This window comes from Halomonas sp. A29, from assembly GCF_046723295.1.
In the GTDB taxonomy this organism is placed as follows: Bacteria; Pseudomonadota; Gammaproteobacteria; order Pseudomonadales; family Halomonadaceae; genus Halomonas.
Genome location: NZ_JAXQPR010000009.1, coordinates 113,616 through 169,713 on the forward strand (window position 1 = coordinate 113,616; position 56,098 = coordinate 169,713).

General features: G+C 64.3%; 55 protein-coding genes (2 of these 55 only partly in view). 42 read left to right on the forward strand and 13 right to left on the reverse strand.

The genetic code is table 11. The annotated features are described in order from the left end of the window. The 5 genes from SPH52_RS17970 to SPH52_RS17990 all read left to right on the forward strand — a co-directional run. Positions 1–331, forward strand: the 3' portion of a protein-coding gene (locus SPH52_RS17970; protein WP_411796427.1) for a TRAP transporter small permease. It extends 188 nt beyond the left edge of the window; only the last 331 of its 519 coding nucleotides appear in the window; its start codon lies off the left edge, out of view; its stop codon occupies positions 329–331. 5 nt (positions 332–336) lie between these two features. Then, complete coding sequence (locus SPH52_RS17975) at positions 337–1,635, forward strand: TRAP transporter large permease (protein ID WP_411796428.1); 1,299 nt, start codon at positions 337–339, stop codon at positions 1,633–1,635. A 123-nt stretch (positions 1,636–1,758) separates the two neighbouring features. Beyond that, the gene (locus SPH52_RS17980) at positions 1,759–3,318 is read left to right on the forward strand and encodes an acyl CoA:acetate/3-ketoacid CoA transferase (protein WP_411796429.1); all 1,560 of its coding nucleotides are present in this window, start codon (positions 1,759–1,761) and stop codon (positions 3,316–3,318) included. A gap of 21 nt (positions 3,319–3,339) precedes the next feature. Continuing rightward, entirely contained in the window at positions 3,340–4,530 is a 1,191-nt protein-coding gene (locus SPH52_RS17985) for a thiolase family protein (protein ID WP_411796430.1), read from the forward strand. Positions 4,531–4,656: 126 nt separating this feature from the next. Continuing rightward, the gene (locus SPH52_RS17990) at positions 4,657–5,721 is read left to right on the forward strand and encodes a hypothetical protein (protein ID WP_411796431.1); all 1,065 of its coding nucleotides are present in this window, start codon (positions 4,657–4,659) and stop codon (positions 5,719–5,721) included. A gap of 108 nt (positions 5,722–5,829) precedes the next feature. Here SPH52_RS17990 and SPH52_RS17995 read toward each other — a convergent pair whose 3' ends face one another. The 10 genes from SPH52_RS17995 to SPH52_RS18040 all read right to left on the reverse strand — a co-directional run bounded on the left by SPH52_RS17995 (position 5,830) and on the right by SPH52_RS18040 (position 17,476). Then, positions 5,830–7,269: an amidase gene (locus SPH52_RS17995; protein ID WP_411796432.1), complete on the reverse strand. Its 1,440-nt coding sequence runs from the start codon at positions 7,267–7,269 to the stop codon at positions 5,830–5,832. 38 nt (positions 7,270–7,307) lie between these two features. Further along, the gene (locus SPH52_RS18000) at positions 7,308–8,525 is read right to left on the reverse strand and encodes an MFS transporter (RefSeq protein WP_411796433.1); all 1,218 of its coding nucleotides are present in this window, start codon (positions 8,523–8,525) and stop codon (positions 7,308–7,310) included. Positions 8,526–8,539: 14 nt separating this feature from the next. Next, positions 8,540–9,460 (reverse strand): transporter, encoded by a 921-nt coding sequence (locus tag SPH52_RS18005; RefSeq protein WP_411796434.1) that lies wholly within the window; start codon positions 9,458–9,460, stop codon positions 8,540–8,542. A gap of 69 nt (positions 9,461–9,529) precedes the next feature. Then, entirely contained in the window at positions 9,530–10,516 is a 987-nt protein-coding gene (locus SPH52_RS18010) for a helix-turn-helix domain-containing protein (protein WP_411796435.1), read from the reverse strand. A gap of 104 nt (positions 10,517–10,620) precedes the next feature. Continuing rightward, positions 10,621–12,408 (reverse strand): acyl-CoA dehydrogenase, encoded by a 1,788-nt coding sequence (locus SPH52_RS18015; RefSeq protein WP_411796436.1) that lies wholly within the window; start codon positions 12,406–12,408, stop codon positions 10,621–10,623. 178 nt (positions 12,409–12,586) lie between these two features. Beyond that, positions 12,587–13,372 (reverse strand): SDR family NAD(P)-dependent oxidoreductase, encoded by a 786-nt coding sequence (locus SPH52_RS18020; protein ID WP_411796437.1) that lies wholly within the window; start codon positions 13,370–13,372, stop codon positions 12,587–12,589. Between the two features lie 10 nt (positions 13,373–13,382). Continuing rightward, positions 13,383–14,153, reverse strand: a complete 771-nt coding sequence (locus tag SPH52_RS18025) for a crotonase/enoyl-CoA hydratase family protein (protein ID WP_411796438.1) — start codon at positions 14,151–14,153, stop codon at positions 13,383–13,385. Between the two features lie 209 nt (positions 14,154–14,362). Next, the gene (locus tag SPH52_RS18030) at positions 14,363–15,409 is read right to left on the reverse strand and encodes a TRAP transporter substrate-binding protein (protein ID WP_411796439.1); all 1,047 of its coding nucleotides are present in this window, start codon (positions 15,407–15,409) and stop codon (positions 14,363–14,365) included. Between the two features lie 34 nt (positions 15,410–15,443). Next, a complete protein-coding gene (locus SPH52_RS18035) occupies positions 15,444–16,412 on the reverse strand; it encodes a PDR/VanB family oxidoreductase (RefSeq protein WP_411796440.1) in 969 nt (322 codons plus the stop codon). Beyond that, on the reverse strand, positions 16,409–17,476 hold the full coding sequence (locus SPH52_RS18040; RefSeq protein ID WP_411796441.1) for a Rieske 2Fe-2S domain-containing protein: 1,068 nt from the start codon (positions 17,474–17,476) through the stop codon (positions 16,409–16,411). Before SPH52_RS18040 ends, SPH52_RS18035 begins: the two co-directional genes overlap by 4 nt. Before the next feature lie 174 nt (positions 17,477–17,650). On the opposite strand from SPH52_RS18040, the gene SPH52_RS18045 reads away from it, so the two are divergent. The 4 genes from SPH52_RS18045 to SPH52_RS18060 all read left to right on the forward strand — a co-directional run bounded on the left by SPH52_RS18045 (position 17,651) and on the right by SPH52_RS18060 (position 21,417). Beyond that, positions 17,651–18,328, forward strand: coding sequence for a GntR family transcriptional regulator (locus tag SPH52_RS18045; protein ID WP_411796442.1), 678 nt, complete (start codon positions 17,651–17,653; stop codon positions 18,326–18,328). 236 nt (positions 18,329–18,564) lie between these two features. After that, on the forward strand, positions 18,565–19,599 hold the full coding sequence (locus tag SPH52_RS18050; protein ID WP_411796443.1) for a TRAP transporter substrate-binding protein: 1,035 nt from the start codon (positions 18,565–18,567) through the stop codon (positions 19,597–19,599). Positions 19,600–19,613: 14 nt separating this feature from the next. Beyond that, a complete protein-coding gene (locus tag SPH52_RS18055) occupies positions 19,614–20,138 on the forward strand; it encodes a TRAP transporter small permease (protein ID WP_411796444.1) in 525 nt (174 codons plus the stop codon). Further along, positions 20,131–21,417 (forward strand): TRAP transporter large permease, encoded by a 1,287-nt coding sequence (locus tag SPH52_RS18060; protein ID WP_411796445.1) that lies wholly within the window; start codon positions 20,131–20,133, stop codon positions 21,415–21,417. The genes SPH52_RS18055 and SPH52_RS18060 overlap by 8 nt, the downstream gene beginning before the upstream one ends. A 52-nt stretch (positions 21,418–21,469) precedes the next feature. On the opposite strand, the gene SPH52_RS18065 is transcribed toward SPH52_RS18060, so the two are convergent. After that, positions 21,470–22,408: a helix-turn-helix domain-containing protein gene (locus tag SPH52_RS18065; protein WP_411796446.1), complete on the reverse strand. Its 939-nt coding sequence runs from the start codon at positions 22,406–22,408 to the stop codon at positions 21,470–21,472. 146 nt (positions 22,409–22,554) lie between these two features. Here SPH52_RS18065 and pobA point away from each other — a divergent pair, with 146 nt between their 5' ends. The 5 genes from pobA to SPH52_RS18090 all read left to right on the forward strand — a co-directional run bounded on the left by pobA (position 22,555) and on the right by SPH52_RS18090 (position 28,282). Beyond that, positions 22,555–23,739, forward strand: coding sequence for a 4-hydroxybenzoate 3-monooxygenase (pobA, locus tag SPH52_RS18070; RefSeq protein WP_411796447.1), 1,185 nt, complete (start codon positions 22,555–22,557; stop codon positions 23,737–23,739). 189 nt (positions 23,740–23,928) lie between these two features. Beyond that, entirely contained in the window at positions 23,929–24,915 is a 987-nt protein-coding gene (locus SPH52_RS18075) for a Bug family tripartite tricarboxylate transporter substrate binding protein (RefSeq protein ID WP_411796448.1), read from the forward strand. 77 nt (positions 24,916–24,992) lie between these two features. After that, positions 24,993–25,484, forward strand: a complete 492-nt coding sequence (locus SPH52_RS18080; protein WP_411796449.1) for a tripartite tricarboxylate transporter TctB family protein — start codon at positions 24,993–24,995, stop codon at positions 25,482–25,484. Positions 25,485–25,513: 29 nt separating this feature from the next. Further along, positions 25,514–27,019 (forward strand): tripartite tricarboxylate transporter permease, encoded by a 1,506-nt coding sequence (locus tag SPH52_RS18085; RefSeq protein WP_411796450.1) that lies wholly within the window; start codon positions 25,514–25,516, stop codon positions 27,017–27,019. Positions 27,020–27,058: 39 nt separating this feature from the next. After that, the gene (locus SPH52_RS18090; protein ID WP_411796451.1) at positions 27,059–28,282 is read left to right on the forward strand and encodes a CaiB/BaiF CoA transferase family protein; all 1,224 of its coding nucleotides are present in this window, start codon (positions 27,059–27,061) and stop codon (positions 28,280–28,282) included. Between the two features lie 6 nt (positions 28,283–28,288). Here SPH52_RS18090 and SPH52_RS18095 read toward each other — a convergent pair whose 3' ends face one another. Continuing rightward, positions 28,289–29,002, reverse strand: a complete 714-nt coding sequence (locus SPH52_RS18095; RefSeq protein WP_411796452.1) for an SDR family NAD(P)-dependent oxidoreductase — start codon at positions 29,000–29,002, stop codon at positions 28,289–28,291. Between the two features lie 212 nt (positions 29,003–29,214). Between SPH52_RS18095 and SPH52_RS18100 the strand changes: the two genes are divergently transcribed. The 4 genes from SPH52_RS18100 to SPH52_RS18115 all read left to right on the forward strand — a co-directional run bounded on the left by SPH52_RS18100 (position 29,215) and on the right by SPH52_RS18115 (position 32,061). Beyond that, complete coding sequence (locus SPH52_RS18100) at positions 29,215–30,096, forward strand: enoyl-CoA hydratase/isomerase family protein (RefSeq protein ID WP_411796453.1); 882 nt, start codon at positions 29,215–29,217, stop codon at positions 30,094–30,096. A 115-nt stretch (positions 30,097–30,211) separates the two neighbouring features. Continuing rightward, positions 30,212–30,616 carry a GFA family protein gene (locus tag SPH52_RS18105; RefSeq protein ID WP_411796454.1) on the forward strand — a complete coding sequence of 135 codons (405 nt, stop codon included), beginning with the start codon at positions 30,212–30,214 and terminating at the stop codon, positions 30,614–30,616. Between the two features lie 167 nt (positions 30,617–30,783). After that, positions 30,784–31,407 (forward strand): LysE family translocator, encoded by a 624-nt coding sequence (locus SPH52_RS18110; RefSeq protein WP_411796455.1) that lies wholly within the window; start codon positions 30,784–30,786, stop codon positions 31,405–31,407. Between the two features lie 45 nt (positions 31,408–31,452). Next, on the forward strand, positions 31,453–32,061 hold the full coding sequence (locus tag SPH52_RS18115) for a class I SAM-dependent methyltransferase (protein WP_411796456.1): 609 nt from the start codon (positions 31,453–31,455) through the stop codon (positions 32,059–32,061). Positions 32,062–32,074: 13 nt separating this feature from the next. On the opposite strand, the gene SPH52_RS18120 is transcribed toward SPH52_RS18115, so the two are convergent. Then, a complete protein-coding gene (locus SPH52_RS18120; protein ID WP_411796457.1) occupies positions 32,075–32,977 on the reverse strand; it encodes a LysR family transcriptional regulator in 903 nt (300 codons plus the stop codon). A 102-nt stretch (positions 32,978–33,079) separates the two neighbouring features. Between SPH52_RS18120 and SPH52_RS18125 the strand changes: the two genes are divergently transcribed. From SPH52_RS18125 to SPH52_RS18240, 24 genes are all read left to right on the forward strand, one after another. Next, positions 33,080–34,198, forward strand: a complete 1,119-nt coding sequence (locus tag SPH52_RS18125) for a muconate cycloisomerase family protein (protein WP_411796458.1) — start codon at positions 33,080–33,082, stop codon at positions 34,196–34,198. 15 nt (positions 34,199–34,213) lie between these two features. Further along, positions 34,214–34,504 carry a muconolactone Delta-isomerase gene (catC, locus tag SPH52_RS18130; protein ID WP_411796459.1) on the forward strand — a complete coding sequence of 97 codons (291 nt, stop codon included), beginning with the start codon at positions 34,214–34,216 and terminating at the stop codon, positions 34,502–34,504. A gap of 56 nt (positions 34,505–34,560) precedes the next feature. After that, a complete protein-coding gene (gene catA / locus SPH52_RS18135) occupies positions 34,561–35,526 on the forward strand; it encodes a catechol 1,2-dioxygenase (RefSeq protein WP_411796460.1) in 966 nt (321 codons plus the stop codon). An 84-nt stretch (positions 35,527–35,610) separates the two neighbouring features. Next, positions 35,611–37,110: an SLC13 family permease gene (locus tag SPH52_RS18140; RefSeq protein WP_411796461.1), complete on the forward strand. Its 1,500-nt coding sequence runs from the start codon at positions 35,611–35,613 to the stop codon at positions 37,108–37,110. 265 nt (positions 37,111–37,375) lie between these two features. Then, on the forward strand, positions 37,376–39,082 hold the full coding sequence (locus SPH52_RS18145) for a hypothetical protein (RefSeq protein WP_411796462.1): 1,707 nt from the start codon (positions 37,376–37,378) through the stop codon (positions 39,080–39,082). Between the two features lie 123 nt (positions 39,083–39,205). Continuing rightward, positions 39,206–40,252 carry a TRAP transporter substrate-binding protein gene (locus tag SPH52_RS18150; RefSeq protein ID WP_411796463.1) on the forward strand — a complete coding sequence of 349 codons (1,047 nt, stop codon included), beginning with the start codon at positions 39,206–39,208 and terminating at the stop codon, positions 40,250–40,252. Between the two features lie 56 nt (positions 40,253–40,308). Beyond that, positions 40,309–40,785: a TRAP transporter small permease gene (locus tag SPH52_RS18155; RefSeq protein WP_411796464.1), complete on the forward strand. Its 477-nt coding sequence runs from the start codon at positions 40,309–40,311 to the stop codon at positions 40,783–40,785. Then, complete coding sequence (locus tag SPH52_RS18160; protein ID WP_411796465.1) at positions 40,782–42,071, forward strand: TRAP transporter large permease; 1,290 nt, start codon at positions 40,782–40,784, stop codon at positions 42,069–42,071. The genes SPH52_RS18155 and SPH52_RS18160 overlap by 4 nt, the downstream gene beginning before the upstream one ends. A gap of 100 nt (positions 42,072–42,171) precedes the next feature. Next, positions 42,172–42,900, forward strand: a complete 729-nt coding sequence (locus tag SPH52_RS18165) for an amidase family protein (protein ID WP_411796466.1) — start codon at positions 42,172–42,174, stop codon at positions 42,898–42,900. After that, complete coding sequence (locus tag SPH52_RS18170) at positions 42,900–43,412, forward strand: amidase family protein (protein ID WP_411796467.1); 513 nt, start codon at positions 42,900–42,902, stop codon at positions 43,410–43,412. The genes SPH52_RS18165 and SPH52_RS18170 overlap by 1 nt, the downstream gene beginning before the upstream one ends. Further along, entirely contained in the window at positions 43,393–44,538 is a 1,146-nt protein-coding gene (locus tag SPH52_RS18175; protein WP_411796468.1) for an acyl-CoA dehydrogenase family protein, read from the forward strand. Before SPH52_RS18170 ends, SPH52_RS18175 begins: the two co-directional genes overlap by 20 nt. 32 nt (positions 44,539–44,570) lie before the next feature. Further along, positions 44,571–44,918 carry an IacB protein gene (locus SPH52_RS18180; RefSeq protein ID WP_411796469.1) on the forward strand — a complete coding sequence of 116 codons (348 nt, stop codon included), beginning with the start codon at positions 44,571–44,573 and terminating at the stop codon, positions 44,916–44,918. A gap of 60 nt (positions 44,919–44,978) precedes the next feature. Continuing rightward, on the forward strand, positions 44,979–46,247 hold the full coding sequence (locus SPH52_RS18185; RefSeq protein ID WP_411796470.1) for an aromatic ring-hydroxylating oxygenase subunit alpha: 1,269 nt from the start codon (positions 44,979–44,981) through the stop codon (positions 46,245–46,247). Beyond that, a complete protein-coding gene (locus SPH52_RS18190; RefSeq protein ID WP_411796471.1) occupies positions 46,244–46,738 on the forward strand; it encodes an aromatic-ring-hydroxylating dioxygenase subunit beta in 495 nt (164 codons plus the stop codon). The genes SPH52_RS18185 and SPH52_RS18190 overlap by 4 nt, the downstream gene beginning before the upstream one ends. Further along, positions 46,738–47,496 (forward strand): SDR family NAD(P)-dependent oxidoreductase, encoded by a 759-nt coding sequence (locus tag SPH52_RS18195; RefSeq protein ID WP_411796472.1) that lies wholly within the window; start codon positions 46,738–46,740, stop codon positions 47,494–47,496. The genes SPH52_RS18190 and SPH52_RS18195 overlap by 1 nt, the downstream gene beginning before the upstream one ends. Positions 47,497–47,501: 5 nt before the next feature. Continuing rightward, complete coding sequence (locus SPH52_RS18200; protein WP_411796473.1) at positions 47,502–48,473, forward strand: PDR/VanB family oxidoreductase; 972 nt, start codon at positions 47,502–47,504, stop codon at positions 48,471–48,473. 35 nt (positions 48,474–48,508) lie between these two features. Next, a complete protein-coding gene (locus SPH52_RS18205) occupies positions 48,509–48,700 on the forward strand; it encodes a 2-hydroxymuconate tautomerase (protein WP_159554933.1) in 192 nt (63 codons plus the stop codon). 33 nt (positions 48,701–48,733) lie between these two features. Beyond that, complete coding sequence (locus SPH52_RS18210; RefSeq protein WP_411796474.1) at positions 48,734–49,660, forward strand: flavin reductase; 927 nt, start codon at positions 48,734–48,736, stop codon at positions 49,658–49,660. 80 nt (positions 49,661–49,740) lie between these two features. Then, positions 49,741–50,307: a nuclear transport factor 2 family protein gene (locus SPH52_RS18215; RefSeq protein WP_411796475.1), complete on the forward strand. Its 567-nt coding sequence runs from the start codon at positions 49,741–49,743 to the stop codon at positions 50,305–50,307. An 11-nt stretch (positions 50,308–50,318) separates the two neighbouring features. Further along, positions 50,319–51,377: a maleylacetate reductase gene (locus SPH52_RS18220; RefSeq protein ID WP_411796476.1), complete on the forward strand. Its 1,059-nt coding sequence runs from the start codon at positions 50,319–50,321 to the stop codon at positions 51,375–51,377. An 81-nt stretch (positions 51,378–51,458) separates the two neighbouring features. After that, complete coding sequence (locus SPH52_RS18225; RefSeq protein WP_411796477.1) at positions 51,459–52,304, forward strand: intradiol ring-cleavage dioxygenase; 846 nt, start codon at positions 51,459–51,461, stop codon at positions 52,302–52,304. A gap of 246 nt (positions 52,305–52,550) precedes the next feature. After that, positions 52,551–54,002 (forward strand): APC family permease, encoded by a 1,452-nt coding sequence (locus SPH52_RS18230; protein WP_411796478.1) that lies wholly within the window; start codon positions 52,551–52,553, stop codon positions 54,000–54,002. A 70-nt stretch (positions 54,003–54,072) separates the two neighbouring features. Beyond that, positions 54,073–55,497 carry an aldehyde dehydrogenase family protein gene (locus SPH52_RS18235; protein WP_411796479.1) on the forward strand — a complete coding sequence of 475 codons (1,425 nt, stop codon included), beginning with the start codon at positions 54,073–54,075 and terminating at the stop codon, positions 55,495–55,497. A 60-nt stretch (positions 55,498–55,557) separates the two neighbouring features. Continuing rightward, positions 55,558–56,098, forward strand: partial view of an aminotransferase class III-fold pyridoxal phosphate-dependent enzyme gene (locus tag SPH52_RS18240; protein ID WP_411796480.1) — the 5' end (the start) only. The gene runs 809 nt beyond the window's last position; only the first 541 of its 1,350 coding nucleotides appear in the window; it begins with the start codon at positions 55,558–55,560; the stop codon falls past the right edge of the window.

A 56,098-nucleotide genomic window follows, 5' to 3' on the forward strand; every position in this document is an offset into this window, starting at 1 on the left:
GCTGGGGTGGGTCGAGTGGCGAAAGGAGATGATCGCCGTAGAGGCCCTGGAGGGGCTGATGAAGCCCTGGCTGGTGCGTCTTTCCGATGTGCTGGTGTCGCTGCTCTCGGCTGCGGTCTATGGCGTGCTGGCCGTGGCCACCTGGGGCAAGGCGATGGAGCAGTACGACATCGGCTCCTATGTAATGTCGCTGAACTTCCCCATGCCGGTCTGGCCGACCTACTTTGCCTTGCCCATCGCCTTCGCGCTGGCGGCGGTGGTCTGTGTGGTACGGCTGCCGTTCCTGGCTAGCGGCGCGGCCCATCCCTCCGGCACGCCAGATGAAAGGTGATCTTCATGTCCGTTGACGTTGGCTTCTACGGCCTCGCCATCCTGATGCTTCTGCTGGCGCTGCGGGTACCGGTGGCCCTCGCGCTGGTCGTCGTCTCGCTGGGCGGCATGACGGTGATGTTCGGCTGGAATACGGCCATCGGCATGCTCTCCGCAACGCCTTATGAGTTCATCGCCAAGTGGACGCTCAGCGCGGTGCCGATGTTCCTGCTGATGGGCTTCGTCTGCTATCACACCGGCCTGACCAACGGGCTCTTCAGCGCTGCCAAGGTGGTGTTTCGCTGGCTGCCCGGCGGGGTGGCGATATCGAGCATTGTGGCCAGCTCCGGCTTCGCCGCGGTGAGCGGCTCCAGCGTGGCCTGCTCGGCGGCCATGGGGCGCATCGCCATTCCCGAGATGGTGAACGGTGGTTACAAGCCGAGTTTCGCCTGCGGCACCATTGCTGCCGGTGGCACCATCGGCGCGCTGATTCCGCCCAGCATCCTGATGATCGTGTATGGCGTCTTTGCCCAGGTCTCTATCACCCAAGTGTTCCTGGGGGGCATTACCATCGGCTTACTGACGGCGGTCAGCTACAGCATCGTGATCCTGATGGTCAGCTGGCTGCGACCGGACATCGTGCCGCGTCGAGCGGTTGATGCGCGCGATATCAGCGCCCGGCAGGCGTTGGTCGAAATCTGGCCGGTGCTGGTACTAGGGGTGCTGGTGTTCGGCGGCTTGTTCTCCGGGTTCTTTACCGCTACCGAAGCGGGTGCCGTGGGGGCCGCCGGGGCGATCCTCATCGGCCTGGTGCTGGGACGCCTGAACGGCCAGGCGATGAAGGCCGCGCTGCTCGAGACCCTCTCCACTACCTCGGCGCTGCTGATCATCGGCGTCGGTGCCAGCATGTTCACCCTTTTTCTGAGTCTGAGCGGCCTGGCCGGCTATATCACCGGAGCGGTGACCGGCTGGGAGCTCTCCTATCTCGAACTGATGCTGGTGGTGGTGCTGATCTACCTCTTCCTGGGGCTGTTCATGGAGCCCTTCGGCGCCATGCTGGTGACCCTACCGGTGCTGCTACCGGTATTCGAACTCTACGACCTGAGCCTGATCTGGTTCGGCGTGCTGCTGGTGAAGCTGCTCGAGATCGGCATGATCACCCCGCCCGTGGGCATGAACATCTTCGTGATCAAGGGCGTGGCAGGGCAGTACGCCTCGCTGATGGATATCTTCCGCGGCGTGACGACCTTTCTGGTGGCCGATATCGTGGTCGTCGCGCTGGTGATCTTCTATCCCCAAATCGTGCTGGTGTTGACCGGCGGCTGATACGAAAGAGGGTGGGCGCCTGACGCTCGCCATTGGCGGCTCAAGTCCAAATTAATTTGTTTGTTTATTTAACAATATATTGACACTTCAATTAGAAATGCCTCCCCAAGGAGGGCCGAGAGAGTGAACAAGATCATCGACAGTACCACTGCGGCGGGCCTGATTCGGGATGACGATACCGTCGTCTGGACCACCGCCGGCCTGAGCGGCTTCGCCGAAGCCGTGGCCACCGCCCTGCAGGCGCGCTTCCTGGAGAGCGGTACCCCCCGCAACCTCACCGTGGCGCACAGCTGTGGCTGCGGCGACGGCAAAAGCCGCGGCATGAACCACCTGGGACATGCCGGCCTGGTCAAGCGGCTGATCAGCGGCCACACCGGTCAGGCGCCGCGCATGGGCGAGCTGATTCGCGAAAACCTCCTCGAGGGCTACCTGCTGCCCCAGGGCGTGCTGGCTCATTTATGGCGCCACATCGCCGGCAAGAAGCCCGGCGTGCTCAGCAAGGTGGGGCTGGGTACCTTCGTCGACCCGCGCCTCGAGGGGGGCAAGGCCAACGCCGCTGCCGAGGAGGACCTGGTCAAGCTGATCGAGCTCGAAAGCGAGGAGTGGTTGCTCTATCGCACCTTCCCGATCGATGTGGCGGTGATTCGCGCCACCACCGCTGACGAGCGCGGCAACCTGAGCATGGAGCGCGAGGCGCTGCTCCTCGAGCAGCTCTCCATGGCCCAGGCGGCGAAGAACAGCGGCGGTATCGTCATCGCCCAGGTGGAATACCTGGCCACCCAGGGCAGCCTGCATCCCAAGCAGGTCAAGGTGCCGGGTGACCTGGTCGACTACGTGGTGGTGGCCGAGCCCGAGCATCACATGCAGACCATCACCACAACCTACAACCCGGCGCTGGCCGGCGATCTCAAGGTGCCGCTGGGCGGTATCAAGCCGCTGCCCCTGGATCCGCGCAAGGTGATCGCCCGGCGCGCCGCCATGGAGCTGGTGCCGGGGGGCATCGTCAACCTCGGTATCGGCATGCCCGAGGGGGTTTCCAGCGTGGCCACCGAGGAGGGCGTCAGCGACCTCATGACCCTGACCACCGAGCTCGGCACCTACGGCGGCGTGCCCGCCAGTGGCGGCGACTTCGCTACCTCCTACAACGCCGAAGCGATCATCGACCACGGCTACCAGTTCGATTTCTACGACGGCGGCGGCCTCGACGTCTGCTTCCTCGGTCTGGCCCAGACCGATCACGAAGGCAACCTCAACGTCAGCAAGTTCGGCGACAAGGTGGTGGGGCCGGGCGGCTTCATCAACATCAGCCAGAACGCTCGCAAGGTGGTGTTCTGCGGCACCTTCACCAACGGCGGCGAGCTGGCCATCGAGGACGGCCAGCTAGCCATCCGCCAGGAGGGGCATCGCCGCAAGTTCGTCCAGCGCGTCGACCAGATCACCTTCAGCGGCCGCTATGCCCAGGAGACCGGCAAGCCGGTGCTGTTCGTCACCGAGCGCTGCGTCTTCGAGCTGATCGACGGCGAGGTCACCCTCACCGAGATCGCCCCGGGAATCGATATCGAGCGCGACATCCTGGCGGCCATGGACTTCGTGCCGCGTATCGCCGATGCGCTCCGCGAGATGCCGGCGGAACTCTTCCAGCCCCGCTGGGGCGGCCTGCGCGAGCATCTGGCGCGCGACTGAACAGCATTTGGAGACAGCGTCATGTTCAAGAACGCCTACATCCCCTACGGCGGCTACTACACCACTCCCTTCTGCAAGTGGATGGGCAGCCTGGCCAACGTCAACTCCATCGAGCTGGGCGCGGCCACCAGCAAGCGCTGGTTCGCCGCCCAGGACATCGACCCCACGCTCATCGACTACCTCTACCTGGGGGTGTCGGTGGGGCAGAAGTCGATCTTCTACGGGGCGCCCTGGGCCGCGGCCATGATGGGCGCGGGCCAAGCGCCGGGCCAGAACATCACCCAGGCCTGCGCCACCGCCACCACGGCGGTATTCAATGCCGCCCTGGCGGTGGACTCCGGCAGCTTCGACACCACCTACTGCCTGCTCGCCGACCGGCCCTCCAACGGTCCTCACACCATCTGGCCCAACCCCAACGGGCCGGGCGGCGAGGTGATCGCCGAGAACTGGAACATGGACAACATTGCCGCCGACCCGGCCACCGGCAAGGACATGCTCACCACCGCCGAGAACGTGGCGCGTGAGCATGGCTTCAGTCGTGAGCAGGCCGACGAGATGACCCTGCGCCGCTACGAGCAGTACGCCGAGGCGCTGGCCGACGACCGCGCCTTCCAGAAGCGCTACATGTTTCCCGTCGAAGTACCGGTCTCGCGTAAGGAGACCAAGCTCGTCGAGGCCGACGAGGGCGTGACCGCCACCAGCGCCGAGGGCCTGGCCAGGCTACGCACGGTGCAGCCCGACGGCATTCATACCTATGGCGCCCAGACCCATCCGGCTGACGCCAACGCCGGCATCGTCGTCACCACTCGCGAGCGAGCCGTCGAACTCAGCACCGATCCCCGACTGGTCGTCCAGGTGGTGGCCTACGGCCATGCCCGGACCAAGCCGGCACACATGCCCATGGCGCCGGCGGAGTCGGTCAAGCGCGCACTCGACCGGGCCGGCCTGACCCTCGGCCAGATCAAGACGATCAAGAACCACACGCCGTTCATCGCCAACGACCTGCACCTGGCCAAGGCGCTGGGGCTCGACGCTCACCGCTTCAACAACTACGGCACCTCGCTGGTCTACGGCCACCCCCAGGCGCCGACGCTGGCACGCCTGCTGATCGAGGCCATCGAGGAGACCGCCCTCAAGGGGGGCGGCTACGCCCTGGTCACCGGCTGCGCTGCCGGCGACTCCGCCGCGGCGCTGATCGTCAAGGTGGGCTGAGTTCTTTCCGGTCATGCCAACCGGGAGCGCCCGCCAAGGGACCGGGCGGGTGTGTAAGCAAGAGCGCAAGGGACATGAGTAGCAAGCAGCATTTATCGAACTAGAACAACACGGAGACGGAACAAGATGATGAATAAAAAAAGGCTGGCCATGGCGGTCGCGCTTTCAGCCATTTCTGCACAAGCTTATGGCCTGGAATTGGGAGAGTTCGGTGGAGCAAATCTCAGTATCGGTGGCTACGTCAAGGCGGAAGGAATCTTTACCAACCCGGATGATGGAGAGAGATCTTTCGATGCCAGCGCTCGCCAGTCACGGATCAATTTCAAGGTCGACAAGGAGGTTCAGGGCCATAGCGTGACGGCCTTCATAGAGGGCGACTTCTGGGACAATGCGACGGACGCCAATGATACAAGCTACGCAATGCGATTGCGCCACGCTTACTTCCAGGTCGACAACCTGACCCTCGGGCAGACCTGGTCGGGCCAGTTCTATGCCAACGCCCCATTCGACGTCGAAATTCTCGACTTCTATGGCACGGGTGTCGGCAGCGTCTCCGGTAGCGGCGCTGTCGCCCGGCCTGATCTGGTCATCCACTATACGACGGGTGGGTTTCGTATCAGTCTTCAGGACCCGGTTTACCGCGATGCCGACTACCCGGATATGGTCGCCTCCTACACGTATCGCACTGAGTCGGGGCACGCCTTCAACGCTGCGGTTACCGGGCGAGAGGTCGAGACCGGTATCGACGATTCGAAATTCGGTGCTGCGTTCTCCCTCGCTGCCAAGCTCAATTTTGGCGACACCGCGCTCGCCCTGAGCGGCTACACGGGTAAGGGCAATAACGTCTACTCCGGCTGGGGGTACAACGGCGCCACGAATCCTATCAGCATGGCCGCGAGCGGGGAGGTCAACGCCGATGGCGACCTGGTGAGTACCACAGGCTTGAGTGCAGGCTTGAGTCATCGATTCAATGAGCAGTTCCGCGGCAATATTCGCTATGCCCAGGTTGAAGCGGATGAGGTAGCGCCGACCGTTGCCGACGACACGCTCAAGATGATGAACGTCAACCTGATCTATACCTATCTGCCCAACCTGGATATCGGCATCGAATGGCGTGACCGTAATGCGACGACCATGCCGCTGCGCTCGGGCGGGCAGCAGGTGGAGTTGATGGCGATGTACAAGTTCTAGCAGGCGTCTATCGCCTAATCGTACGTTCCTGATTTCGATCGCTTAATTGGGGGCGAATCATCGTTTTTTCGATGATTCGCCTCTTTTCGTTGGCAAGCTGGAGGTGCATCACGCCGAGCAGGCATTCACCGGCGGCCGACGCAGTGCCCAGGGTTGGAGCATTTCCAACTGGAGGGCCAGTGCCAGCAGGGTCGTTTCGTCGCCGAAGCGGCCGGCGAAGTGGGCACCGATTGGCAGGCCGGCGTTGGTCCAGTACAGCGGCACCGACATGGCGGGCTGGCCGGTGGCGTTGAACAGCGCCGTGAAGGGCGAATAGCTGTGGAAGCACTCGATCAGCGTCGCCAGGTCGGCCCGGTCGTCGGTGATGTCCAGGGTGCCGATACGCGGTGGCTCGTGTGCCAAGGCCGGGGTCAGGATCAGGTCGTAGTCGCACATGAAGCGCGCCAAGGTACGGCCGAGAGCGTGGATCCCTTCGATGGCTTGTACATACTGGACCGCGCTGATATCCCCTTTTTCCCTGAGGTAGATGCGGGTGCGTGGCTCCAGCTCGGCCTCGCTCACCGGTGCACCGCGCATCTGGCCGAGCAGGTCGAGGTAATTACGGGTATTGGGCCCGATGATGTCGAAAGCCTGGTCCAGGCAGCGGGGAAGATCGACCGGCAGGGTGGCCGGAGTCACCTGATGCCCGAGTTGCTCACACAGGGTGGCGGAATGGCGCACGGCTGCCAGGGCTTCCGCCGACGACGGCCAGGGCTCGAGGTGCTCGATCAGGGCGATCTTGAGCGGTCGCAACGGGCGCTGCATCGCCTCGACATAGCTGGAAGGTCGGGCAGGGCCAGCGTAGGGGGCTCCCAGGTCGGCGCCGGCGGTCGCGTCCAGCAGCGCCGCGCTGTCGCGAACCGAGAGCGTGATGGCATGGGCCACGCCCATGCCGCCCCAACCCTCGCCGGCCAGCGGCCCGCAGGGCATCAAGCCGCGGCTGGGCTTGAGGCCGAACACGCCGCAGCAGGAAGCAGGCACGCGCAGGGAGCCGCCGCCATCGTTGCCGTGGGCGAAGGGGACCACCCGGGCGGCCACCAGTGCCGCCGCGCCGCCGCTGGAGCCCCCGGCGCTGTGTTCGAGGTTCCAGGGGTTGTGGGTGGCGCCGAAGCGGGTCGATTCGGTGCTGTAGGAGGTGCCGAACTCCGGGGAGGTACTGGTGCCGACGAATACGCAGCCGGCCCGGCGCAGGCGGCTGACCAATTCATCGTCCATCCCAGGGCGCGCTTCGCCCAGGGCCAGGGACCCGTTGGTCATGCGCGCCTCGGCGAGAGGTGCGAACAGATCCTTCACCAGGGTGGGAATCCCGCTGAAGGGCCCCGCGGCCGGCTGCTGCTGCCGGGCCTGGTCGTAGAGCTTTTCCGCCACCGCGTTGAGCTGCGGCTCGACCCTCTCCAGGCGCTGGATCGTTGCCTCCAGCAGTTCGCTCGCCTGGAGATCGCCGCCTTTGACGAGCTCCGCCAAGGTGGTGGCATCCGACTGGTCGATCAAGGTGTGGATATCTTGCATGGCATGACTCTTTCAATGAGAAAACGGATGCGGGGGACTCAGGAGGCCGAGGTCGGCGTCGATTGGGTCGAGCGCGTGCGCAGTTGAGCCAATAGCCAGAGGCAGGCGCCGACCAGGCTGGCCAGGGCGAGTGCTGAGATAGCGCCGCGCAGGTCGACACCCAGGGCGATCACGGCAGCGACCACCAGTGGGCTGGCGAACTGGCCGATGTAGAGGCTGGCGGTGAAGCCGCCCATGCCGCGGCCCAGGGTTCGGGGAGTAAGGGCGTTCATGACGGGCGCCATGGCGTTGGGGACCAGCAGGCCGGCGCCGATGCCGTGAAAGAAGACCGCCAGCAGGACCGCGTTGTAACTCTGGGCGTTGGCCAGTAGCCACAGCCCCAGGGCAAGCAGCGTCAGCAGCAGGGCATTGCAGCCGCGAATCCCGAGCATTCGGCGCATGAGTGGCCACAGCAGTGAGCCGAGCAGTGTGGAGAGCAGGCCGAACCCGGCGGCCATGCCGATCATGGTACTGGAGGTGACGCCCAGGCCGACCAGCAGGGTCGGTGTCTGCACCGTGACGATGAAGCCCAGCACCATGCCGGAGAATATCAGCAGGTAACCGATCAGCAGGGCGCCGACGTTGACCCTCCCTTCGGGAAGTTCGATCGTCAGTGCGGTGGCTTGGCGCGGCGGTTCCCATAGTATCTTCAGCATCGCCGGTACCAGCAGGATCGGCAGCAGGTAGAGATAGAAGGGAGTACGCCAGGAATGTTCGCCCAGGACGCCGCCGATGACGAAGAAGAGGGCTCCCATCACGCCGATGGTGACCACCTGGTAGTTGACGTATTTGAACCGCTCCTCGCCCTTCCAGTAGTCGGCGATCAGCGTGGCGCAGCAGGTCATGATCGCCGCCTCGGCGCAGCCGAACAGCAGGCGGACGCCGACGATGGCGGTGAGGTCGTTCAGCAGCGCCGGGGTGGCGCCCAGCAGGGCATAGAGCAGTGTGGCCAGTACCAGCAGATTCTTGCGGCCGAAGCGGTCCGCCAGCCAGCCGGCGAGAGGAGCGCAGAGCGCAATCGCCAGGGCCGGGCCGGTGATCGCCAGCGGTACCAGGAGCTCTGCGTTCGGTTCCACCGGGCCGAATTCCGCGAAGAGCTTGGGCAGGATCGGTGCGACCATGACCGAGCCGACGATGGTCAGGCTGCTACCCAGCAGTATCACCGCCCCCTCCCGCCGCCCCGTCGCCTGACGGGGGCTCACATTATGTTCTGTCATGATGAGGCTCCCCGTCAGAAGGTCTTGCCGATGCGCAGCGCCACGGTGTAGCCCTCGGCGCGGTTGCGCGCCTCGAACTCCTTGTAGGCGTGCAGCCACACCGCTGGCAGGCCTGGCTGGAAGAAGCTGACTGCCGGCCCTAGCGCCATGACCTGGGCACGATTGCCGTCGGTCAGGTCCGGGCCGTCGTCATCGGTTAGCTGGCGGTAGTAGTAGCCGCCCAGCCCGGCTGTCCAGCTACCGATGTGCTGGCCTAGGGCAAACTCGTGGCGGTACTCCACGCCGCTGCGATAATCGGTGTCGCGATTGCGGGTATTGAAATCCAGTTGGAAGCTCGAAGAGACCTCGAAGCCGCCCTCGGTGATGTAGGTGGCATTGAGAATGGGTGAGAAGGCCCAGCGGTTCAGGCCGGGCGAGACCAGGCGGTCTTTGTCGTAATCGCCGGTGGGGGCCTGGATCTGGAACTGCGTGTTGATGCCCAGGTTGGGCGAGGGGGTCCACTGCAGGATCAAGGGCAGCACCTGGAGATCGGCCGGCCGTAAGACATTGGCGCTGTCGGAGAGGGTGCCGAAGGGGGTGGGTACCTCGAGCGAGGCGTCCATCGCAAAGAACGGCATGACTGCTCCCCAGCCGTATCTTGCGCCCCAGAGTCCATGCTGGGTCATGCGCAGATAGGCCAGACCGATGGATAGCACATCCAGGGAGAAGTCCACCGGCTGGTCGTTACCGTTGCCATCCTTGAGCGTATTGGTCGAATAAAAGGCGGTGCGGATGCCGAAGGTGCCTGCAGGAGTGGGGGGCGGCGTGAAACCGGCGCCGAAGTCGTAGAGCCCTGCGGGAGTCGTGGGGGCACCGTTCTCGGTGGCATGGCCGCTTGCGGAGAAGAAGACCAGGGCCGCGCCGAGAAGGGCAGACGTCAGGTTGGGATAACGCATGGAGCAACTCTCTTGGTGTGTTTGTTGTGGTTGTCAACAAACACACTACAGAGAGCGCCAGATGCAGAGTTATCCGTATTCGGCAAAATCGCGCTTGGCGCGTTGGAGGGTCTCCGAAGGATGCTCCCCAAAAAGCTGTCGATAGTCGGCGGCGAAGCGGCTCAGGTGCCAGAAGCCCCAGTGAGAGGCCGTGTCCTGGACGTTCTTGTCCGCCTGCAACAGGTCGCGGTGCACCCCGTTCAGACGCAGAGTGCGCAAGTAGGCAACCGGGTTGATGCCCAGCGTTTCCTGAAAGCAATACTGCAGTTTGCGTCGACTGGCACCGACCTGATTGCACAGATCGACGATGGAGGGAGGCGCATCGCGGTGCGCCAGCGCATAGTCGCAGGCGCGGTCGACGATACGCTTGCGCGCATGGGGCGCCAGCAGCGTGATACGTTCGTTGTCGATCAGATCGAGCAGATGCATCAGCACCATATCCCGGAAACCGCTGCGGATGGCGGCGTGGGTCAACAGTGCCTGGCTGCGGGGGCTGTCACCTTGCATGAGACTGCGTGCCAGCGGAATCAGTTCGTCCCGCTCGGAGTGGCTGCCCAGCCGGTAGCAATGGGCCACCGCGGGCAGGTTCAGGCTGCGCTGCTGGTGCCCCTGCACCTCCTCGAGCAGCGATTCGTCGATGGTGACGCGTAGCAGGTCCAGATAAGCGGGCGCGCGCACCTCGGGGAGTCGGTCGCTATGGGCCGTCAGCAGACACGGGCCACTGACGGCGTGGCCATCGCAATGGAAGCCGGGATCTCTGGTTTCGAGTGGCAGGCTGAAGGTAATCGCATTGGGCCAGGCGTTGCCATTCTTGACGATGGCCTGATTGGCCTGGTCGCGCGCCAACTGAATGCCTTCCAGGTGAAGCTCGGTCACGCTGCCGGCGAAACGGCCGGGGGTGACCTGGTCGTAGCGGCACTGCCAGCCGCTGAGCTGTCGTGCATGCTCCTCGACATCGCTGCTCTGCCGATGGCGGAAGCCCTGAAACGGTGCTGTGGGGGTGACGGTCGTGTGCATCAGGGAACGTCTCCGTCATTTGTTGTTATTGGTGCCTATGCTATGCGGCTGCGAGTTGATTGCCTAGCGGTGCCGGCTCAAGGCCCCTCTCTCCTAGCCCCCTCTTAAAGCCCTCTCGCGGAAAAGCGGCTCAGCACCGCCCCGGCATGGCGCAGGGTATGGCCGTGGGCGTAAGCCTGGGGTGCCTGGGTGGCCATATAGAAGCGCGCCAGTTCGATGAGCCCCTGCAGGTAATCGGCGTCGCCGTCGCCGGCCTTGCGGCGTGCCTCGGCGGCGGCCAATGCCAGGCGGGCCATCTGCCAGGCGCCGCAGGCGGTGCCGAGCAGATGCAGTAGCGGCACGGCGCCGGCGTAGAGGTCGGCGGTATCGGCGCGGTGTTCTAGCAGCCAGTCGCTGGTTTCGTCGAGCAGGTTGGCCTGGTCGCGGAGAGCTTCCGCCAGATCGTCGAGCCGTTCATGGCCATCGAGTTGCGTGGCGGTTTCGCGGAAGTCATTGATCAGCTCGCGCAGGGTGGCGCCGTTCTCACGCAGGATCTTGCGGCCCAGCAGGTCGTTGGCCTGGATGCCGGTGGTGCCCTCGTAGATGGTGATGACGCGGGCGTCGCGGAACAGCTGCGCGACCCCGGTTTCCTCGACGAAGCCCATGCCGCCGAACACCTGGATCGCCTCGTCGCAAAGGTCGTTGCCCACCTCGGTGCACCAGCCCTTGGCCACCGGCATCAGCAGATCGACGTAGCGGCGGTACTTGTTGGCGACCTCGGCCTGCGGGTGATGACGGGCGAGGTCGAACCAGCCGGCGGCGCTGTAGAGCAGGGCGCGCATGGCCATCAGCCGGGCCCGCATCGAGGCCAGCATGCGCTTGACGTCGGGGTGGGCGAGGATCGGTAGGCCGACTTCGCCCGTGACGATGTTGCGCCCCTGAACACGCTCCCGGGCATAGGCGAGCGCCGCCTGGTAAGCGCGCTCGCCCAGCGCCACGCCCTGCACGCCCACATTGAAGCGGGCCTCGTTCATCATCACGAACATGGTGGCCAGGCCGGTATGCGGCTCACCGACCAGATAGCCCAGGGCGCCGCCATCGTCGCCATAGCTCAGGGTGCAGGTGGGGCTGCCGTGGATGCCCATCTTGTGCTCGATGGCGATGCAGCGGATGTCGTTCTTCTGCCCCGGCTCGCTCCGTTCATCGAGCAGGTACTTGGGTACCAGGAACAGCGATAGCCCCTTGACCCCGGGCGGGGCGTCGGGAAGTCGCGCCAGGGTCAGGTGCACGATGTTGGGGGTGAGTTCGTGCTCGCCGTAGGAGATGAAGATCTTCTGACCGAACAGGCGGTAGGCTCCATCGCCCGTGGGCTCGGCGCGCATGCGCGTGGCGGCCAGGTCGGAGCCGGCCTGGGGCTCGGTGAGATTCATGGTGGCGGCCCACTCGCCGCTGACGATCTTATCCAGCCAGATGGCTTTCTGCGCTTCGCTGGCGGCGATCATCAGCGCCTCGGTCTGGCCCACGTTGAGCTGAGGCAGCATGGCGAAGGCCATGTTGGTGGAAAACCACATCTCCCACACCGGCGTGGAAACCAGCTTGGGCAGCCCTTGGCCGCCATGCGCCGGGGGCAGCGACAGGCCGATCCAGCCGGCATCGCGGAACTGGTCGTAGGCCGCCTGCCAGCCGTCGGGCACGATTACCCGCTCGCCTTCCAGACGGCAGCCCTGGCGGTCGCCGACCGGGTTGAGGGGGGCGAGCACGCCGCTGGCGAACTTGCCGGCCTCCTCCAGCACGGCGCTCACCAGATCGGGCGAGGCGTCCTCGCAGCCGGGCAGCTCAGCGACTCGCCCGAGACCGGCCAGCTCTTCGAGGATGAACTGCATGTCGCGCAGCGGCGCTTGGTAGTCGAGCATGGCGATTCTCACACTGAATAGTGACTGGACCGTGAGTGATGAGCGCCGGGGACAAGCCGAAGCGAGGGTCTTTTGCCATGGATGGCAAAAGTAGCGCCCAGGGATGGGTTCACAGCGCCCTCGCGCTGGCTTGGCGCCGGGATAGCTCATCGCCTTCACCAAGCTGTGAGAGTGCGTACTATCTTGGTGCCATACGAATCGCCCCATCCACGCGAATGGCCTCGCCGTTGAGCATGGGGTTGTCGACGATATGGCAGGCCAGGCGGGCGAACTCGCCGGGCTCGCCCAGGCGGTTGGGGAAGGGGATGGAGGCGGCCAGCGACTGCTGCGCCTCTTCCGGCAGCGCCTCCATCAGCGGCGTCTTGAACAGCCCCGGGGCGATGGTCATGACGCGGATGCCGTGGCGGGCCAGCTCCCGGGCGATGGGCAGGGTCATGGCGACGATGCCGCCCTTGGACGCCGCATAGGCGGGCTGGCCGATCTGGCCGTCGAAGGCCGCCACCGAGGCGGTATTGATGATTACCCCACGCTCGCCGTCGGCCTGGGGCTCGCCCTTGGCCATGGCGGCGGCGGCCAGGCGCAGCATGTTGAAGCTGCCCAGCAGGTTGATGTTGACGATGCGCGAGAAGGCTCCCAGGGGCAGGGGCTCGCCGTGGCGATCGACCACCTTGGCGGGGTCACCGACCCCGGCGCAGTTGATCAGCCCCTGCAGGCCGCCGAAGGTATCCACGGCCAGCGCTACCACGGCGTGGGCATCGGCTTCGCTGGCGACGTCGGTGCGCTGGAAGAGCGCACGGTCGGTGGCGCTTCTGGCGTTCAGCTCGCCTGCCAGCGCCTCGCCGCGCTCGGCATTGAGATCGGCAATCACCACGTTGCCGCCCGCCTCGTGCAGCGCGCGTGCAGTGGCTTCTCCTAGTCCCGAGGCGCCGCCGGAAACGATGAAGGTATTGTCCTGAAACTTCATGGCGCTCTCCTCAGGTACGTGGGCCCTTGCCCTTCTTGGTGAAAAAATGGCTGATGCGTTCGGCGACTTCGGGGCTGGTCTGGGTCAGGGCGGCGGTCAGCGACTCCACGAACAGACCGTCGTCGCTGGCCATGTTGTCGATGCGCGAGATGGCGGAGACCATGGCCCAGTTGGCCATGGGCGCGTTCTCGGCGATGCGCTCGGCGAGCTGGCGGGCCTTGGCGAGACTCTCCCCATCACCGACCACATAGTGGGAAAGACCCAGCCGCTGCCCCTCGTCGGCATCCATGACGCGGCCGGTGAGCATCATCTCGCACATGCGGCTGGGCCCGATGATGCCGGCGACCCGCACCGAGGCACCGCCGCCGACGAAAATGCCATGACGACCTTCCGGCAACTGATAGACGGTACTGGATTCGGCAACCCGTACATGTGTCGCCGTGGCCAGCTCCAGGCCGCCGCCGATGACGGCACCCTGCATGGCGGTGACCACGGGGATTCCACCGTGCTGCAGACGATCGAAGATGCGGTGCCAGCCGCGGGAGTGCTGCACCACGCCGAAGGGGTCGCGATGCTGGTGTTCGGCGAGGTCCAGACCGGAACAGAAGTGCTTGCCCTCGGCGGCCAGGATGATCACCCGGGTGCCCTCCGGCGTGGCAACCAGGGCCTCCTCCAAGGCATTGAGCAGGCGATCACTGACGGCGTTACGCTTCTCCGGGCGCGCCAGCGTGATGGTGTAGAGGGTGTCGTCCAGAGTCGTCTTGACGAGCGTTTCGGTCATGGGGGCCTCGGCAATAGTCGTCAAGCTAAGAGCTTGTTGTTCAGAAATACTGTTGTGATATTAAACAATAGATAGACTACAGCAGTTGCCGTGCTGGGTCATTCACGCCGAACTTCGACTTTAGTCTTGTTGTCGCGAGAAGGTCAGAAACGAAAAACGGCAGCCCGAGGGCTGCCGTGAGGGAGGTGGGAGAGGAGAAGAGAGGAGGATCAGGCGGAGCACTCGTCCTGCAGTGCTGTCGCCGCCTCATAGACCGTCCTGCCCTCCTCGCCGACCTCCTCCAGGTAGCGTTCGATGGTCTCGTTCAGCACGGGACCCCAGTCGGCATGGTCGAGGGCGTCCTCGATGACCAGGAATTCGTGGCCGGCCTCCTCGGCGTCCTGGCGACCCTGGCGAATCAACTCGTCGTAGACCTCTGCCGCGCGCAGCGACCACTCCATGCCGCTGTGGTCGTCGATCACCTGCTGCAGGTCCTCGGGCAGGCTGTCGTAGGTGCGCTGGTTCATGGTGGCGAACAGCGACAGGTCGTAGAGCGGAACCTCGGTGTGGTAGCTGGCCAGCTCGTTGAGGCGGAAGGTCTTCATGCCCTCCCAGTTGAAGCTCAACCCATCCACCACGCCGCGCTGCATGGAGGTGAAGACCTCCGGCGCCGGCATGCCCACGGCCTGGGCGCCGAGCCGGGTGAACATGTCGCCGACCACTGGCGTGGGGCGGCGCAGGCGCAGGCCCTCCAGGTCCTGGGGCGTCTCGATCAGGCGCTCCTTGGTGTGCAGGTAGCCGGGTCCGGTGGTGAACATGAACAGCGGCCGGGTATCGGAGTACTCCTCCTCGAAGTGCCCCTGGTCGTAAAGTGACTGCAGGATGCAGGATCCCTGCCGGCTGCTGGCCGAGACACCGGGCAGCTCGACCACCTGGGTCAGCGGGAAGCGCCCGGCGTTGTAGCCTTGGGCGGTGGCGCCGATGTCGGCGATGCCATTGACCACGCCTTGGTAGGCACTATCGGCTCCGGTCAGGGTGGCACCAGGGAAGATCTGCACCTGCAGGCGGCCGTCGGAGGCTTCCTCGACGCTTTTCGCCCAGGCCTGGAACAGCTCGCGGTCGATCAGCGAACCGCCGGGCCAGACGTGGGCGATACGCAGGGTGGTGGCCTCGGCCAGGGCCGGCGTGGCCAAGAGAGCGGCGGTCAAGGCACCGGTGAGGGCGCTCTTGAGACCACTCTTCAGGGGGAGGGCGGTCACGATCTTGCTGGGTGTCATGGGAGTATTCCTCTTGTCGTTATGGGTGTCGCGCTTACAGGTCCAGTACCAGGACCTTGCTCTTGGCCCGCGAGCAGCAGGGCGTGAACTGGTCGTTGGCAGCGTGCTCGTCGTCGTCCAGGTAGAGGTCGCGGTGATCGGGTTCGCCTTCCAGCACCCGGGTCAGGCAGGTGCCGCAGACCCCCTGCTCGCAGGAAACCATGATCTCGACGCCGTTCTCGGCCAGCACCTGATACACCGTCTTGTCGGCGGGCACGATGAAGCTGGCGCCGCTGCTGGCGATCTTGACCTCGAAGCTGCCGTCGTCGCTGGTATCGGTCTTGGCACCGGCGAAGTACTCGGTATGCAATCGCTCGCTGGGCCAGCCGTTGGCCTTGGCGGTGGACAGCACCGCTTCGATGAAGCCGGTGGGGCCGCATACGTAGACCCGGGTGTTCGGGTCCGGCGTGGCCAGCAGCGCCTCGAGGTCCAGCTTCTGCTCCGTTGCACCGTCGTCGAAGTGGAAGTGCACCCGCTCGGCGAAGCCGGAGTCGGCGATGCGCTGCCGGAAGGCGGTGCGTTCCGGGGAGCGAGTGCAGTAGTGCAGCGCGAAGTCGGCCTCGGTGTGGGCCAGGCGCTCGGCCATGCACAGCAGCGGCGTGATGCCGATTCCGCCGGCCAGCAGCAGGGTGCGGCCGGCGGGCTTGAGCGGGAAGTGGTTCTTGGGCGCGCTTATCTGGATCAGGTCGCCCACCTGGATCTCCTCGTGCATGGCCACCGAGCCGCCCCGGGAGGCCGGGTCGCGCAGCACGCCGATCAGGTAGCGGTCGCGCTCCTCGGGGTGGTTGCACAGTGAGTACTGGCGAATCAGGCCGCTTTTGACCTGCACGTCGAGATGCGCACCGGCACTGAATGCCGGTAGCGGCCGACCGTGGGGATCGGCCAGCTCGAAGGTGGCGATGTCCTGGGCTTCGTCGTGACGCGCCTTGACCTCGACGATCAGCGAAAGGGAAGCGCCGCTCATGCCGTGGCTCCCGCTTGGCTGGTTTCGCGCTCCTCGTTGAGAATACGCTCGATGATTCGCCTGGCCTGGACGCCGCCGCCGTCGATGTTGAGCTTGAGCAACTGGCGCTCGGGATAGCGCAGCAGGTTGCGCTGCTGGGCTTCGAGCATCTCCAGGTCTTCGGCGAAGATCTTGCCTTGGCCCTCACGAATCCGCTCGGTGAGCTCGCCGTCCTCGGGCTTGAAGTTGCGCGCCATGCCCCAGAAGTACCAGATCGAGGTGTCGGTCTCGGGAGTGATGAAATCGACCACGATGCTCGAGGCCTTGACCTTGGCGGGCGCGTCGTAGCCGCCGTGGCCGGCATGGGCTACGCCCACATCGATGTGTACATGGCTCGGCGGCGTGAAGCGGCAGATCTGCCAACGATCCACCGGCACGTCATCGGCCAGTCCGCAGCCGCGCAGGGCCGCTTGCCAGAAGGGCGGCGCCGGAATGTTCTCCATGTGCCGGCTGGTGATGACCTCGTCGCCGTTGACGCTGGTCTCGGGGGCGGCTTCCTCGATTTCCGGCTGGCCGATGCTGGAGGCGTGCACGTAGGTCTCATGGGTCAGGTCCATGAGGTTGTCGATCATCAGGCGATATTCGCAGTGGATATGATAGAGCCCGCCGCCGTAGGCCCAGTCGGGGCTATCGGCCCAGTGCAGCTCGGGAATCAGGCTCGGGTCGGCCTTCTCCGGGTCGCCCGGCCAGATCCACACGAAGCCGTGGCGCTCTTCCACCGGGTAGGCGCGGATACTCGGGAAGCCGCGCACGCGCTGGCCCGGCATGCTGGAGCACTTGCCGTTACAGCCCATCTCCAGGCCGTGGTAGCCGCAGACCAGCTTGCCGTCGCGCACGAAGCCCAGCGACAGCGGGGCGCCACGGTGGGGGCAGAAGTCCTCCACCGCAGCCACGCGGCCCTCGTCGCCGCGGAAAAAGACGATCGGTTCGTTGCAGATGATGCGCCCCAGAGGCTTGTCTTCGATCTCGTCCGGGGTGCAGGCGACGTACCAGGTATTCTTGGGGAAGGGGGCCTGTAGCGACATGGTTCTCTCCTTGGCTGCGTCGGTTCATGGGCATTGCATTGCAGCGCGTGTCACGGTCATGAAAATTATGTTTGGATCCAAAGTAGAGCTTTTGATTCTGGTTTTGGTCAACTTATGCTTTAGTTGGATCCATGTTCGCGGTCTTCGAAAGCACGGTGACGAATGGGAGTTCGAGTGAGCAGCAGCGATAAGAGCGTGGTGAGCCGATTACGCAAGCTGATCGGCGAGGGGGCTTACGGGCCGGGCGAACGTCTCGGCGAGGTGGCGGTATCGGAACAGCTGGGCGTCTCACGCACCCCGGTGCGTTTGGCCTTTCGTACCCTGGAGCAGGAGGGGTTGCTGCAGCGGGCCGGCAAGCGCGGCTTCATGGTGCGGGAGTTCACCGAAGCGGACGTGCTCTGTGCCGTGGAGGTGCGTGGGGTGCTGGAGGGTCTGGCGGCACGGCGACTGGCCGAGCAGGGAATTTCGCAGCAGCTGGATGCCGAGCTCGAAGTTTGGATCCAAAGAGGGCGGGAACTGCTGGCCAAGGGGTTTCTCGAGGAGCGCGACGTCGATGCCTGGAGCGAGCTGAACCGCCACTTCCATCAGGTCATCGTCGGTTCGTCCGGCAGCCCGGTGATCGGTGACGCGATTGCCCGCAACAATCATCTGCCCTTTGCCGCCGCCGACTCCATCGTCATCGACAGCGAGGCGCTGGACCGCGAGTATCGCAAGCTGCAACTGGCCCAGATACAGCACGAGCTGGTGGTCCAGGCGCTGCGCCATGGGGAGGGCGCCCGGGCCGAGATGTTGATGCGCGAGCATGCCTTCATTGGGCTGCGCTATGGGGAGTTGTTGGGTCTGAGTGGGTAAGTGCTTGCCCGCCCGATCGTGCTTGAAAAGTCCAAGAAAAGGGTGCCAATAATCCTTGTTGAGACAAACATTATGCTTTGAATCAACTAGTTGGATAAGTGAAAAAGCCAAATACCCTAGACTAATGTCGATTATCGGAATGCGTAGTGGTGGGGTAGCTTATTCATAAATCCGAACGTATATTCGGATACCGAACAAAATGCGCTGATCATTATAACGATCCTCGGAGGCACCCCATGAGCCGTATCCTGACGCGATGCCTGCTGGCCGCTGCCATCGCTGGTTTCACTGCGGCGTCCGCCGCCCAGGCTTCCACCACCCTGCGCATGTCCCATTTTTGGCCGGACGGCTCCGGTATCAACCAGGAGATCTTCCAGGCCTGGGCCGACGCGGTACAGGAGGCCTCCGGCGGTGAACTGCAGGTCGAGAACTATCCCTCGCAGACCTTGACCCGTGCCGACCAGGCCTACCAAGGGGCGGTCAGCGGTATTTCCGATATCGCCATCACTGCCCAGGGATACACTGCCGGACGTTTCCCGCTGTCGCAGATCGTCGAGCTGCCGGGTGTAGCCGATACCGCCAGTCAGGGCGCGTGCATCCTGCAGACCCTCTACGATGATGGCCATATTGCCGACGAATACGACGACACCAAGGTGCTGTTCATGTTCACCACGGGGCCTGGCTATCTGCACACCGTGGACAATGACATCCAATCACCCTCCGATCTCTCCGGGTTGCGCATCCGTCGCCCCACCGCCGTGGCCGGCGAGATGCTTGAGCAGCTCGGCGCCCAGCCGGTCGGGATGCCGGCGCCGGACATTTATACCTCGCTGCAGCGCGGTGTGATCGATGGCCTGAGCTTTCCCTGGGAAGGCATGAAGGTGTTCCGCCTCAACGAGCTGGCCAACTACCACACCCAGGTGCCGTTCTACTCGCTGATCTTCGTCGCCACCATGAACCAGCGCAGCTTCGACCGCTTGAGCGACGAGCAGCAGGCGGCCATCGAGGCCAACATGGGCATGCAGTGGAGCGAAGTGGCCGGACGGGTGTTCGACGGCCTTGACGAGGCCGGCAAGCAGGAAGCCGAGGAGGCTGGGCACACCATTCGCGTGATCGACAATCCGCTGGAGCATGACGAGTGGGCAGGCCCGCTGGAGGCGGGTATCGAGAACTACCTCAGCGAGCTCGAAGGCCGTGGCCTGGACAATGCTCGTGAAGTGTACGAAGCCGCCATGTCGGCTCGCGACGCCTGCCCGGCCGAGCAGAGCTGACCCAGGAGCTGCCGATGCAAGCCTTGTCATTCATCAGTCGCCACTTGGCACGCCTATGCCTGCTGGTGGCGGGCCTGGCGCTACTGGGGCTCATGAGTGTGACCATCGTCGACGTGCTGCTGCGCCTGGTGTTCCGTCTCTCCGGCGGCGCGCTCAACTGGAGCGTGGTGGGCAGCGTCGAACTGGTTCGTTACCTGCTGATGTTCTCCCTGCTGGCGGCCATGGCCGCCAGCGTCGAGCGCAGTCAGGTTGTGGTCGAAGCCTTCAGTCATGGGCTGTCGCCTGCGCTCAAGGAGCGTCTGGGTGGCCTTTTTCTAGCCGGCTTTGTGGTGCTGGGTGCGGTGATGGCCGTCGGCCTGTGGCAGGAGGCGGGCATCGCCTCCCAGCGCGGTCAGGTGACCCAGGATCTGCGAATTCCCATGGGACCGATCTATCAGTTCGGTGCCGTGCTGTGCGCGCTGCTGGCGCTGCGCAGCCTGTTGCATGCCGTGCTGGGCGTCTTCTTTGCCACCGAGGGGGGAGGTGTCCACCATGAGTAGCGAGATGATCGGCGGCATCGGCCTGATCGGTCTGCTGGTATTGCTGATACTGCGGGTGCCGGTGGCGCTGGCGATGCTGATCGTCGGCGTGGTGGGCTTCGCCCAGGTGATCTCCTGGGGAGCGGCGCTCTCCATGGTCAAGTCGGTGCCGGTGGACGTGCTTTCGAGCTACAGCTTCAGCGCCATTCCGATGTTCATCCTGATGGGGGTGCTGGCCGCCCATTCGGGCATGGCCGGGATGCTGTTCAACTCGACGCGCACCATCTGCGGCGGCTGGAAGGGCGGCATGGCGATCGCCACGGTAGGTTCCTGTGGGGTGTTCTCGGCGATTTCCGGCTCGTCGCTGGCCACCGCCAGTACCATGACCCGCGTGGCGCTGCCGGAAATGGAGAAGCACGGCTATGCGCGTTCGCTGGCCACCGGCACGCTGGCGGCAGGCGGCACCCTGGGCATCATGATTCCGCCCAGCATCGCGCTGCTGATCTACGCCATCATCACCGAGCAGTCGGTGGGCGACATGTTCGCCGCGGGGATCATCCCCGGCCTGATGGGGCTGGTGTTCTACGCCCTGACGGTGAGCGTGGTGATGCGCATCTGGCCCCATCTGGCGGTGCCTGGCGAGTCCACCAGCTTTGCCGAGAAGTTTCGTTCGCTGGCCGGCCTGCTGCCCTTCTTCACCGTATTCGTGGTCATCATCGCCGGCATCTACCAGGGCATGTTCACACCCACCGAAGGGGCCAGCGTGGGCGCCTTCGCCACTCTGCTCTACGCCTTCTACAAGGGCATGCGGATGGCCGGGCTGTGGCAGAGCGTGCAGGAGACGCTGGCGCTCTCGGCGGTGGTGTTCTTCATGCTGGTAGGCGCCGAGACCCTGGGCTACTTCATCTCGGTGTCACGGATCTCCTTCACCATCAGCACCTTCCTCGGCGGGCTGGACGTACCGACCATGGTCATCCTGCTGCTGATCCTGCTGCTCTACTTCGTGCTCGGCATGTTCATGGACTCCATCGCCATGCTGGTGATCACGGTGCCGGTGGTATTCCCGATCATCACCATGCTGGGCATCGACCCGGTGTGGTTCGGCATTCTCACCGTGCTGACCGTGGAGCTGGGGCTGGTGACGCCACCGGTGGGCATGAACGTCTTCGTGATAAAAGCCATGGCGCCCCACGTGGGGCTGGGCGAGATCTACCGCGGTGTGGCACCGTTCATCGTGGCGGACCTGTTGCGCCTGGCACTGCTCATCGCTTTCCCCATTCTGTCCCTCTGGATGTTATAGAGACAACGCTTCCCCTGTGAATACCCTGCTTCGGCAGGGCTGCGCCCCCGGCTCAGCTCGACTGACCGGGGGCGTCCTGTTTCGAAACTCCGCCCGCGTGCTGCCGTAGCCGGAATTCCCGCGGCGAAAGGCCGGTGTTGCGCTTGAAGAAGCGGGTGAAGTAGGCAGGTTCGGAGAAGCCGAGGCTGTCGGCGACCTGGCTGATGGTCATGTTGGTATAGGTGAGCTGACGCTTGGCTTCCAGCAGCAGGCGTTCGTGCAGCAGTTGCAGCGCGCTGTGGTCTGCCAGGCGGCGACACAGGGCGTTGAGGTGGGCGCTGCTCATGCCGAGCTGTTCGGCAAAGCGTTCGACGCTGGGCTGCTGGCGGTACTGCGCCTCGATCAGCGCCTGGAAGCTCGCCAGGTGCTCGTGGCCGCGGTCGCGCTGACGTGGCCCGGGGGCAGTGCCGGTCAGGCCGTGCGGTTCGGCCAGCCGGGCGAGCTCCACCGCCAGGGCCTGGATCAGGGCATCCAGCATGCGATCGCGCCCCGGCGCCGGCTGGCGATACTCGGCATCGATCTGCGCTACCAAAGTGGCCAGGCGCCGCGCCTTCTGCGGTTGCTCCAGGAGATGGTAGTCGGGGTGCTTGAGCACCTTGGCTTGCTCTTCGAGCCGCTGGCCAAGTTGTTCGGCCAGCGGTTGCGCCAGGGTGACGATGTGCCCTTCGATATCCTGCGAGAAGCGAAAGCCATGGATGGTCATCGCCGGCACCACGATCACCAGCGGCCCCTTCAAGGATTGCTGCGTACCCTCCAGTTCCAGCTCGACCTGTCCATCGGCGATGTGCAGCACGTGGACCAGGTCGGCATGCCGATGGGGGCGAATGTACCAGTCGTGCAGCCGGCTGCGTTCGGATATCGACTCGCAGTGCAGCAGGTCCGGTGTCGGCCAGGGGTGGGTCTCGCCGTAGAGCTTGAAAACGGGAACGGAAGCCTGCGCTGAGCGTGACATGGACGCCTCCTTGATCGAGTCGACCAAAGTCGAGGTCAGATACGTAAAAAGTCCAAGTGTTGGTGTCGATATTGCCTTAAAAGCCGTTCCGTTTCATTGAAAAATGCAACTCATGTGTCGTGCTCCTGACAACAAGAGGCTTTTTCATGAAGACCCAGGTAGCCATCATCGGCGCCGGCCCTTCCGGGCTGCTGCTTGGCCAACTGCTGAGCCGCCAAGGCATCGACAATGTGATTCTCGAGCGCAAGAGTGGCGACTACGTGCTCAGTCGTATTCGTGCCGGTGTGCTGGAGCAGGGCATGGTCGACCTGCTGCGCGAGGCCGGAGTCGACGAGCGCATGAACGCCGAGGGCCTGCCTCACGATGGCGTCGAGCTGGCCTTCGACAATCGCCGGGTGCGCATCGACCTGGCCGGGCTGACCGGGGGCAAGGCAGTGATGGTCTACGGCCAGACCGAGGTGACCTGCGACCTGATGGAAGCTCGCGAGGCCGCCGGCGGCAAGACGATCTACGAGGCCGATAACGTCCAGCCCCACGACCTCGACAGCGAAGCGCCCTACGTCACCTTCGAGAGGAGTGGCGAAACGGTGCGGCTAGATTGCGACTACGTGGCCGGTTGCGACGGCTTCCACGGCGTGTCACGCCGGTCGATTCCAAAGGATCGCATCAAGAAGTTCGAGAAGGTCTACCCGTTCGGCTGGCTGGGTCTGCTGGCAGATACCCCGCCGGTATCCGACGAGCTGATCTATGCTCGCCACGAGCGTGGTTTCGCGCTGTGCAGCATGCGTTCGCCGACCCGCAGCCGCTACTACGTGCAGGTTCCCCTTGACGAGAAGGTCGAGGACTGGTCCGACGAGCGCTTCTGGGAGGAACTCAAGCGCCGCCTGCCCGAGGAGGTCGCTGCCAAGCTGGTCACCGGCCCTTCGCTGGAGAAGAGCATTGCGCCGCTGCGCAGCTTCGTGGTCGAGCCGATGCAGTACGGCAAGCTGTTCCTGGTCGGCGATGCTGCGCACATCGTGCCGCCCACCGGGGCCAAGGGGCTCAATCTCGCCGCCAGTGACGTCAACACGCTCTATCGGCTGCTGGTCAAGGTCTATCAGGAGGGCCGTACCGACCTGATTCCCCGCTATTCGCAGACCTGCCTGAAGCGCATCTGGAAGGCTGAACGCTTCTCCTGGTGGATGACCTCGCTGCTGCACAAGTTCTCCGACGAGGAGGGCTTCGAGACCCGCATGCAGCAGGCCGAGCTCGACTACCTCACGTCATCGGAAGCAGGCCTCAAGACCATCGCCGAGAACTACGTGGGCCTGCCTTACGAAGCTCTCGAGTGACGCCACGCCAGTGTTTCCTCCTTGACCCGGGCCCAAGCGATTGGCCCCGGGTTTTTTCATGGGCGCGGAGGCGTGTCGAATAAGACTAAGGTCGGGTTTGGGGCAATGTCGTAACACAGTACCCTCGATTGCGTGACGAATATATGTGCGCCTAGCGAACAATATAAATCAACGATAGAAGGTGGCGTGATGACAAGCTTATTCAAGAAGGCATGCCTGGCGGTATGCGGCGGCGGCCTGGCCCTCGCAGTGTCCGTCTCGGCGGCACATGCCAACGAATGGCCGACCGGCGATGTTCGTCTCGTCGTACCCTATGCTCCGGGTGGCACCACCGACGTGCTGTCGCGCCGCGTCGCCGATCTGCTGCAGGACGAGCTGGGTGCCAACGTGGTGGTCGAGAACCGCCCGGGGGCGGGCTCCACCGTAGCCACAGGTCGCCTGGCACGTGGCGGACGCGACGCCGAGCACACCATCCTGATGGCATCCCCGGGCCATACCATTGGCGCGGCCATCTACCCCGACCTGACCTACGACCCGATCGAGGATTTCGTCTTCCTGCAAAACCTGATCGACATCCCCAACGTCATGGTAGTGCCGGCCGACAGCCCCTATGACAGCGTCGAGGAGTTCGTCGAAGCGGCACGCGAGCAGGACATGACCTTCAGCCACAGCGGCGTGGGTAGCTCCATCCACATGTCGGGCGAGCTGTTCAAGACCCTGACCGAGACCAACCTGACCGCCGTGCCGTTTGCCGGCAGCGGTGCGGCGCTTCCGGCCCTGCTGGGCGGTGACGTCGATGTCTCCTTCGAGAACATGCCGACCGTGCTGTCACATATCCGCTCCGGTGACCTCAAGGCGCTGGCCGTGACCTCCGCTGAGCGTTCCGAGCACCTGCCGGACGTGCCCACGCTGGTGGAGATCGGCGATTACAACCTCGGCCAGTTCGTGACCACCGCCTGGTTCGGCCTGATCGCCCATGAGTCGTTCTCCCAGGAGGCCCAGGAGACCATGCGTGAGGCGCTCGATGCCGTGATGCAGCGTGAGGAATTCCTCGACTTCTCCAACCAGTTGGGCGCCGAGCCGGGCCAGGTGGCAGGCGAGGAGTTCAGGCAGTTCATCGCGCAAGATGTGGAGCGCTGGCAGGACGTAGCCGAGCAGGCTGGCATCAGCCAGTAACGCAGAGGGCCGACCGCAACAGCCGCTGAGGCGAGGGTGCCGCCCTCGCCTTGTTCGTGTGTCCGTGGAGGGTTGTCATGTCGACCTCGTTTTCCAAGCGCATCAGAGACCCTGGCGATGTTCTGGCAGGGTGTGTACTGCTGGCGGCCTCCGCCGTGCTGCTGTTCTATCTGGTTCCGAACTACATCGGTGAGCCGCCCATTCTGCAGAACCCGATGATGTCGCCGCGCTGGCTGCCACGCATCGTGGGTGGCTTGATGCTCGCCTTCTCCGTTCTGCTGATCGTACAGGGGCTGTTGGTCGACCATACCGGCAAGGAGGACGGTCGGCGCATCGAGAAGGGCCCTCAACTGCGCTTCGCCATGATGGCGGTCGCCCTGGTCGTCTATGTGGGCCTTTTCGAGGCGCTGGGTGCGGTGATCAGCGGCATCCTGGCCACCCTGATCCTATTCGCCGCGCATCCGGTCAGGTCCTGGTGGGTCTATGGCCTGGCGTTCGTGTTTCCCGCTGCCGTCACCTTCCTGTTCGTGAAGGTCATGAACGTGCCGCTGCCGCTGATGCCGTTCTGATGGCAGGCGCTATTGCCCCTGGGTGACCTATGGAAATGTTTTCGGAAGTCCTGCATCTCTTTCTCAGCCTGGACAACTTCATCGCCATTGCGCTGGGCGTCGTCATCGGCGTCGTGGTGGGCTCGATTCCGGGCCTCACCGCCACCATGGCGGTGGCTCTGGCGCTGCCGTTCACTTTCACAATGCAGCCGGTGGCCGCCATCCTGCTGCTGGTAGGAATCTACAAGGGTGGCATGTACGGTGGCTCCATCACCGCCATCCTGATCCGCACGCCGGGCTCGCCGGCCTCGGCCTGCACCCTGCTCGACGGCTACCCCATGGCCCAGCAGGGCCATGCCAAGAAGGCGCTCAAGACGGCGCTCTACTCTTCGGTGATAGCGGACTTCATCTCCAATATTGCGCTGATCTTCTTTGCCGCCTACCTGGCCAAGATCGCGCTCAACTTCGGCGCCCCGGAGTTCTTCTGGCTGATCTGCTTCTCACTGACCATCATCATCTCGCTGGCCAGCGGTTCGATGATCAAGGGCCTGCTTGCCGCGCTGATGGGTATCCTGCTCTCCCTGGTAGGGCTGGACGAGGTCTACGGCTCCCAGCGGCTGACCTTCGGCAACTACAACTTGATGGATTCGATCTCGTTCATCCCGTTGCTGATCGGGCTGTTCGCCATTCCCGAGATCATCGAGTTCTATCGCAAGAAGGCGCTGCCGCACCTGAAAGCCAAGGCCAGCGGAGTGGGCATGACCTTGGCCGAGCTCAAGCGCTGCCTGAAGAGCATCATCCGCGGCAGCCTGATCGGCGTAATCATCGGTGCCATTCCCGGCACCGGGGCGACTGCGGCGGCCTTTATCTCCTACAGCGATGCGCGGCGCCGTTCGCCCAATCGCGACAACTTCGGCAAGGGCGAGGTGGAAGGCGTGGCCGCGGCAGAAGCCGGCAACAACGGGGTGGCCGGGGCGACACTGATCCCGCTGCTGTCGCTGGGAATCCCCGGCGACGTGATCACGGCCATCATTCTCGGCGCCTTCATGGTCCACGGCCTGACACCGGGCCCGATCATGTTCCAGGAGAACCTGACGCTGATCTACGCGCTGTTCGTCGGCATCATGTTCAGCTCGCTGGTGCTGCTGGTGGTGGGCAACGGCGCCATCAAGTACTTCTCGCTGATTGCCGACATTCCCAAGGAGATTCTCTTCCCCATCGTGCTGATGTTCTGCGTCTACGGCGCCTATGCGGTGAACAACGACACCTTTGACGTGTGGCTGATGCTGGGCTTCGGCTTGCTGGGCTACATCTTCAACCGGGCGGCGATTCCGGCGGCGCCGTTCCTGATCGGCTTCATCCTCGGCCCGATGTTCGAGGACAACCTGCGCCGCTCGCTGCTGATCGGCCACAACGATCTCGCGATCTTCGTACGCGGCCCGATCACCTGGTTCTTCATCGCCCTGACAGTGGGCTCGATCCTGCTGGCGCTCTACCGCTACGTCGCTGCGCGTCGTCAGCCTTCACACGTAGATACCAAGCAGGAGGCGCCATGAGGGGTACGAGCGAAGCGCAAGCAGCAGGGAGCCAATGACATGGCAGGACCGCTGACGGGCCTGCGCGTGCTCGACCTGAGTCGCGTGATGGCCGGCCCCTGGTGTACCCAGATACTCGCCGACATGGGCGCCGAAGTGATCAAGATCGAACGCCCGGTGAGCGGCGACGACACGCGCCACTGGGGGCCGCCCTGGCTCAAGGATCGCGCGGGCAACGAGACCCGCGAGTCCGCCTACTATCTCTCGGCCAACCGCGGCAAGCACTCCGTGACCGTGGACATGGGCCAGCCCGAAGGGCAGGCGCTGATCCGCGAGCTGGCCGCCCAGAGCGACATCCTGGTGGAGAATTTCAAGAGCGGCGGCCTGGCGCGCAAGGGACTCGACTACGCCACCCTGGAAGCCATCAATCCGGGGCTGATCTACTGCTCCATCACCGGCTTCGGCCAGACCGGGCCGATGGCTGCCATGGCTGGCTACGACTACCTGATCCAGGCCCAGGGCGGCCTGATGAGCATCACCGGCGCGGCCGACGGCGAACCCGGCGCCGGCCCGCAGCGGGTCGGCATGGCGGTGGCGGACCTCACCACCGGCATGAACGCCACCATCGCCATTCTCGGCGCGCTGCATCATCGTCACCTGACCGGCGAAGGGCAGTACATCGACATGGCCCTGCTCGACGTGCAGGTGGGCTGGCTGGCCAACCAGGCGCAGAACTATTTCTGCAGCGGCACGCCGCCCACCCGCACTGGCGAGTACCACCCCAACCTGGTGCCCTACCAGCCGTTCCCCACCGCCGACGGCGAGAAGGTCATCATCGCCATCGGCAACGACGGCCAGTTCCAGCGCTTCTGCCAGGCGGTGGGGCGGCCCGAGCTGGCCGAGGATCCGCGCTTTGTCACCAACCCCGAGCGGGTCCGGTATCGCCTTGAGCTGGTGCCGATCATGGTCGAGATCACACGTATGCGCACCTGTAACGAATGGATAGCGCTGCTGGGCGAGATCGCGGTGCCCTGCGGGCCGATCCAGAACATCGCCCAGGTCTTCGACGACCCACAGGTCAAGGCGCGGGAGATGAAGATCGAACTCGAGTCCCAACACGGGTCGATCCCCGGCGTGGCCAACCCGATCAAGTACTCGCGTACGCGGCTGGAGTATCACAAGGCGCCGCCGGCACTGGGCGAGGATACCGAGGCCGTATTGGCGCGACTGCTCGGCAAGGCACCGGGGGAGATTGCCGAACTACAACGGCGTGGGGTCGTTTAGAGCGAATCAGCCGACGCTGACCCCGCCGCAGACGAACAGGGTCTGGCCGGTGACGAAGCCGCTGCGCTCGTCACAGAAGAAGCTCACCGCCTGGGCCACGTCCTCGGGCTGACCCATGCGCTGCGCCGGGATGTTATCGATGATGCGTCGTGCGCGCTCCGAATCCGGAGGGTTGTTCTCCCAGAAGGCGGTGGTGGCGATAGGGCCGGGGGCGACGCAGTTGACCGTGATGCCATCGCCGGCCAGTTCCAGCGCCCAGGTGCGGGCCATGGATTGCAGCGCGCCCTTGGTCGCGCTGTAGAGGCTGCGCGCCTCCTTGCCCAGCACCACGCGGCTGGCATTGATCACGATACGGCCGTGGCGGCGCTGGCGCATGCCTGGCAGCAGCGCCTGAGTGCACACCAGCGCCGAGCGCACGTTGAGGTGCATCAAGCGATCGAAGTCTTCCACCCGAGTCTCGTCGAGCAGCGCCGGCGCGACGATCCCCACGTTATTGACCAGGCAGTCCACGGCATGCGCTTCGAGAATCTCCGCGAGTACCGCTTGAGTGGCCTCCACCTCGGAGAGGTCGACCAGCCGGACATCGGCCCTGAGCGACTCGGCCTCGGGCTCGACGATATCCAGCACGAAGGTGCGATAGCCGTCCTGTTGCAGGCGCAGGGCAATCGCCTGGCCGATATTGCGGGCGCCGCCGGTGACGATTGCGCAGGGTTCGTGCATGCTCGGGCCCCTGTTCAGCTGACTGCCAGTGTGCGTTATGCGCACGTTAGTTCGCTATAGTTTCGCTCCGGTAGCGGCATCGCAACCCGACCTTGGTCTTGGTGACGGTAGTGAGTCGGTCAGGTCGATGGCGCACAGCACCGGCACGTGACAAGCTCTTGTCATGTGACGATGCGCTTGGCGATGACAATGACCACTCAACGAGATGACCCATGAGCCGAGCCGTGACCCTGGTCCGCGAGGGCAACTGCGCGCGGATCACCCTCTTCAACCCGCCGGTCAATGCCTTGACCCAGCGGCTGCGCAGCGAGCTGATGCAGGCGCTGGCGGCTGCCGAGAACGATGACGCAGTGGAGTGGATCTTGCTGAGAGCTGGTGGACGCTGCTTCTCGGCAGGGGCCGACATGGGCGAACTCGATCGGCTGCATGAATCGCCCTCCCTGCCTGAGCTGACGCTTGCCCTCGAGAACAGCGCCAAGCCCTGTGTGGCCTGGTTGCACGGCGCGGTGCTGGGCGGCGGGCTGGAGCTTGCCATGGCCTGCGATTATCGAATCGGCCCGCCGGAGCTGCGCCTGGGGCTGCCGCAGATCGCCTTGGGGCTGATACCTTGCGCCGGCGGCACTCAGCGCTTGCCCAGGTTGGTAGGGCTTGCCGCCGCGTTGCGCTTGCTGCTCACCGGCGGCACCATCGGTGCCAGCGAAGCGCAGCGGTTGGGGCTGATCGACCGCATCGCGCCGCGCCTGCACGTTGAGGCCGAGCAGCAGCAGGAGGCGTGGACGCTGGCTACGCAGGGGGGAAGGCGAACGCGAGACCGACGCATCAAGGTGCCGGTGGCCGACGTAGCGGGCTGGCTCGACGCCCAGTATCGAGCCCTGCCCCAGGAAGAGCGGGTCAACCCGGCCTGTGTCAGGATGATCGCGGCGTTGCGGGCCGCCGTGCACGAACCCTTTGACGAAGGGCTGCGGTGCGAATGGGCCCTGCATCTCGAATGCCTGGGATCGCCGGCGCATCGGGACAGGGTCGAAGCGCGGCAGGGCTCTCTCCGCCGGCCACACCGGGCGGCTCGCGGCGACTTGCCTCAGGAGGCCTCTTGAAGCGCTGATTCGTTGGAGCGGCGCTTTTCAGCTGTGCGCTGTGCTTACCGAAGAGCCCGCGCCAGGCAACTGCTATCGACAAGAGAGTTGACCCAGGAACATCTTGGATAGAGACATGATCAGAAAAGTCGGCAATACCGAGATACGGCTCAAGCACAAGGCGACCTGCCACTGCGGCGCGGTCGAACTCGAGTTGACGCTGCCCAACGGGATCGAGAACCCGAGGCGCTGTGACTGCTCCCTCTGTCGGCGAAAAGGCGCCATAGTCGCCTCGGTGGGTCTCGATGGGCTGCGCGTCGTCAAGGGCGAGGATGCTGTGAGGCTCTACCAGTTCAACACCAGGACAGCGAAACACTATTTCTGCGCGAGCTGTGGGATCTATACGCACCACCAGCGGCGTTCCGATCCCAATGAATATGGCTACAACGTCGGCTGCCTGGAGGGCGTCAATCCTTTCGAGCTGGGCGAGGTGCCGGTATCGGACGGCATCAACCATCCCTCGGACCGCCAGGGAAAATGAGGATTCTTCCTCTCGGAGTGCCACGAGTCGCCCCTGCGGCAGCTGCAAATCACCGGCGAGTGCTGCTGCTCGTTGCCCACATTCCGTTCCCTCGTAAGGTAAAGAGTGCTGAACTGGTCCAGAATGCGCTTATTGACCTGCCAATAATTAATTTAACGAGGTAGCCCATGGAACTCCTCTTGATTCTGACAGGAGTCGGCGTTGCGCATCTGCTGGCCGTTATCAGTCCCGGACCGAGCTTGCTCGTCGTGGCCCGATCAGCGATCTCCACCTCGCGGAGTGCGGCAATCTGGACAGCTCTCGGCATTGGGATTGGATCGGTGATCTGGGTGCTTGCCGCGTTGTTCGGGCTTCATTTGCTGTTCGCCATGGCCCCTTGGGTCTATACCGGCATGAAGGTCGTCGGTGCTGCCTATCTTTTTTATCTCGCGTTTCAGCTCTGGCGAAATGCCAAAGTACCCATGCACTTTGATGCCTCAGTTGCCAAGCCAGCCGTTTCACCGTGCAAATCATTCTTTAGAGGGTTGTTGGTCCAGCTATCGAATCCGAAGGTGGTTGTCTTCATGGGTTCGATCCTGATCACGCTGTTGCCTCCACAGCCTTCGAATGGTCTGATAGCCGCGCTTCTGCTGGTCGTTTTTCTGAATGAATTCGTGTGGTTTTCCTTCGTCGCCTGTGCCTTCTCCATCCCACGTTTTCGAGATGGTTACATACATTTCAAGAAAATCATCGACCGAGTGACAGCCAGCTGCCTGGGAGGTTTAGGGCTACGACTTATCGTGAGCCGATAGCACTGGTTCATCGATGCGATGCCTCCGTTCTGCTGAGATGTGTCCATGATTCGAAGCCTGCTCTACGACACCTTCATCCTCAGGCTCACCGCCCGCTGGTACGCCCAGGTGCTGGAGCGCTTGCCTGAGGATGCTGCACTGCTGGATGTCGGCATCGGCACCGCCGGTGCGCTGCTGGCCAATGCCGAGCAGGTACAGCGAAAGCGCCTGCGTGTTACCGGCATCGACATCGATACCGACTACATCGAGCGTGCCCGGCGCCGGCTCCAGGAGGCGATGCTCGGCGCCCATGTCGAGGTGTGTCAAGAATCCGTCTACGACCACCGCGGTGGACCCTACGATGCGATCTACTTCTCCGCCAGCTTCATGCTGCTGCCAGAGCCCGAGCGGGCATTGCGCCATTGTATGGGGCTGCTGGCCCCGGGCGGGCGCCTCTACTTCACCCAGACCATCCAGCAGCGGTCTTCACGCTTCATGGAGCGCCTCAAGCCCATGCTTAAGCGGCTGACCAGCATCGATTTCGGCCGGGTGACCTACGAGGAGACCTTCAAGGCGCAGATTCGCGACGCCGGACTGGTGCTGGAAGAGTTCTCGGTGCTGTCACAGCACGGCAGCCGGGCGTCGTGCCTGGCCGTGGCGCGGTCTCTCGCCTGACTTTCCCGGCAGTTCATGGATATCTTCCGCTGCGGCGGTTCTCCATCAGCACTTCGAGAATGGCGTTGGCCTGCTGCATGATTGGCGAGGGCGCTTCGCCCTTGCGCCGGCTGCAGATCACTGGCGAGGTGAGGTTTGGGTCGGCAAGGTAGACGTAGACGATGCCGTCGCGCTGCACGCGCCTGACCTGCTCCGGTACCAGGGTGATCCCCAGGCCGGAGGCCACCAAGCCCAGCGCGGTCTGCAGCTCGTTGGCTTCCTGTGCCACCGTGACCTTGAGGCCGCGGCGGCGAAACAGCCCCAGCGTCATGTCGGCAAAACTCGGGCGTGGCTGGGCCGGGAACAGCACCAGCGAGTGCTCGGCGAGCTGAGCCAGGGTCGGTTTTGTATCCGCCAGCGGATGGCCTTCGGGCAGTGCGGCCAGCAGCGGCTCGTCGAACAGGTTCTCCTGCTCCACGTCGGGGTCGTCGATGTGCATGCGGCCGAAGCCCATGTCGATGTGCCCGCTCTTGAGCGCCTTCACCTGCTGCACCGTGGTCAGCTCGGCCAGCATCAGCTCGACGTTATCCTTTTGTCGTAATTCCCTTACCAGTAGCGGCAACTGCCCGTAGAACACCGACGGCACGAAGCCGATGCCGAATATCGCGCGCTTGCTGCGGGCCAGACGCTGGGTCGCGGCGATGGTGGTGTCGAGCTTCTCCATTATCTGCAGGGTATGTGCATGGAAGAACTGGCCCGCCGGCGTCAGGCGCAGCCCGCGGGCGTTCCGCTCGAACAGTTCGGCTCCTATCTCTCCCTCCAACTGCTTGATCTGGCGTGACAATGGCGGCTGTGCCATGTGCAGCCTGGTGGCTGCCCGGGTCAGATTCAGCTCCTCCGCCACGACGCAGAAGTAGCGCAAATGTCGCAGCTCCATGATACCTCCAGGGTATGGCTGACGACCTAAACGATATTGGTTCGGCCGCGCCGGGGCAATCAGACTGCCAAGGTATCGAAACACCGAACCGCCGGAGCACGCATGTCATCCGTAATCGAGTCCATCGAAACGCTGCTGGTCGACCTGCCGACCATCCGCCCCCACAAGCTCTCCATGACCACCATGGCCTGCCAGACGCTGGTCATCGTGCGCCTGCGTGACTCCGACGGCGTCGAGGGGCTGGGCGAGGGCACCACCATCGGCGGACTCGCCTATGGCCCCGAGAGCCCCGAAAGCATCAAGCGCAATATCGACACCTACCTGGCGCCGCTGCTGATCAGCCAACCGACGGACGCCGTCGCCGTGCTGCGTGCACGCCTCGACCGCCACGCCCGCGGCAACGCCATCGCCAAGTCGGCGCTGGAAACCGCGCTGCTCGACGTACAGGGCAAGCGCCTCGGCTTGCCCATGGCCGAGCTGCTCGGCGGAGCGCGCCACGACCATCTGCCGGTGCTGTGGACCCTGGCCAGCGGCGACACCACCCGTGACATCGACGAGGCCTTCCAGCGCCTGGAACAGCGCCGTCACTGCGACTTCAAGCTCAAGATCGGTGCCAACAGTGTGGAGGACGACGTGCGTCACGTTGCTGCGATCAAGGCAGCGCTGGGCGAACGGGCCAGCGTACGTGTAGACGTCAACCAGGCCTGGGACGAGAGCACCGCCGTACGCGCCATCGCCGCGCTGCAGGCCGCCGGCATCGAGCTGATCGAGCAGCCGATTCCTGCCCGCGAACATGCTGGCCTGGTACGTCTGGCCAACCGCTTCGAGGTGCCGATGCTGGCCGACGAGGCGGTGGCCGACGCCCGTGACGGCTTCGCCCTGGCCGCCGCCGGTTTCAGCGGCGCCTATGCGCTGAAGATCGCCAAGGCCGGCGGCCCGCGCGGGGCCCTGGCGCTGGCCGAGGTGGCCCGGGCCGCCGGTATCGGTCTCTACGGCGGCACCCTGTTGGAGGGCAGCATCGGCACCGCTGCCTCGCTGCACGCCTGGGCGACGCTGCCCGAACTGGCCTGGGGCAGCGAGATGTTCGGTCCGCTGCTGCTCAAGGACGACATCGTCGCCGAGCCACTCGCCTATGGCGAGTTCGGCGTCGCGCTGCCCAAGGGCCCGGGGCTCGGCATCGCCCTGGATGAAGACAAGCTCGCGCACTATGCGCGCAAGTAACCGGAGGACGTACCCATGCTTTTTCAGGTGGAAATGACAGTGAAGCTGCCGCCGTCGATGCCGGCCGATGAGGCCGCCGCGATCAAGGCGCGCGAGAAGGAGTATGCCCAGGAGCTGCAGCGCCAGGGCAAGTGGCGCCACCTGTGGCGGGTCGCCGGCAGCTACGCCAACGTCAGCATCTTCGACGTGCGCGACAACGCCGAGCTGCAGGAGATCGTCGCGGGCCTGCCGCTCTTCCCGTGGATGGAGATCGGCGTCAAGCCGCTGTGCCGCCATCCCTCGTCCATTCGCGACGACGACAGCTGATTCGCGAACCATCACGCCAGCCCCGCGGGGCCACCAACGACAACGAGGTATAACCCATGACCGTGAAAATCCATGACACCCCCGAGGTACAGAACTTCCTGAAAGCCGTGGCCGGCTTCGACGAGCAGGGCGGCAGCCATCGCGCCAAGCAGATCCTGCACCGCCTGCTCTCCGACGTGTACCGCCTGATCGACGACTTCGATGTCAGCCCCGAGGAGTTCTGGTCGGCGGTGAGCCTGCTCAACGAGCTGGGCAAGGAGAGCCAGTTCGGCCTGCTGGCCCCGGGGCTCGGTTTCGACCACTTCCTCGACATGCGCATGGACGCTGCCGACGAGCAGGCCGGCCTGACCGGCGGTACGCCGCGCACCATCGAGGGTCCTCTCTACGTGGCCGGCGCGCCGGTGAGCGAAGGCGAGGCGCGCATGGATGACGGCAGCGACACGAACGCCGAGGTGATGTGGCTGACCGGCCAGGTGCGCGACACCCAGGGCAAGCCGGTGGCCGGCGCCCAAGTGGAGATCTGGCACGCCGACTCCAAGGGCGGCTACTCCTTCTTCGACCCCTCGCAGTCGCAGTACAACCTGCGCCGCACCATCATCGCCGACGCCGAGGGACGCTACCGCGCCCGCAGCATCATTCCCTCCGGCTACGGCGTGCCGGCAGGCAGCCCTACCGACCAGGTGCTCAAGCTGCTGGGTCGTCACGGTCAGCGCCCCGCGCACATCCACTTCTTCGTCTCCGCGCCGGGTCATCGTCATCTGACCACACAGATCAATCTCGCCGGCGATGAGTACACCTGGGACGACTTCGCCTTCGCTACCCGCGAGGAGCTGGTAGTCGATGCCACCCGTATCGAGGATGCCGCCGAGGCCGCCAAACGCGGTCTCGAAGCCCCCTTCACCGAGGTGGTGTTCGACGTCGAGCTGGCAGCCACCGCCGACCCCGAGCAGCAGAGCCGTCACAAGCGCCCGCGGGCGTTGGAGGACGAGGCGACGGCCAAGCGCGAGACCGCCAGGGCCTGAACGCCCGCCGGCATCACGCTTGTCGCTTACGCCTCCATGTCCCTTTGGTGGCGTGTGTGCAAGCGTTATAACCAGGAGCCCAACATGAATTCAGCCGAAATTAGCGCGTCGCCTGCTGGCACTATCGTCACCGACTTCAAGCCTCTTTCCCTAGTCGCAGGTTTGCTAATCGCCCTGGCCACCTACACGCTTTTGCCCAATAGCCTCGACCTTGGTGCACGTATTGTGGCGGGAATCGCCATGCTGATGGCGGTGTGGTGGATGACCGAGGCGATACCGATTCCCGTAACCTCGCTGCTGCCGCTGGTACTCTTTCCCTTCTTCGGTATTGCCACCGTAGGGGCAACAGCCTCACCCTATGCGCACTCCATCGTCTTTCTGGTACTGGGCGGTGTGCTGCTGGGTCTGGCAACCCAGCGCTGGAATCTGCACCGGCGTTTCGCGCTGATGACGGTGCTGCTTGTCGGCACCCGGCCAGCCCAGATCGTTTTTGGCCTGATGGCGGCCAGTTGGTTCATCACCATGTGGGTCAGCAACACTGCCACGGCAGTGATCATGATGCCCATTGGTGGCTCCATCATCGCTTTGGTGAAGTCGCTGGGCAATGGAGAGGCGACACCCAAGTTCTCCGCAGCGGTGTTGGTTGGCATCGCCTATGCAATCACCATCGGCTCCATGGCGACCCTGATCGGCCAGCCGCCCATGGCGCTGATGCGTGCCTACCTGGAGGATGCCCACGGTGTCGTCATCGGCTTCGGACACTGGATGTTGATGGGCCTGCCATTCTCCTTCGCCATGCTGCTGCTGGCTTGGTGGGTGCTCAACAAGCTGGTGTTCCGTGCCGAGGTGGGGGACATCCAGGGTGGACGGGCGATGATCGAATCGGAGCTCAAGGCCATGGGGCGCCTGACGCCCGAGGAACGTCGGGTGTTGATGGTCTTCGCCGGGGCGGTGTTCTGCTGGGTGTTTCTGCCGCTGTTGGCGCGGGTACCAGCCCTCGCCACGGCATTGCCCTGGCTGGCCAATATAAACGATACCAGCGTCGCGATTCTGGCGGCTATCCTGATGTTCATGATTCCCGCATCGCGTGGACAGGGGGCCCTGCTGGAGTGGTCGGCGACCCGCGAGGTGCCTTGGGGTGTACTGATCCTGTTCGGCGGTGGCCTGACCCTTTCGGCCCAGTTCACCGCCACCGGGCTGAGTACCTGGATCGGCGAGAGCGTCTCGGGCCTGGCGGGGTGGCCGCCGTTGCTTGTGTTAATGGTCACCGCCCTGGTCATCATCCTGCTTACTGAGCTGACCAGCAACACCGCTACTGCCGCTGCCTTCTTCCCGATCATGGGGGCCATCGCCACGGGGCTCGGCGTCGATCCGCTGTTGATGACCATCGTGGTCACCTTCGCCGTCAGCTGCGCCTTTATGCTGCCGGTGGCCACGCCCTCCAACGCGGTGGCCTTTGCCACGGGCGACCTACCGATCGGCCACATGATCCGTGCCGGTATCTGGATGAACCTGATCGGACTGTTGGTGATCGTAGCGGCGCTCTATACCATCACCCCGCTGGTGTTCGGGGTCGGGTTATAAGTCGCCGGTTTGGGTCGGCATGGCTGGCCATGGTTACATGGCGGCCGCTACTTACCAGGTAGCGGACGATGGGGTATGTCTTACAGTATCTGGCTGCTCAGCCTTGGACATCAGGCCGGCAATCCTCACCGCTGAGTCTGCGATCGGTGGCTTGTTTCATGCGCACTGATGACCATGTGGAAGTTGCCCCCCATGGCGAATTCGGCCAATGTCGAGTCATGAGCGCCGGGATGCCGGCCTGTAACCGCAGTGCGAGCGTGGCCCCATGGCTGATCTAGAGACACCCGAGTACACGGCGTGGAACCCTGGCCTCGAGGCCGACCTGCCCAGGCGCTACCAGGCCCTGGAAACCATTCATCGCCCCGAGAACGTCTCTTCTCTCCTGACCGAGATTCCCGAACTGAGGGCACTCACCGGCCTCCAGGAGGAGGAACTGATTGCGTTCCGTGCCGAGCGTCTGGTGCTGCATGAGCTGATCGTTCGGGTGACCGCCGACATCCTGGTGGCCGAGGGCGAAGAGGAGGAAGTGCTGGGGCACGAGTTTCGCCGCATCACGCTCAAGATTCTGCACGACTATCTCGCTCCCCATCTGCCGGCGTTGCAGCAGGAGTTCGATCGACTCTACGCGGCGATCGAGGGCAGAGCGGGGGAGATCCTGGCAACGGCCTTTGCTCCCGAGCCGCTGCTGGCCGATCCCGAGCCCACTTCTTTCCTGGCCCGTTGGCTGGGCAAACGTCCGGCCCCGCAACGACAGGCGGATCGCCGCACCCTTGAGGAGCAGCACCATGATGCGATTCAAAGTATCAAGCAGCAGGGCTTGGCCGCCCGAGACGAGCAGGAGCAGGCCGTCTACAAGAGTGCGTACCGAGTGCTGAGCTCGATTGCCGCCCTCCGGGGCCATATCGGGGTGGAGCGAGAAGTGCTGACGCGACTGATCACCCGTCACGCCTGCAACGACTACGGCAGTCGCCTGCTCGGTCGATTGTTGGCACCCCACGTCGAGCGGGCCATCGAGCATGAAGGCTACGGCCGGGTTCCGTTGGCTGAAGAGCCCATCCTGATCAGTCTCAAGGGGGCCTCAGCGGCCGGCAAGAGCTCCCTGCGGCACCTGCTGAGACACACCTTGCAGGATCTGGGAATTCCGCCGGCGCAGTACGGCACCATCACCCCCGATATCTGGCGTCGCCTGCTGCTCGACTACGAGGCGCTAGGCGAGGCCTACAAGTATGCCGGGCGCCTGGCAGGCAAGGAGGTCAAGCTGGTCGACGCCAAGCTGGACCGCTACATCCGCGACAAGGCACGGCGTGACCGCACGATTCCCAACCTGCTGATCGATCGGTTTCGTTTCGACAGCTTCTCCTCCGAGACGGTGCCGCGGCTACTGGACGCCACCTACGCGAAGTACGTCTCCACCATGCACATGTACTTCGTCATCACCCCGCCGGAGGCCACGGTGGAGCGGGGCTGGCAGCGGGGGCTGGAGCGCGGGCGCTACAAGGCGGTGTCGGATTTCCTGGGGCACTGCGTGGAGACCTACGACGGCATGCCCCGAGTCTTCTTCAAGTGGATGGACAGCCCGCGGCCGCGCTTCAAGTACGTCTTTCTCGACAACAGCGTACCCAAGCATACCCCTCCCGCTGTCATTGCCCACGGCACCCGCGAGGTGCTGACCATCCTCGACCCCCTGGGGCTGGTCAATCTCGACCGCTACAAGAAGATCAATACCGCAGCGACGTGTCCGGACGACGTCTATCCAGCCGATGACACCCTGGCGGTGGCGGCTAACTGTGCCTTTCTCAAGCAGTGCATTGCCAAGGTGCCGGAGGTCCGCTTCGTCGATCGTGCTAGCGGAGAGATGTATCTGCGTGCCACCTTGGGGCGCTTCGTGGTGGAAAACCCCATGCTGCTGCGTGCCAAGCGGCAGGATCCCGAGTTGGTGGAGCTGTTGGCCGCATTTGGGGTGCCGAACTAACCAGCAATGTTCGTAGTGCGAACTATTGCGCGTTACTTGCATTACTTGAAATTTCATGTGACATTGACTGTATTGGGCGACATAGAAGCGCCCAACAACAACGATAAATAGAGGTAGTACCCCATGACGACGAAGACAACAGTGCCGAGCATTCGGCGCGCGGCGGGTGCCATTGGGCTGGCGGGCGTGTTGATGAGCGTGCTGGCGAGCCCGCTCGCTGCGGCCCGCGACATCACCCTCAGCTATGCCTTCATCTCGCCTGCCAGCACCTTCCCCGGCGTGCAGATGGAGCGCTGGGCGGAGGAGCTTGAGCGCCGCACCGACGGCCGTGTGACGGTGAACACCTTTCCCGGCGGTACCCTGCTGTCCGCCAACAATATGTATGACGGTGTGCTGAGTGGCGTCGCCGACATCGGCCTTTCGATCACCTCCTACGAGCCGAGCCGCTTCCCGCTGCTCAACCTGGCCGGCAGCCTGACCGGGCTGGAGGTCAATTCGACCGTGGCCAGCCAGACCCTCTACGAGCTGATCCAGGAGTTCCCCCCGGAGCAGCTGGGCCTCGAGGACTTCAAGGTCATCACCGCCTTCACCTCCGAGCCCGGCTACCTGCAGACCAAGGATCCGGTCACCTCCCTGGAGGAGCTGCGCGGCCAGGAGATCCGCGTACCCGGCGACAGCACCGATGTGCTGGCGGCGCTGGGCGGCGTGCCGATAGCGCTCTCCCAGGCCGACACGGGCGAGGCGCTGCAGGCGGGAGTGGTCGACGGCTATATCAGTTCACGGGAAGTGCTGAGGGATCTGCGCTATGCGCGCACCGTCAAGTACGTCACCGACTATCCCTTGACCAACGCGGTACTGGTGGCGGTGATGAACCGCCAGCGCTGGGAGTCGCTGCCCGAAGACGTGCAGCAGATCATCGATGAGCTGGGCGCCGAAATGGCCTTCTTCGCCGGTGACTATCTCGATTCCCACGTCGAGGCGTCGCTGGAGTGGGCGCGCGAGAAGGAAGGCGTCGAGGTGCTCTCGCTGAGCGAAGAGGAGGCGGCGCGTTGGACCGAGCGCCTGGTGCCGATCAACGAGGAGCGCCTGGCCCGCGTCGCCGAGATGGGCCTGCCGGCACACGAACTCCATGAGCGCATGCTCGAGCTTTTCGAGCAATACCAGCAATAGTGACAGGCGCCCGGGTTCCGGCCCGGGTGGTATTCGACACGACAGGGTGCTGGCTCATGAATAGATTTTCTCTCCTGGTCAGTCGGTTGTTGCTCGCCCTCGCCGGCGGTGCCTTGCTGGCCATGATGCTCCTGGTGGTGGCCAATATCGTCATGCGTCAGGTCGCCTCCTCGTTCGGTGGTACCACCGAGGTGGTCGGCTGGCTGACGGCGGTGGTGGTTGCGCTTTCGCTGGCCTATGCCCAGGCCACCAAGGCGCATATCGATCTGGACATGCTGGTGGCTCGCCTGCCCCAGCGGCTGCAGCATGGGATCCAAGCCCTGGTGCTGCTGGTGAGCCTGCTGTTCTTCGCCATGGTGGCCTTCAAGCTCTGGCAGTACGGCCTGCTTGCCATGCAGCGGGGCACGGTGTCGCAATCCCTGCGCCTGGCCATCTATCCCATCATCTATCTGGTCGCCTTCGGCTTCACCGCGTTCTGCCTGGTGCTGCTGGTGGATGTGCTGGAGTGCCTGAAGAAGGGGAGGGTGTCATGAGCTTCACCCTGGTGGCCCTGATCGGCGTGCTGGCCCTATTCGTGCTGATCGTTCTGAAGATGCCGATCAGCTTCGCCATGTTCATCGTCGGCTTCTTCGGAATGCTGCACATCACCAGTCCTATGGCGGCATACAACATCATCAGCTCGGGCATCTGGGAGCAGCTCTCCTCCTATTCCCTGAGCGTCATACCGCTGTTCGTTTTCATGGGGGAACTACTGTTCCGCTCGGGAATCACCGAGAAGCTCTTCGCTGCCTCTTATGCCTGGACCGGCCACCGTCAGGGCTCCATGGCCACGACCACGATCTTGAGCAGCGCCGGCTTTGCTGCGGTTTGCGGTTCCAACACCGCGACGGCCGCCACGGTGGGTACCATTGCCCTGCCGGAGATGAAGAAGTTCGGTTATCACAGGGCACTGAGTGCCGGCAGCGTCGCCACCGGTGGCACCCTGGGCATCATCATTCCGCCGAGTGCCGTGCTGATCGTGATCGCCTTGCAGGCTGAGCTGGCCATTCGCGATCTCTTCATTGCCAGCATCGTGCCCGGCCTGATCCTGATGATGCTGTTCGTGCTCACCATCGCCTACCTTTGCTGGCGCAACCCGGCCATGGCGCCGGCCGGCGTGCGCTCCACCTGGGGGGTGCGCCTGACCTCTCTCAAGGGTGTGGTGGAGATATTCGTGCTCTTCATTCTGGTGCTGGGGGGGCTGTTCGCCGGCTGGTTCACCTCCACCGAGGCGGCTGCGGTCGGCTGCGTCGGCGCCATCGCCATCATCGGCCTGCGCGGACGTTTCACATGGGCGATGCTGCGTGACTCCTTGAGCAACACCCTCAAGACCTCGGCCATGATCCTGATGCTGGTGGCGGGGGCGGTGGTATTCGGCCGCTTCCTGACCGTCACGCGACTGCCCTTCCTGGTCGGCGAGTGGGCCGCCGCGCTGCCCCTGCCGGCGGTTCTGGTCATGGCCTGCGTGCTGATGATCTACGTTATCGGCGGGGCGCTGATGGATGCCATGGGCTTCTTGATCATTTCGATTCCCATCTTCTTCCCGGTGGCGCTGGTGCTGGGCTACGACCCGATCTGGTTTGGCATCATGGTCTGCATCGTGACCAGCATGGGAGCGATCACGCCGCCGGTGGGGGTCAATGCCTTCATCGTCAAGAGCCTCGATCCCGAGCTCAGCTTCGGCGAGATCTTTCGCGGCGTCGGCTATTTCATGTCGCCTTATCTGATATGCATCGCGCTGCTGTTGCTGGTGCCCGAGATCGTGCTGTTCGTCCTCTGAAGTGAAGGTAAATCGATAGGGAACTGGAGTAGGGCAAGAAGCTAAATAGCGTGTCATCAAATACTTGAAATTTCATGTGATAAATAAATAAAAAGCTGCCATGTCATCTCTCATCCAACCTCTCGACCTCGGCACGGGCCCCAAGCGAGTCGTGGTCAAGGACAGCATCGATATTGCCGGCTACCCGACCCGGGCGGGCTCGGCGGCGCTGGTCGGTGCGCCGGCGGCGGAGAGGCATGCCGAGATTGTCGAGCGCACGCTGGCAGCCGGTTACCGCATCGTCGGCAAGGCCAACCTGCATGAGCTGGCGTTCGGCATGACCGGGCTCAATGGCTGGACAGGCACCCCCGAGAATCCGCGCTTCCCGGCGCTTATTCCGGGCGGTTCTTCCAGCGGCTCGGCAGCGGCGGTCGCGGCGGGCCTGGCCGAGATCGGCATTGGCACCGACACGGGCGGCTCGATTCGGGTGCCGGCGGCCTGCTGCGGCGTATTCGGGTTGAAGCCCACCTTCGGCCGGCTCGGGCGTCGTGGCGTCATGCCCGCGCACAGCAGCCTCGACTGCGTGGGACCGATCAGCGCCGATCTCGACGAGCTGATCGCCTTCATGACGGCCGTGGATGTCGGTTTTGCGGTCGGAGAGGGCGCGGCGATGCCGCGCCTGTGCGGGCTAGCGGTGGCGGCCGATACGACGATTATCGCTGCGGTGGAGGCGTGTCTCGAAGGCGCCGGGCTGGCCGGTGAAACGCACGCATTGCCGCTGATGGACGAAGCCTACGAGGCGGCCATGGCGCTGATNGGCTGGCCGGTGAAACGCACGCATTGCCGCTGATGGACGAAGCCTACGAGGCGGCCATGGCGCTGATCAAGCGCGAGACCTACGTGGCCTGTGCCGCCTGGCTCGACAGCGGCCTCCTGGGGAGTGACGTGGAGCGCCGCCTGCGGGCGGCCGCCGAGACCACCGACACCGAACTGCGCGAGGCCGAAGCGGTACGCCGGGCCTTCACTGCCGGTGTGGACCGGCTGCTCGAGGATTACGAGGTGCTGGCGCTGCCGACGCTGCCGCACTTTCCGCTGACCCGCGTGGCGGCCGAGGAGGGGCGGCAGGATCTGAGCGCCTCGTCTCTCGTGCGGCCCTTCAACCTTTCGGGGCATCCCGCCCTGAGCCTGCCTCTTTCCCCCAGCCGGGGGCGGCCGGTGAGCCTGCAGCTCGTCGGTCGGCGAGGCGACGACGCCGGTGTCTGCCGGGCCGCGCGCTATCTGGTCGCGCGCTACTTGGTGGGTACAGGGCCTGCCGAGGCCATTCAAACAACAGGAGAAGCCCATGCACAGCCAGGTCGATAAAGCCCAGTGGGGCGGAGAGGCGCGCTTCGATGCGCTGCTCGACAATATCCGCCAGCGGCGTGACGAGTTCGAAGCACAGCGACACCTCTCGGCGGACATCGTCGAGGAGTTCCAGGCCATCGGTGTCTATCGCGCCATGGTGCCGGCCAGGTACGGCGGCGATGAGAAATCCCCCGCCGAGTTCCTGAAGATGGTCGAAGCCATCTCGGCGGCCGATGGCTCCGCCGGCTGGGTAGCCAGCTTCGGCATGAACCCCGCCTACCTGGCGGCGTTGCCCGAGGTGACCATCACCCAGATCTGGAAGGACTCTCCCGACGTGGTGTTCGCGGGGGGCATCTTTCCGCCCCATCCCGCCGAGCGGGTCGACCGCGGCTTTCGTATCAAGGGGCGCTGGAAATTCGCCAGCGGCTGCATGAGCGCCTCGCTGTGCGGCGTCGGGATCCAGCCCGACGAGCCCGGCGCCCTGCCGCGCATGGCGGTGCTGCCCCGCGACCAGGTTCGCATCGATCCCACCTGGGACATGCTGGGCATGGTCGCCACCGGCAGCCACGATCTGGTGGTGGACGATGCCTACGTCGCCGAGGAGTGGACCTTCGTGCGCGGCGCCAGGGCCACCATCGACGCGCCCTTCTTCCGCTATCCCGCCCTCTCCTTTGCCACCCAGGTGTTGGCGGTCACCACCCTGGGGCTGGCCCGGGAGGCGCTGGACGTGGTGCGAGCCATGGCCGGGGGGCGCAAGTCGGTCACCGGGGCGCCCAATCTGGGCGAGCGCGAGTACGCCCAGATCGGCCTGGCCAAGGCCGAGGCCCGGGTGCGGGCTGCCCGTGCCTTCTTCTACGACAGCACCGAGTCGGCCTGGAGCGCCGTCGAGGCCGGCGGCGAGCCGAGCCGCGAGCAGATCAACCTGCTGCGACTCTCCGCCACCCACCTGACCCATGAGTGCGCCGAGGCCATCCGCAGCGTGTACCAGATCAGCGGCATGACCGGTGCCGAGAACGACCACCCCTTGTCACGCATTTTGCGCGACGCATTGCTGTGCACCCAGCACGCCTTCATGGGCGAGATCACCTGGAAGAACGCCGGCGCCATCTTCTTCGATCACGACCCCCTGCCGGGCTACCTGTGAATCGAAACGACCACTGAAGAACGGAGATCATCATGAAGCATCGCGTACTGTTTTGCTGCGGCATCAACCAGAACTTCATGAACGCCACCGCCGAGGAGGCCAAGCAGGTGTGGGAGGCTACCCGCGAGATGCTGCAGGGCATCGACGGCCTGCCCGGCTTGACGATCCTGGGCATCATGGACGACGACCGCATTCAGGTCGGCCCCTCCCTCGCCGCCCCCTGGACCTTCTACATCATGGCCGACGTGGAGGACTACGAATCCATCGTCGAGGCCTGCAACTTCTTCCGCACCACCCCGGTGGGCGACGGCACCTACAAGCTCTGGAAATACTGCCGGGTCGAGGCGCGAATCGGGCGCGAACTCGTCGTGCCCGAGTGACGGAAAACCATCGGCAAGCCGTTTCGAAAAGGACCAGACAACAGATATCTCGAGGTCATCATGAACATCGAAAACAAGATCGACATCACCCCTCACGAGCTCGTGTTCAAGGATCACATTCGCACGCCCATGTACGAGGATCCCAGGCTGTTCGAGGAGGAGATGCAGAAAATCTTCAAGAAAACCTGGGTGTGGGTCGCTCACGAAAGCGAGTTCCCCGAAAAGGGGTCGTTCAGGCTTTCCCAGGTGGGGCTCGAGCCGGTGATCGTGGTGCGCGACAGGAAGGGCGCGATCCATGTCATGGTGAACCGCTGCCGCCATCGCGCCGCCACGGTGTGCGAGGTGAAGAAGGGCAAGACCTCCTCGTTCCAGTGCCCCTACCACGGCTGGGGCTACGGGCTAGACGGCTCGCTGCGGGCGCTGCCTTACCCCGAGCAGTACGGCGACGACTTCGACAAGGCGCAGCACGGCCTGCTCAAGCTGCGCACAGAGTCCTACGCCGGCATGGTCTTCGCCACTTTCAATGAAGACGCCGAACCGCTGGTCGATTTCCTCGGCCCGGTGACCAAGTGGATCGACCTGTTCATGAAGCAGGGGGCGGGCTATCCGGTCAAGGTGCTGGGCGAGCATCAGTTCAGCGTGCCGATGAACTGGAAGGTCCAGCTGGAGAACACCACCGACGCCTATCACTTCCCCGTCGTCCACAAGTCCTTCCTGCAGTCGTTGGATGACGAAACCGAGGAGGTCTTCTCCTTCCTGGATCAGGGCAAGGGGTACGTCGAGGATCTCGGCAACGGCCACTCGGTGATGGTCATGATCCCCGAGCTGGTGGATCTCGACGAAAACCTCGATGCGCCGATCCCCGAGCGCTTCGAGGAGCTGGCCCAGGAACTGCGCGACGAAGGCTATCCCGAGGAGCAGGTGAGGCGCATCGTGCGCGCCGTGGGCGGGGCCGGCTTCAACCTCAATCTCTTCCCCAACGTCTCGTTCTCGCTGGCCTTCTTCCGCGTGTTGACGCCGGTGAACGTCGAGCGGACCGACATACGCCACATCGCCATCGGCATGGATGGCGGCCCGGAGGCGGCCAACCAGGTGCGCCTGCGCCTGCACGAGCACTTCCAGGGGCCAATGGGCTTCGGCTCGCCCGACGATGCGGAGGTGTGGGAGCGGGTCCAGCGCGGCACCAAGGGCGGGGCGGAGCTGCCCATTCTGCTGAATCGCGGTCTCGTCGACGAGCAGCCGGGCGAGGTGGGGCCCCGCGGCCATATCAGTGCCGAGACCGGCATGCGGGCGGCGTACGACATGTGGAAGAGGATGATGCAGTCATGAATGAGATGATCAAGCGAGATAACGACTCCCTGCTGCGCGATGCGGAAGCCTTCATCTGGGCCGAGGCGGACATGCTGGACCGCCAGGACTACGACGCCTGGCTCGCCCTGTGGAGCGAGGAAGGCTTCTACACCCTGCCCATTGGTGACAGCGAGGACTTCGACAACGCGCTCAACCTCTGCCATGACGATGCCAAGATGCGGCGCGATCGCATCACCCGCTTCCAGCAGGGGTTCTCGATCTCCTCGGCGCCGCCGGCCCGTACCATCCGCACGGTGTCGCGCTTCGTCATCGACAGGGCCGAGGGCGACGAAGTGACGGTGCGCTGCGCCGAGCACCTGATCGAAGACAAGTTCGGGCGCCAGCGGATCTGGGCCGCGAACCTGACCTACACCCTCATCGTCACGCCGGGCGGCTTCAAGATCCGCCACAAGGTGGCGCGTCTGCTCAACTCTGACGGGATGCTGAATTCGTTCAGCTATTTGTTCTGATGACTACGCCGACTCCTGACAAGATCCAGACGGCGGTGGTGACCGGCGGGGCGCGTGGCTTCGGCGCCGAAGCCGTGCGCGCCCTGCACCGGGCCGGTTTCCGGGTGGTGATCTCGGACATCGAGCCCGAGCCGGCCGCGGCGTTGGCCGCCGAGCTCGACCTGGCGGGCGATACCGCCGTATCCGTCACCCTCGACGTGTCGAGGCCCGAAGATTTCCAGAGTGTGCTCGACAAGTGCATCGAGCGCTGGGGAACGGTCGAGGTGCTGGTCAACAACGCGGCGCGCACGGCGGTGCAGGGGCTGCTGGAGATCGACCCTGCGGACTTCAATGCCGTGCTGGCCACCAACGCTGGCGGCACCTTCGCTGGCAGCCAGATCTTCGGCCATCACTTCAAGGCTCGTGGCTACGGGCGAATCGTCAATCTCGCCTCCCTGGCGGGGCAGAACGGCGGCACGGCCACCGGGGCGCACTATGCCGCCTCCAAGGGCGCCATCCTGACGCTGACGAAAATCTTCGCCCGGGATCTGGCCCCCTTTGGCGTCACCTGCAACGCCATCGCGCCCGGCCCGATGGATACCCCCATGGTGCGTTCCGTGCTGGGCGGCAATCTGGAGCAGGCCATCGCCAACATCCCGGTGGGCAGCCTGGGTGACCCGTGCTTCGTCGCCGAGCTGGTGGCGCTGCTGGCGAGCCCCAGGGCGGCGTTCGTCAACGGCGCTTGCTGGGACGTCAACGGTGGAATCTACATGAGGTGATGCCAATGGATACCGCTAACCAACGCCTGATGCTGGCGATCGACCAGCGCATCGACGAGCCGGGAGGGATTGCCAGGCTGCGGCTGCGCTCGCTCGACGGCGCGCCGCTGGCGCCTTTCACCGCCGGCGCGCATCTGGACGTGCACGTGCGCGATGGCGAGATCGACCTGTGGCGCCAGTACTCACTCTGCTCGGATCCGCAAGTGAACGAGTTCTACGAGATCGGCGTGCTGCGCGACCCCAACAGCCGCGGCGGCTCGGAGGCCCTGCACCGAATCGCCAGGGTGGGAGAGACGCTCGAGATAGAAGGGCCGAGAAATCACTTTCCGCTGCACGAGGAGGCGCCGCAGAGCCTGCTGTTCGGCGGCGGCATCGGGGTCACGCCGATGATGGCGATGGCTCGCCGTCTGCGCGCGCTGGGCAAGGACTTCACCCTGCACTACTGCACGCGGTCGCGCAGCGTGACGGCCTTCCGCGGCGAGGTGGAGGCGGCCGGGCTGTCCGATATCGTCGTCTACCACCATGACGACGAGTTCGAGACCAAGCTCGACCTGAATGCCGAACTCGCCGCGGCCAGGGAAGGGGTGCACGTCTATGTGTGCGGCCCCCAGGGCTTCATGGAGTGGGTGATCTCGCGGGCCCGGGAATTCGGCATCGGCGACGAGCGCATTCATCGCGAATTCTTCTCGGCGGATGTCGATGTCTCGGGCGATGCCTTCGAGGTGATTGCCGAAAGATCCGGCATCAGCGTCTCCGTCGGTAGCGAGGAGACGATTGCCAAAGCCCTCGGCAAGGCCGGCGTGAAAGTGGAGGTGAAGTGCGAGGAGGGCGTGTGCGGTACCTGCGTGGCCGACGTCCTCGAGGGTGAGATCGATCATCGCGATCACTTTCTCACCGAGGAGGAGAAGCAGGAGGGCGAGCTGATGTGCGTCTGCTGCTCTCGGGCCAAGGGTAAACGGATCGTTCTCGATCTCTGACGACAAGAATCTGACGACAAGAAAAGGACCAGACAATGCCAACCGTTCACGTCTACATGATGGCGGGTCGTAGCCAGGATCAGAAGGAGTCGCTGATCCGCAAGGTGACGGACGCCATCGCCGAATCCATCGATGCCCCCGAAGCGAACGTGCGGGTCATCATCAGCGAGATACCCAAGAGCGACTACGGCATCGCCGGCACCACCGGCGAGAAATTAGGGCGCTGACAACGATCCCGCGTTTGGGAGGGAGAGCCGCTTATGAGCTTCGATACGAGAGATTTCCGTAGCGCGCTGGGCAAGTTCGCTACCGGCGTGACGGTGGTCACCGCGCGCGAGGGCGATGAGAACCATGGGGTCACCGCCAGCAGCTTCAATTCGGTGTCGATGGAGCCGCCGCTGATCCTGTGGAGCATCGACAAGGGCGCCTACAGCCTGAATGCCTACCGCAACGCCGAGCACTTCGTGGTCAACGTGCTCGGCAACGAGCAGGTCGATATCTCCAATCGCTTTGCACGGCGGGGCGAGGACAAGTTCGCCGGCATTGCCATCGAGGAGGGCCTCGGCGGCGTGGCCAAGGTGAAGGGGGCCGCGGCCCATTTCGAATGCCGCACGTGGAACGTCTACGAGGGCGGCGATCACCTGATCATCGTCGGCGAAGTGGTGCGCTACGCCTATCGCAACGAGGGCAGCGCCCTGGTCTTCCACAACGGGCGCTATGCCGTGCCCGAGCCGCATCCACTGCTGCTCAACGTCGGTGAGCGCGCGGCGCTGAACGGCCGACTGGGCAAGCACCTGCTCTACCTGATGCGCCAGGCGCTGGCCGCCTACCGCAGTGATTTCTATCCGCGCCTCGGCAGCCTGGGAGTCAACGACAACGAGTGGCGGATCCTGACCCTGCTGGCGGACCGCGGCCCCCAGGCCGCCGAGGCCTTGGCGGAGCGTGTGGCCCAGCCCCAGGCGGACTTCGAGGACACCCTCGACGGGCTGCGCGAGCGTGGCCTGGTCGGCCCGGGCGAGGAAGGTTGCATCCGGCTCAGCGAGGAGGGGCAGGCGTTGGCGCTGCGCCTGCTGGCCATGGCCGACGACTACGAGCGACGCCTGTTCGAGAACCTGGAGCCGGCCGAGGTAAGTGCGATCAAGTCGGGGCTGGGGCGCGTGATAGAGCGCCTCGGCGCCGCCCTATAGCGCAAGCACTGCACAAATGCCTGCGCGAGCGAATCGCTGCGTAACCTGCGAAACCATTCCGTTGGAAAAAGGAGAGAGAAATGTCGGAAGTAACGAGTGCCGAACTGAAGGCCCTGGTGGCGCGCATCGAGATATTGGAGGCCGAGGCCGAGATCCGTCGCCTCCAGGCGCGCTACATGTTCCTGTGCGACACGCCGATTCCCGAATATGGCGTGAAGAGCGATGAGGAGCGCATCGAGCTGATCATGGCGCTGTATACCGAAGACGCCGTGTGGGAAGGCGTTGGCGAGTACTACGACAACCAGTTCGGCCGCGCCGAAGGGGCGGCGGCCATCCGGCGTCATTTCCAGGGGTTCTGGAAAAAGGACCAGGATCCCAAGCTGCTGCTCAACGTTCACTACCTGACCTCGGAGCAGATCCATGTCAGGGGTGACGTTGCGGAGGGCCAGTGGGTGCACTGCCAACCGTGGATCTTCTCCGATGGCAAGGCGCTGCTGCGCTCATCGCGGCTCAACAACGCATTCCGCAAGGAGCCCGATGGCACCTGGAAGATCACCCGCACGCGTACGGAGAACGTCTTCGTCGCCCCGCTGAAAGAGGGCTGGGCGAGCGATTACCCCTCCGAGTCGGTGCTGCTCGGACCCTGAAGGAGCCTTTCATGCCACACGATTTCCTCTACACGGCCAACCCGGCGCGCGTGCTATTCGGGCCCGGCAGCCTGGCCAGGATCGCCGACGAAGTGCGCCTGCTGGGCTGCCGCAGGGCCCTGGTGCTGTCGACGCCTTCCCGGCGCGAGGATGCCCTACGCCTCGACGCGCAGCTGGGCGAACTGGGGGCCGGAGTCTTCAGCGGGGCGGCGATGCACACACCGGTGCACGTGACCGAGCAGGCCATGGCGGCGTTCGAGGACGTCGCTGCCGATTGCGTCGTGGCCCTGGGCGGGGGCTCGACCATCGGCTTGAGCAAGGCCATCGCCTATCGCAACGGTGCCCCGCAGGTGGTGGTGGCGACCACCTATGCCGGTTCCGAGGTCACGCCGATCCTGGGGCAGACCGAGAACGGCGTGAAGACCACCGTCAAAGGCGCCGCCATCCTGCCCGAGGTGGTGATCTACGACGCCGAGCTCACCTTGGGGCTGCCGGTGGCGACCAGCGTGACCAGCGGCCTGAACGCCATGGCGCATGCGGTGGAGGGGCTCTACGCCAAGGACCGCAACCCCCTGACCGGGCTGATGGCCATGGAGGGGCTGCGCAGTCTCAAGCAGGCGCTGCCGGCCATCGTCGAACGCCCGCGGGACCTGCAGGCACGCGGCGATGCGCTGTATGGCGCCTGGCTGTGCGGCACCGTGCTGGGCAGCGTGGGCATGGCGCTGCACCACAAGCTCTGCCACACCCTGGGCGGCAGCTTCGACCTGCCCCACGCCGAGACCCACGCCATCTTGCTGCCGCATACCGCGGCGTACAACGCCCAGGCGGCCGTCGAAATCCTGGCGCCGGCGGCAAGCCTGTTCGGCGGCGAGCTGGGCGGCGGTCTCTACGACTTCGCCGGCTCCCTCGGGGCACCCCTCGCCCTCGCGGCGCTGGGGCTGCGCGAATCGGATCTGGACAAAGCGGCCGACCTGGCGGCGAAGAACCCCTACTGGAACCCCCGGCCTGTGGAACGCGATGCCATACGCGAGCTGCTCCAGCGCGCCTGGAGCGGCACCCGGCCCCGGTGATTCACCTAGGCGGGAGCGACTTATCCACGCCCGAGCGGCTTACCCAGGCCAGAGAGAAAGGGCCATCGAGGAGAATGAAGCATGTCCCAGATCGACTATTTCACCGAAGCGAACTCCGTCGAAGCGGTCAATGCGCGCATGGGCGAGGAGACCGACCCCAGGCTGCGTGAGGTCATGGCGTCGCTGATCCGCCACTTGCATGGCTTCGTCAAGGAAGTCGGGCTGACCCAGGCCGAGTGGGAAGCAGCCATCGACTTCCTCACTCGCACGGGGCAGATGTGCGACGACAGGCGCCAGGAGTTCATCCTGCTCTCCGATACCCTCGGGGTATCCATGCTGGTGGATGCCATTCAGCACCGCCGCCCGGCGGGCGCGACCGAGAACACGGTGTTCGGCCCCTTCCATGTGAACGGCGCGCCGGAGCTGCCCATGGGGGCTTCCATCTCGCTGGATGGCAAGGGCGAAACCTGCCGCTACCAGGGCCGCGTGCTCGACCTGGAAGGCAACCCCATCGAGGGAGTGCGCATCGACGTCTGGTCGGACAACAGCGACGGCTTCTATGACGTTCAGCAGCCGGATGCGCAGCCGGCGTGGAACAACCGCGGCGTGTTCATTACCGGTGCCGATGGCCGCTACGACTTCATTGGCATCAAGCCGGTGTCTTACCCGATACCCGACGACGGCCCGGTGGGCCAGATGCTGGCAAGCCTTGGGCGCCATCCGTGGCGGCCGGCGCACATGCACTTCATGCTCGAGCACCCCGACTATGAGCGGATCGTCACCCACACCTTCGTCTCGGGTGACGCTTACCTGACATCGGATGCGGTGTTCGGCGTCAAGGATTCACTGATCATCGATTACCGTGAAGTGTTGGACACTCATGTGAAATGGAAGGCGAACTTCGATTTCGTCATGGTGAAGAAATAAATCGCTCTAAAAGCAGTGCGGGTTATTAGCGTAATTCACAGTTGTGAAAAGTTCTGAGGCTGTCCGAATTTTAATTTTTTATCCGATGGCGGGTGAGTGTGGGCCTGGTCCGTGGTTTGTGTGTATCTCATTGAATAAAAATAGAATCGTGGTGCCGATTTGGGATAACGATACTTGCCGGGGTGGGAATAAGATAAAAGCTGTGGCGTTGTTAGTTCCTATAATCATAATATGAAGGTTCGAAAAATGAGCGTAACTTCCTCCCCTGCGATAGTCTCGACAGAGCTAAGGCGTGGCGCCTTGGGTGTCGGTTTCATCATCTTCTTCGTCGTATCCGCGGCAAGCCCGTTCAGTGTCCTGGCGGGCGGCTTTCCGATCGGCATGATGCTGGGAAACGGGGCGGGCACTCCCGTGCTGATCGGCCTCGTGCTGGCGGTTCTGCTGATCTTCTCGGTGGGCTATACCACCATGGCCCGCTACGTGACCAATGCCGGTGGCTTCTATGCCTTCTCGGCGCGGGGGCTGGGTGGGATTGCCGGCGGTGCGGCCGCGGGGCTGGCGATCTTTGCCTACAACATCCTGCAGATAGGGCTATACGGCATGTTCGGTGGCGTTGCTGCCGGCACCATGAGCGCCGTATTCGATCTGCACCTGCCATGGTGGATCTATTCGTTGATGGCGATGGCCAGCATTGCGTTTCTCGGCTACCGCAAGATCGATCTCTCGGCCAAGGTGCTCTGCGTGATCGTCATGGTCGAGTATCTTGTCATCCTGGTGTTGAACGTGGCCATACTCTCCAGCGGTGGCGACAGCGGGGTGAATTTCGACTCCTTCCAGGCACAGCACGTGTTCAGCGGTGCTCCTTCCATCGGTCTGCTGTTCTGCTTTGCCGCCTTCATCGGCTTCGAAGCGACCACCATCTATGGTGAAGAGGCGAAGAATCCCCGCCGCGACATTCCGCTGGCAACCTATTCCGCCATCCTCTTGATCGGCTGCTTCTACGCGGTCTCCACCTGGTCGATGATCATCGGGGTCGGTGCCGACAAGCTCGTGCCCACTCTGTACGCGCTCGAAGACCCGACCACGCTGATCTATATCCTGTCCGATCACTACGTCGGACCTGAAATGACCCAGGTCATTCGCGTCCTGTTCCTGGTGGGGATCTATGCCGGTCTGGTCGCGTTCCACAATTCGGCCGCCCGCTATTTCTATGCCATCGGACGCGACGGCCTGTTGCCGAGCGCCCTGGGAACCACCCATCCCGTACATCAGAGCCCCCATGTCGGCTCGCTGCTGCAGACGCTGATCGCGGCAACGGCGGTTATGGTCTTCGCGGCCTTCGGCGGCGACCCCATCCTGCAGCTGTTCGCCTGGTTCTCCAGCCTGGCCGCGCTCTCCCTGATTCTGCTGATGGCGATCACCTCTCTGGCGGTATTGCGCTATTTCCGCCGCCATCCCGAGCTGGACGTGGGCCCCTGGAGAAGCAAAATCCTGCCCGCATTCTCCAGTCTCGCGCTGCTCACCATGCTGGTCATCGCGGTCATGCACTTCGACGCTCTAACCGGATCCAGCCAACTGCTCTCCTATGGGCTCTGCATTCTCATCGCGCTGGCGCTTGCGGTGGGTGGGGCGATGGCCATGCGCCTGCGCAAGACCTCTCCCGAGCAATTCCAGCAGCTCGGCTCTCATCGACTGTAAATCACTCTGCCTTGATCGTCGGGAAAGGCCCCCCTTTCCGGCCAGGCATCGAAGCATGAAGGACGGCTGTATGCGTAACTACGAACTATTGATCAACGGCGACAACGTACCGGGTGCCGCGGGGCATTTCGAGGTCATCGATCCGGCCACGGGGGTGCCCTGCGCGCGGTGTCCGGCCGGCTCGACCGAACAGCTGGATCAAGCGGTCAGCGCCGCCCGCGATGCCTTCGGTCAATGGAAGCTCAGCTCTCATGCCAAAAGGTGCGAGCGGCTCAATCGCATTGCCGACGACATCGAGCGTGAGGCGGACGAGCTGGCCAGGCTGATCGTCATGGAACAGGGCAAGCCGCTGGCCCTGGCCTACTCCGAGGTGGGCGGCGGCGCGGCCTGGACACGCTATGCGGCCGGTCAGGAAGTGCCGGTGGAGCTGGTGGAGGAGACGCCCACCCAGCGCATCGAGCTGCACCACAAGCCGGTGGGCGTGGTGGCCTCCATCACACCGTGGAACTGGCCCTTCATGATCGCGGTGTGGCACATCATGCCGGCGCTGCGGGCGGGTAACTGCGTGGTGAGCAAGCCCTCCAGTCTCACTCCGCTGAGCACGATTCGCCTGGTGGAGATCATCGCCCGCCACGTGCCCAGAGGCGTCATCAACGTCGTCACCGGCGAGCAGGGATTCGGCAGCGCCATCACCGCCCACCCCGGCATCGACAAGATCGTCTTCACCGGCTCCACCGAGACGGGGCAGCGGGTCATGCAGGCGGCAGCCGGCAACCTCAAGCGCCTGACCCTGGAGCTGGGGGGCAACGATGCCGCCATCGTGCTGCCGGGCACGCCGGTGGACGCCGTGGTGGAAGACATCTTCCAGGCGGCGTTCCTCAACATGGGCCAGACCTGTGCGGCGCTGAAGCGGCTCTACGTGCACGAATCCCAGTACCAGGAGTTTGCCGAGGCCCTGGTGGCCATTGCCGAGCGGCAGGTGGTCGGCGCTGGCCTGGAGGAGGGCGTGACCTTCGGGCCGATCCAGAACCTCGACCAGCTCGAGCTGGTGAGCGAGCTCGTCGACGATGCGCGGGCTCAGGGCGCGGAAGTGCTGTGCGGCGGCGCCCGCCTGGATCGCCCAGGCTACTTCTATCCGCCCACCATCGTCACCGGGGTCAGCGATGGCCATCGGCTGGTGGACGAGGAGCAGTTCGGCCCGGTGCTGCCGTTGATCGCCTATCGCGACGTCGAGGATGCCCTGCGGCGTGCCAATGCGTCACAGATGGGCCTGGGCGGTTCGGTATGGGGCGAGGACCAGTCCCGGGCGCAGGCCATCGCCAGCCGGCTGGAGAGCGGCGTGGCCTGGGTCAACTGCCACGCCCAGATTCAACCCAACACGCCCTTCGGCGGCTGCAAGATGTCCGGCTTCGGCGTCGAGTTCGGCCTGGAGGGGCTGCTCGAATTCACCACCCCGCAGCTGCTGTTCGTTCGTAAGCCTTCGGTCGAGGGGTGAGAGGAAGTACCGCATCGACACCCAAGCGAATCAGTGCAAAAGAACAAGTGAGATCAAGCCATGTACGAGAAATACAAGACGGCAGAGAAGAAGTTCTGGCATCCGATGAGCTCCTCGGCGCCGGGTAACCAGGCCCGACGGCTGGTGATCGCCCGGGCCGACGGCAACTACATCACCGATATCGATGGCAACCGGATGCTCGACGGCGTCGGTGGGCTGTGGAACGTCAACGTCGGCCACAACCGTCCGGAGGTCAAGGCCGCCATCGCCGCGCAGCTCGACGAGCTGGCCTACTACCAGACCTTCGACGGCATCGCGCATCCGCGGGTCTTCGACCTGGCCGAGCGGCTCACTTCGATGTTCGCCGAGGAGGAGATGACGCGGGTGCTGTTCAACTCGGGCGGTTCCGACGCGGTCGAGACGGCGCTGAAGATGGCGCGCCAGTACTGGATCGCCGCCGGCCAGCCCGGCCGCACCCGCTTTCTCTCGCTGTGCAACGGCTACCATGGTGTGCACGTGGGCGGCACCTCGGTGGGCGGCAACGGCGTCTACCACTACAACCATGGTCAGCTGCTGCCGGGCTGCTACCACCTCGATACCC

Coding starts and splice junctions, on each gene's coding strand:
- SPH52_RS18105 (WP_411796454.1), top strand. CDS start 30,212: ATGATCAGAAAAGTCGGCAATACCGAGATACGGCTCAAGCACAAGGCG.
- SPH52_RS18110 (WP_411796455.1), top strand. CDS start 30,784: ATGGAACTCCTCTTGATTCTGACAGGAGTCGGCGTTGCGCATCTGCTG.
- SPH52_RS17990 (WP_411796431.1), top strand. CDS start 4,657: ATGATGAATAAAAAAAGGCTGGCCATGGCGGTCGCGCTTTCAGCCATT.
- pobA (WP_411796447.1), top strand. CDS start 22,555: ATGAAGACCCAGGTAGCCATCATCGGCGCCGGCCCTTCCGGGCTGCTG.
- SPH52_RS18160 (WP_411796465.1), top strand. CDS start 40,782: ATGAGCTTCACCCTGGTGGCCCTGATCGGCGTGCTGGCCCTATTCGTG.
- SPH52_RS18180 (WP_411796469.1), top strand. CDS start 44,571: ATGAAGCATCGCGTACTGTTTTGCTGCGGCATCAACCAGAACTTCATG.
- SPH52_RS18145 (WP_411796462.1), top strand. CDS start 37,376: ATGGCTGATCTAGAGACACCCGAGTACACGGCGTGGAACCCTGGCCTC.
- SPH52_RS18205 (WP_159554933.1), top strand. CDS start 48,509: ATGCCAACCGTTCACGTCTACATGATGGCGGGTCGTAGCCAGGATCAG.
- SPH52_RS18095 (WP_411796452.1), bottom strand. CDS start 29,002: ATGCACGAACCCTGCGCAATCGTCACCGGCGGCGCCCGCAATATCGGC.
- catC (WP_411796459.1), top strand. CDS start 34,214: ATGCTTTTTCAGGTGGAAATGACAGTGAAGCTGCCGCCGTCGATGCCG.
- SPH52_RS18005 (WP_411796434.1), bottom strand. CDS start 9,460: ATGCGTTATCCCAACCTGACGTCTGCCCTTCTCGGCGCGGCCCTGGTC.
- SPH52_RS18215 (WP_411796475.1), top strand. CDS start 49,741: ATGTCGGAAGTAACGAGTGCCGAACTGAAGGCCCTGGTGGCGCGCATC.
- SPH52_RS18030 (WP_411796439.1), bottom strand. CDS start 15,409: ATGACACCCAGCAAGATCGTGACCGCCCTCCCCCTGAAGAGTGGTCTC.
- SPH52_RS18000 (WP_411796433.1), bottom strand. CDS start 8,525: ATGACAGAACATAATGTGAGCCCCCGTCAGGCGACGGGGCGGCGGGAG.
- SPH52_RS17975 (WP_411796428.1), top strand. CDS start 337: ATGTCCGTTGACGTTGGCTTCTACGGCCTCGCCATCCTGATGCTTCTG.
- SPH52_RS18050 (WP_411796443.1), top strand. CDS start 18,565: ATGAGCCGTATCCTGACGCGATGCCTGCTGGCCGCTGCCATCGCTGGT.
- SPH52_RS18170 (WP_411796467.1), top strand. CDS start 42,900: ATGGACGAAGCCTACGAGGCGGCCATGGCGCTGATCAAGCGCGAGACC.
- SPH52_RS18060 (WP_411796445.1), top strand. CDS start 20,131: ATGAGTAGCGAGATGATCGGCGGCATCGGCCTGATCGGTCTGCTGGTA.
- SPH52_RS17995 (WP_411796432.1), bottom strand. CDS start 7,269: ATGCAAGATATCCACACCTTGATCGACCAGTCGGATGCCACCACCTTG.
- SPH52_RS18065 (WP_411796446.1), bottom strand. CDS start 22,408: ATGTCACGCTCAGCGCAGGCTTCCGTTCCCGTTTTCAAGCTCTACGGC.
- SPH52_RS18055 (WP_411796444.1), top strand. CDS start 19,614: ATGCAAGCCTTGTCATTCATCAGTCGCCACTTGGCACGCCTATGCCTG.
- SPH52_RS18120 (WP_411796457.1), bottom strand. CDS start 32,977: ATGGAGCTGCGACATTTGCGCTACTTCTGCGTCGTGGCGGAGGAGCTG.
- SPH52_RS18200 (WP_411796473.1), top strand. CDS start 47,502: ATGGATACCGCTAACCAACGCCTGATGCTGGCGATCGACCAGCGCATC.
- SPH52_RS18085 (WP_411796450.1), top strand. CDS start 25,514: ATGGAAATGTTTTCGGAAGTCCTGCATCTCTTTCTCAGCCTGGACAAC.
- SPH52_RS18080 (WP_411796449.1), top strand. CDS start 24,993: ATGTCGACCTCGTTTTCCAAGCGCATCAGAGACCCTGGCGATGTTCTG.
- SPH52_RS17985 (WP_411796430.1), top strand. CDS start 3,340: ATGTTCAAGAACGCCTACATCCCCTACGGCGGCTACTACACCACTCCC.
- SPH52_RS18035 (WP_411796440.1), bottom strand. CDS start 16,412: ATGAGCGGCGCTTCCCTTTCGCTGATCGTCGAGGTCAAGGCGCGTCAC.
- SPH52_RS18150 (WP_411796463.1), top strand. CDS start 39,206: ATGACGACGAAGACAACAGTGCCGAGCATTCGGCGCGCGGCGGGTGCC.
- SPH52_RS18210 (WP_411796474.1), top strand. CDS start 48,734: ATGAGCTTCGATACGAGAGATTTCCGTAGCGCGCTGGGCAAGTTCGCT.
- SPH52_RS18040 (WP_411796441.1), bottom strand. CDS start 17,476: ATGTCGCTACAGGCCCCCTTCCCCAAGAATACCTGGTACGTCGCCTGC.
- SPH52_RS18025 (WP_411796438.1), bottom strand. CDS start 14,153: ATGACCGAAACGCTCGTCAAGACGACTCTGGACGACACCCTCTACACC.
- catA (WP_411796460.1), top strand. CDS start 34,561: ATGACCGTGAAAATCCATGACACCCCCGAGGTACAGAACTTCCTGAAA.
- SPH52_RS18010 (WP_411796435.1), bottom strand. CDS start 10,516: ATGCACACGACCGTCACCCCCACAGCACCGTTTCAGGGCTTCCGCCAT.
- SPH52_RS18225 (WP_411796477.1), top strand. CDS start 51,459: ATGTCCCAGATCGACTATTTCACCGAAGCGAACTCCGTCGAAGCGGTC.
- SPH52_RS18230 (WP_411796478.1), top strand. CDS start 52,551: ATGAGCGTAACTTCCTCCCCTGCGATAGTCTCGACAGAGCTAAGGCGT.
- SPH52_RS18175 (WP_411796468.1), top strand. CDS start 43,393: ATGCACAGCCAGGTCGATAAAGCCCAGTGGGGCGGAGAGGCGCGCTTC.
- SPH52_RS18090 (WP_411796451.1), top strand. CDS start 27,059: ATGGCAGGACCGCTGACGGGCCTGCGCGTGCTCGACCTGAGTCGCGTG.
- SPH52_RS18190 (WP_411796471.1), top strand. CDS start 46,244: ATGAATGAGATGATCAAGCGAGATAACGACTCCCTGCTGCGCGATGCG.
- SPH52_RS18195 (WP_411796472.1), top strand. CDS start 46,738: ATGACTACGCCGACTCCTGACAAGATCCAGACGGCGGTGGTGACCGGC.
- SPH52_RS18075 (WP_411796448.1), top strand. CDS start 23,929: ATGACAAGCTTATTCAAGAAGGCATGCCTGGCGGTATGCGGCGGCGGC.
- SPH52_RS18155 (WP_411796464.1), top strand. CDS start 40,309: ATGAATAGATTTTCTCTCCTGGTCAGTCGGTTGTTGCTCGCCCTCGCC.
- SPH52_RS18020 (WP_411796437.1), bottom strand. CDS start 13,372: ATGAAGTTTCAGGACAATACCTTCATCGTTTCCGGCGGCGCCTCGGGA.
- SPH52_RS18185 (WP_411796470.1), top strand. CDS start 44,979: ATGAACATCGAAAACAAGATCGACATCACCCCTCACGAGCTCGTGTTC.
- SPH52_RS18015 (WP_411796436.1), bottom strand. CDS start 12,408: ATGCTCGACTACCAAGCGCCGCTGCGCGACATGCAGTTCATCCTCGAA.
- SPH52_RS18115 (WP_411796456.1), top strand. CDS start 31,453: ATGATTCGAAGCCTGCTCTACGACACCTTCATCCTCAGGCTCACCGCC.
- SPH52_RS18235 (WP_411796479.1), top strand. CDS start 54,073: ATGCGTAACTACGAACTATTGATCAACGGCGACAACGTACCGGGTGCC.
- SPH52_RS18125 (WP_411796458.1), top strand. CDS start 33,080: ATGTCATCCGTAATCGAGTCCATCGAAACGCTGCTGGTCGACCTGCCG.
- SPH52_RS18100 (WP_411796453.1), top strand. CDS start 29,215: ATGAGCCGAGCCGTGACCCTGGTCCGCGAGGGCAACTGCGCGCGGATC.
- SPH52_RS18140 (WP_411796461.1), top strand. CDS start 35,611: ATGAATTCAGCCGAAATTAGCGCGTCGCCTGCTGGCACTATCGTCACC.
- SPH52_RS18220 (WP_411796476.1), top strand. CDS start 50,319: ATGCCACACGATTTCCTCTACACGGCCAACCCGGCGCGCGTGCTATTC.